Source organism: Aliirhizobium wenxiniae (assembly GCF_019511445.1).
Lineage (GTDB): Bacteria > Pseudomonadota > Alphaproteobacteria > Rhizobiales > Rhizobiaceae > Neorhizobium > Neorhizobium wenxiniae_A.
The window spans coordinates 1-57671 of the sequence record NZ_JAEUAN010000027.1 but is presented as its reverse complement, the minus strand read 5'-3'; the positions used below and the strand labels follow the sequence as shown (position 1 = coordinate 57671).

The window sequence follows — 57671 nt, the reverse complement described above, 5'->3', positions numbered from 1 at the left end:
GAATGCCGAACACCATGTCACGGGAGATCAGTTGATCGGGACGTGAACAGAAGAGCGAATAGACATCGGGCATTCTCAGCCGCGCCAGTTCGATCACGTCCTCGAACCCGGCATTGGTCATCAGCGCCAGCGACACGCCGCGCCTCTGGATGACGGTGTTGATCCCGACCGTCGTGCCGTGGACGAAGCGGCTGATCGCGGCCGGATCAAGTCCCTCACGTTCGGCAAGCAGAGAAAGACCGGTCATCAATTCCGCCCCCGGATCGTCCGGCGTCGTCAGAACCTTCAGAGACGCGACCCTGCCAGAGCGCGTTTCGAGCGCGCAGAAATCGATGAAGGTTCCGCCGATATCGACACCGACCTTCCAGTCCTGTTGCTTGGGATGGCTTTTACCGGGCGCTGCCGCATTGTCCATATTGGGTCCCTTTCCGTCTGGTTGCGCAAAGGTGACATGACGGAAAGGGAGAGGTCCAAGACGGAAAGACCCGCATCCCATAAGCTGAGCTTATGGGACAGCCAAAAGCCCGACTTTGACTTCCCCTCACCGGCTCGGCCACTCTGCATGCGTATTCAGGCAATTGACGAGGAAACCGGATGGATGTGATTGTTGTCGGTGGCGGCCTGATGGGTGCCGCCTCGACCTATTTCCTGGCACGCCGCGGGCTGCGCGTGACGCTGATCGAGCGAAACCGCATCGGCAGCGGCGCGACGGTCGCGTCATTCGGAAACATCCGTCGAAGTGGCAGATACCTGCCGCAACTCCCGCTCGCCCATAGGTCACTCGCACTGTGGAGAGAGGCGGAAAAGCTGCTTGGCCGCGATGTCGAGTTTCGCGCCACCGGCCATCTACGCCTGATCTTCACCGAGAAGGGGCTCAATGAGATGCGGAGCTTCTCCGAGGCGGCGCGGCCCTGGGGGTTGGACCTGGAGGAACTCGGCCCGAAGGATGTCCAAGCCCGATTTCCGGGCCTTGGCCCAACAGCGATCGGAGCATCCTTCTCGCCGCAGGACGGGAGCGGCAATCCCCGGTTCATCGCACCTGCCTTCGCGGATGCCGCCCGTCGGCTGGGCGCAGACATCGTCGAGGATGCCGTCGTCGACGGCATTACAAAAACAGCCTCCGGTTTCGAAGTCAGAACCTCAAAGGGCGTCTGCTCCTCTCCGATCCTGCTCAACACGGCGGGTGCCTGGGGCGCCCGAATTGCCACGCAATTTTCCGAACCGGTGCCAATCATTGCCAAGGGGCCGCAGATGGGCGTGACCGAACCGCTACCCCATCGGGTTCTTCCGGTCGTCGGCGTCTGGGGGCATGATCACGGCGGCGGGTATCTTCGACAGGTAGAACGCGGCAACATCGTCTTTGGCGGCGGTGCAGAACGCACTGATGTCTCGCTCGACAGCGGCCACGCGAAAGCCGATCCCGCCCGCCTTCCGGCGCAGCTCAAGGCGCTTCTCCCGCTCTTGCCGGCACTTGCCAACGCATCGGTGATCCGCACATGGTCGGGCTGTGAAGGGTATGTCGCCGACGGCCTTCCTGTCATGGGACCATCCGCCACGACCGAAGGACTTTACCACGCCTTCGGCTTTTGCGGACACGGGTTCCAGCTCGGCCCCGGTGTGGGCGATGTCATGGCCGAGTTGATCGTAACCGGCGGAACGGAAACACCCTTGCATGATTTCGGGATCGGACGGTTCGCAAAAGCATAGGATCGGGCCGTACCGCATTCGGATAAAATCTTGAAACGGCATGCCCCAAAACGCCTGTTTCCCATAAATCAGGCGGTACCATAACTCACTGATCTCTGATAGTTTTCGACCAAATTCCATCTCGGCCAATTCCTGTTTTGCCGAGCGGCTCCGCAACACCCTATCGGACGACAATGACCGCCATGAAGCAAGGCATGAGTGAATGGCAATCGGTTCAGCTGCCGGCGGCAAAAACATTTGAAATTTGCTCGAAACGGACCGGTGAAAGCTACCGGATTCTTGTCCGCATTCCCGCAGGCCCGCCGCCCCAAACCGGCTATCCCGTGCTTTGGATGCTGGATGGAGATGCAAGCTTTCCGCTTGTTTTCACCCAGCCTGCAAACGGCTTGTTTCCGCCGGCGTCAAAGCCATCAGATCACGCTGCCGGTCTCATCGTTGCAATCGGATTTCCGGGCGGCGCCCCCTTTGATGCACCTGCCAGATCCAGGAATTACACACCTGAACCGGATCACGAGACTGGAGATGTCGTCTCAAGTGTCTTCGGCGGTGCCAAGCACTTTCTGCACTTCCTCGTCGAAGAGCTGCGGCCGGTTCTTTCCGAGCTTTACCCGCTCGATCCAGCCCGCAACACATTGTTCGGTTTTTCCTATGGCGGGCTTTTCACCGTCCACACGTTGTTGCACTGTCCCGGCCATTTTCAGCGATATTGGGCTGCAAGTCCGTCACTCTGGTTTAGCGACGCCTTGATGATGCGCCGCATGCGCGAAAATGCGGCGACAGGCAAAGCAGAACGACTTGTCATCACCGTCGGCAAGGACGAACAATATGCGACGCATGCCTTGCCGGCTGGACGGCAGGAACATCTGTCTCGCCGCGCCATGGTCGACAATATCACCGAAGCCGCCAGCCTGATTGCGCGCGCGAATCCGGCAACTAAGGTGGATCTGGTTGTCGCCGCCGATCACGATCATTTCGACATGCTTCTTCACGGTGTCCGGCGCGCGCAGGCCATGGCTTTCAGCCAGCCATAGCCTTTCCAATTCGACGTGTTTCTACAACGAAAACGGCCCGGAACATTCGCTCCGGGCCGTTTCTTTGGTTTTCGTCTATATCGTGATCAGAAGGTCGCGTTCAGCTTGAAGACGACATTGCGCGGTTCGCCGTAGAAATTGAACACCGAGGTGCCACCGACGCGTTCGTAGTATTTCTTGTCGAACACGTTGTTGACCGTCAGGCTGGCCGTCAGGTTCTCGTTGAACTTGTAGCCTGCCTGCAGATCGACCACACCGTAACCGGGGGCTTCGATCGCTGTGGCTGACGTCGCGCCGGTCGTTGCATTGACAGATCGCGATATGTTCTTGAACGACGAGAACAACTTCACCCCGCCGCCAACGAAGAGGCCGTCGGTCCAAGTGCCTGAACCGTCGAAGGTGTATTTGGTGAAGAGCTGAAGCATATGCTCCGGCGTATAAAACTCGGAACCAGCTGCACCGACGGTATTCTTGAACTTTGTGTCGGTATAGGTGTAACCGGCCATCGCCTCCCAATTTGGCAGGATCTCGCCGTTGATTTCGAACTCGATGCCGCGCATATGCGCTTCGCCACCTGCGAGATAGTCACCGAGGCTGCTCGGGTTGGAGACCGCGCGATTTTTGTCAGTCAGATCAAACCATGCAAGCGAGGCATTGAGATCATCAGTCAGTTCCGCCTTGAGGCCGATCTCATATTGCTCGCCGGTCCGTGGATCGAGGATGTCGCCCGAAGCATCCTTAACCGACTGGGGCTGGAAGATTTCCGTGTAGCTGGCATAGGCCGAGACACGGTCCGTCAAATCATAGATGATGCCCGCATAGGGGGTGAACTCGCCCTTGACCTTGACTTCGCTGTCGCCTGACTGAGCGTCATACCAGCTGAAGCGGCCACCACCGATCAAGGTCAGCTTGTCGATTGGCTTGATGCGCCACTGGCCATAGATACCGTATTGATCGGTTTCTCTTTCTTCCGGGCTACCATAGGTAACGGTCGGCTTAGCGACATTGGTCCAATCGTAAATGTTCTGCGTGCCGGCAATCGTGCCTCTCTGGTTCCATAGACTGTCATCGCTTCCGCGATAGTCGACGCCGGCGATGATATTATTCTCCAGCCCATAAATCTCGAAAGGTTTGCTGACATGCGCGTCGAGCGAAATCGAATCCTGCTCATAGGAACGGGCAAGCCAGCTGGTTCCCCTCGCAATATTACCTGACGCATCCGCTGGGCCAGCCGCAAATGCATAAAGGAAATCGACGTCCACCCGCGAATAAAGCGCCGAAATCTTCGCATGGCCGCCGTCATCGAAACGGTGTTCGAGTTCGGCGATATACTGCGTGACGTTGTTTTCGAAATTGTTCCAGTCGGCGCCGGTATAGGTCGATCGCGGCAGATCGATCAGCGTGCCGTCTTCGAATGTCGGCAGGCCGTTGAACGGCGTGATGTTGCGGCGGGTGTGATTGACGCTCAGCGTTGCCGTCGTGTTGTCGGTGATGTCGGCCTGGATCGTGCCGTAGATGGTGCCGACTTTGTTGTCGACGGTATCGATGAAGCTGTCCTTGGTAGAAAGCGCGCCGACCAGGCGGCCGCGCACCCGACCGGATTTGGTCAGCGGTCCGGTCACATCGCCTTCGATACGCTTGCCGTCCCACGAACTCATGATCGTGTTGATGCTGGCCTTGTATTCGTCGGAAGCCTGTTTGAGGCGCATGTTGACGGCACCTGCCGGCTCACCTGCTCCGCCAAAGAGGCCTGAAGGGCCGCGCAGGATTTCGATATGGTCGACCGCGACCATGTCCGGCTGCGTGCCGTAGATGGAGGAGACCGGCGTCGAAAGGCCGTTCATGTAAAGCGTGTCGTATTCGAAACCGCGTGAATAGAGGCTGGAGCGGCCATCATCATTGGTCAGGACCACGACGCCCGGCGTCTTACGCATGACGGTATCGAGTGAGGAGAAATTACCGTCGTCGAGACGTTCGCGCGTCATGACCGTGGTCGATTGCGGCACTTCGCGCAGGGTGCGCGTGTCCTTGTCGCCGACGCTGATTTCCCTCGTCGTATAGCTGTTCGTGCCTTCTGTCTCGTAAGTCGCGCCTTCGAGCACGATCGGCGCCAGTTCCGTGCTGGCCTGGCTATTGCCGGTATCCTGCGCCTGTGCTGCGGTCGCCAGACCTGTCAACACAGTGGTCGCCAGCAGGATCCGCGTCAGCCGCCCGATTGCCTGCCGCTGGATGATTGTCTTATTTCCGTTCATTCCCATACCCCTGGGCAACCAGTTCTTGTCCGCACGATTGTCGCGCCCCACACGGCAAACAGTGCCGGACATCCCCCGTCGCGGCTATTCTTGAGTGCATATTTCATGTATTCGTATACGTGGTCTTGCAAACCTCCGCTTTCGTTAATCACGCATAAACTTATGCAGGAGACCTGTGTGAACAGCGCCGTCGATCCCCTTCCGCCCGTCGTTGCCAATCCCAACCCCGTCCTGACACGACGCGAGCTGCGCAAAAACGGCGTGCGCGTGCTCGATGGCGGCGATCAAGGAGATGCGGTTGTCGCATGCGGTATTGTCGGGCAGGTGCGGATGGATGGCATCCACGTCAATTTCGGCCGCCGCATGCAGGTGGACGATCTCGAGATGGAAGTGGCGCTCGACGCACAGATCTGCATCAAGATTTTCCTAGAGGGCTTTGTCGAGGCTTCGCTAAACGGCGTGCCGATGCCAATGCCTCAACGCACAGCGCAGGGGCGCTGGCAATCCTCGGCGATCATCGTCGCCCACGAAAACGGCGCGCGCCTTCGTCGACGGGCACGCAAGGGCCAGTATCTCGACAAGATGGTCATCGGCATGTCGCGCGAATGGCTGCAGCGCTTTTCCGAGGCAAGCGAGGCTCCCGACAAGTTCCAGACACTTCTGGGTGGAAATCCGGGTTTCTGGCAATGGCAGCCAAATCGCAAGGTGGAATTCCTCGCCCGCCAGATGTTCGATATCGCCGCCCGCAAGCCGCCGTTTTCTGCCGTGCTTCTGGAAAGCCACACACTGGCGATCGTCTATGAAGCACTGACGGCAGCCTTCGGCTCCAATCCCGATGCGGTCATGCCCCCAACGAACCTGACGGCCGCCGAACAGCAGCGCATCTATGCCCTTGTGCAGTATATCGATCGTCATTCAGCCCAGGAACTTGCCGTCAGCGAGATGGCGAGTGAACTCGGCGCCAGCCAGGCGACGCTGCAGCGACTGGTGCGCAAGGCGCATCATTGCTCGCTCAACGAATTCATCCGAAATCGCTGGCTGACCGAGGCGCGCCAGGCGCTTCTCTTCAGCAATCGCAGCATTTCCGATATCGCCTATGAGGCGGGCTACGTGCATCTGTCGAATTTCACGACCGCCTTTCGCAAGCATTTCGGCTATCCGCCTTCGTCGTTGCGGCGTCAGACAGGTCCGGCCGAGGGCTGAACGACGCAGCCCGAACAATCCTGCGCGATGCGCTCATGTTTCGGTGGCGAGCGCTCGCCTGCGATGATAATGCTCCCGCCCGCACGGGCTGCGAGCAGACGGCACGGCCCCTGCCCTTCCCACGCCGTCAGCGGAGAATGCAGCCATGAGGAATGCGGCGATCGGCCGATTCGCGAGGCGAATCACTATAGCGGTGATTGCTTCGCTTCTATTCTGGTCGCAGGCCTCCGCGGCAGAGCCGTGGCCGCGCAACTTTACCAATGTCGATGGCAGCCAAACGGAAATACCGGCCAAGCCGAAACGCATTCTCTCGACCTCGGTGACGCTGACGGGCACGCTTCTGGCGATCAGGGCTCCGGTAATTGCAAGTGGCTCGGCCGCCAACGGCCAGTTCTTCGCCCAGTGGGAAAAGGTGGCTAAGGAGCAAAAGATCGAAAATGCCTGGCCGGCCGGTAAGGTCGATTTGGAAGCCGTCTACGCCACCGAACCCGATCTCATCATCGTGACGGCAAGCGGCGCAGGCTCGACGAAGGACCAGCTTGCCGCATTCCGGCAGGTCGCGCCGACCATTCTCGTCGATGATGGCGCCCTTTCGTGGCAGGAGCTTGCGACCGAACTGGGCAGCGCGACGGGACTGGAGAAGGAGGCCGCCGCTTCGATCGCGGATTTCGACGCTTATGTCGCAGCAGCCAAAGCCAAGATCAAAATCCCTGCCGGCAAGGCCAATATCATCAGCTTCAACGGAGCCGGCCAGAGCAACCCTATCGGGCGACCGGGCGGTCCGCATGCGGCCCTTCTCGCAGCTCTCGGCTTCGACATCGAGGCTCCGGATCCGGCATGGCACACGCAGGCGGCAAGCCGCGACGATTTCGTCTGGGCGGACTACGAGCGCCTGGTGGATCTCAAGGCCGAGACAACGTTTCTCCTTCGGGTAGACGACAGCAAGGCAGCCGCGTTCCGCAATGATCCCGTGCTCGCCAACCTGCCGTCGGTAAAGAACGGCCAGGTATTCGGCCTTGGCATCCATTCCTTCCGCATCGACTATTACAGCGGCAAGGAAATCGTCGACGGCATCGTCTCAAGGTTCGGAAACTGAGGTCTTGCGCACGCTATCGAGACGCACGGCTGCGCCGATCCGGACACGTGACAGCCGCCTGACGGCAGGGCTCTGCGCGCTCTTCGTGCTGCTTCTCGCCGCAGTCGTCTTCGGCATAGTCGCTGGCGCCCGTCCCATCCCCCTGGCCACGACCTGGAACGCGATCATTCATTTCGATCCCGCCGACAGCGATCATCTCCTGGTTCGGCTGCTGCGCATTCCCCGCACCCTGCTTGCCATCGTAGTTGGCGCTTCACTTGGGGCAGCCGGCACGATCATGCAGGCGCTCACCCGCAATCCCCTATCGGATCCCGGCATCCTTGGCATCAATGCCGGGGCGGCCATGGCGGTCACCGGCGCGATTGTCCTATTCGGCATCACCGATGTGAGCGCCTACATGGCCTTCGGCATGTTGGGGGCCGCCTTGGCCGGAGCCGCCGTCTATCTGCTTGGCAACTTGGGGCAAAACGGTGATCCGGTGCGTGTCGTCCTGGCCGGAGCGGCCCTCTCTGTCGTCCTTCTGTCGCTGACGCAGATCGTTCTGGTCAACAGCGACGAACAGGTTTTTGATCAGTTTCGCAACTGGTCGGTCGGCTCGCTGCAGGGACGTGGTTATGCGGTTCTCGTGCCGGCCCTCGCCCTTTCATCGGTCGGAATCCTGATCGCCCTCACCTTGACCAAGGCATTGGACACGGCGGCCCTCGGAGCAGACCTCGCCAAGGCGCTCGGCGGCAATCCGATGCATATCTGGAGCCTTTCGGCGCTTGCCGTGATCATTCTTTCGGGCGCCGCGACGGCCGCTGCAGGCCCGATCGGCTTCATCGGCCTGACCGCGCCGCATATCGCCCGGCTTATCACCGGGCCCGGCCATCGCTGGCTGCTGCCTTACGCCATGACGATTGCGGCACTCCTGACGGTCAGCGCCGACGCGCTTGGACGGGTGATCGCGCCACCCGGTGAGGTCGGGGTCGGCATCATGGTGGCGCTGATGGGTGGACCTTTCTTCATCGCGCTCGTTCGTCGCCATCGGATATCGAAACCATGAGCCGCGCATCCGCCCCCAATTCCACCGGCACCGCTCGCCGGCTTGTCTGGCGCAGCCGACGCATGTCCTTTTCGATCACCATTCGTCCTGTCGCAATAACACTCTGCCTGGCAGTTCTCACATTCCTCGCGGCGCTCTTTGCCATCACGCTCGGGCGTGTCTCGGTGCCGTTCACGGATGTCGTCGCAACGCTCCTCGGATATGGTCAGGGCGGCATGCGCGAACAGGTCGTCATGAACCTGCGCCTGCCTCGCTTGCTCGTCGCGATCTTTGCCGGTGCATCTCTTGGCGTTTCGGGCGCCGTCTTTCAGTCCGTATCTCGCAATGCGCTTGGCTCGCCGGATGTGATCGGCTTCACCACCGGGGCCGCAACAGGCGCGTTGATACAGATCGTCATCTTCGGTGGCGGCCCGCTCGCCGTGGCTCTGTCGGCCATGCTCGGCGGGTTGGCGACAGCAACCTTCGTCTATCTCCTATCTTTCCGCCAGGGGGTGACTGGCGGCTATCGTCTGGTGCTGATCGGTATCGGAGCAGGTGCAACGCTCAACGCCCTCAACGGCCTGATGCTGGTGAAGGGCGACCTCGATAATGCAATCGCCGCCAATCTCTGGCTTTCCGGTTCGCTCGATGCCCGCAACTGGGATCACGCATCGACCGTGATCGGCGGCGCACTTCTGCTCATCCCGTTGGTCGGCCTTACAGCGACACGGCTGCGGATGATCGAGATGGGCGACGACCTGGCCCGGCAACTCGGTGTGAATGTCGAGCGGACTCGGTTCGCCATGATTGCCTGCGCCGTTCTTCTCGCCGGCGTCGCCACCGGTGCGGCGGGACCAATCGCCTTTCTGGCGCTAGCGGCACCGCAGCTTGCCGCACGTTTGACCGCCTCGCGCGGAATGCCTGTTGTGAGCGCTGCAGCCATGGGCGCTTTCCTGCTGGTCATCGCCGATCTCGTGACCCAGTACATCGCAACCGACTTCGTTCTGCCCATCGGGCGGACGACCGGCCTGGTTGGCGGCCTCTATCTGCTCTGGCTGCTCACACGATCGAAACAGCGCTGACCACAAGGTCAAGGCGATGGGGCCATCTCATCGAGCGGCACGACCATCGGATCGCCGGTCACCGGATCGTCGATAACGATCGCCGCAAGCCCGAAAACCGTCTTCACAAGCTCCGCGGTCATGACGCTGCGCGGATCTCCTTCCGCAACAATGGTGCCGTCGCGCATGGCGACGATATGATCCGCGTAACGGCAAGCCTGATTGAGATCGTGCAGCACCGCGACGACCGTATTGCCCTGACGGCGGTTCAGATCGCGCAGGAGATTGAGAAGCTCAATCTGGTGCGCGATGTCGAGAAAGGTCGTCGGCTCGTCGAGTAGAAGAAGCGGCGTTTCCTGCGCCAAAACCATCGCAATCCATACACGCTGGCGCTGACCGCCGGAAAGTTCATCGACGGCTCGCTCGGCAAGCTCTTCCACTCGGGCAGTCCGCATCGCCCATGAGACCGCATCCTCGTCCGCCTGGCTCCAGCGCTGCAGGAAAGACTGGTGCGGATAGCGGCCACGAGCAACGAGATCGGCGACAGTGATCCCATCGGGCGCGACCGAACTTTGCGGCAAAAGACCGAGTGTACGGGCGACTTCGCGGGCCGGAATGCGATCGATCTCCTTGCCGTCAAGCACGACATGGCCGGCACCTGGCCGAATGATCCGCGCGAGCGCCCTTAAAAGCGTGGACTTGCCACAGGCATTTGGGCCGACGATGACGGTGAAAAGCCCATCCGGCACCCTGAAGCTCAGATCGCGCGAGATGGTTCGCTCACCGTAGATCAGAGTGAGATCTCGAGCCTCAAGCCTGCAGTTCGAGCCATGCAGCGCGGCTTTCAGAACGGGCTCGACCATAAAACCTCCAGCCTTGCGTCGGTTCCTTTTGGCCGAGCAGTGGAAGCAAGGTCAAGCGTAAAGAGTAACCCTTTTCGTGTAACCTCATTGCAATCTTTGGCGTGTAGCGTCGACCCATGGTGTGGGATTGCCTGCGAAAAACGCTTCTGATCGCCGTGATGGGCCTAGTGATGCTGGCATCTCTGGCAGCCGATCCCCTGCACGCGGATGAAACGCACGAAATTTCGAGCTCCTGTTGGGCTTCGAGCAACTTATCAGATGACCTGACCACTACTGCCCGATCCCCCGAGCGTTGGGTTTGCGGGGATGCAACCTATTCGCTGGAGGGTGAACGTGTCCTTCTGCGGTTTGATCTCGGCCCGGGAGATGCACTTCCCCAATACTTTTTTTCCAGGCGAAGCGCGCTTGAGGCGGTGCATCTTCTGGCCATTGATCGGGATGGTGCGATACGCCAGAACTCATTTGCCGCGAGTGAGCTGAAAAGCTCTCTGCGCGGCGGTTATTTCAAGGCGGGTCTTCCGGACGTAACGCGCGAGACGCAGCAGGTTGTTGTCGCATTCGATCTGCCAAGCCATCGCATGACGCTGGAAAGAGCCTATCTGGCACCGTCCGATCTTACCCTCGACTACAAGCTGCTGGGCTCATTCGTATTGTTGGCGATGCTTGCCGGCATGCTTATGATGCCACTGCTTTTCAATGCGGCGTTTTATCGGGTCCTGCGCGAGCCATTTGTGCTGTGGCATGCCACGCTAACGATCTCGTTGTTGCTGACGATTGTTGTCTCCTCCGGATTAGCCGTCGTACTCTTTGATCCGCCGGCCATGACATTGAGCTGGATGACGACGATTATTTTCGGGATTACAGTCGCTTCGGGCGCGATGTTCACCTACAGTTTCATCGAGCCGGGTCGCCTTCATCCCATCCTTCGTCGCGCACTGCTAGGTTGCGCGGCATGGGCGATGCTTCTCAGTATCTTTCACGCGGCCTTTCCCTTCGTCGCGCGGCCGGTTCAATCAACAGTATATACGGCGGCCTTCGCACCGGTTCTCGCCATCTTCATACTGTCGGTCGCCGATGCGTTGCGGCGCGGAAGCCGTGCAGCCAAGTTCCAGGCGATCGGTTATGTACCTGTGATCATGGTCGGAGCGGTGCGTCTGGTGACGGGTGTACTCCCCTGGCTGGAGAGCACCGATGCCATGCTGCTCTTTTACGTGGGGTGCGTCTGCGAGGTCTTGTTTACAACGCTCGGCGTTGCAGATCGCTTCATGACGCTCAAGCGGCAGAGAGACAGCGCGCGCTTCGAGGCGGATGTTTTCGAGCGCCTGTCAGAACACGATGCTTTGACGGGACTGCTCAATCGACGCGCAATCGAGCAGAATTTCGAGAAATATCGCGCTGACGGCTATCGGGCATTTGCCGTGCTCGACCTCGACCACTTCAAGTCGATCAATGACATTTATGGTCACGAAATCGGCGATGAAGTCCTGAAAGCCGTGGCGGAAGCCCTCCGGGCGGATCCTGGGGTTCATGCCTTCCGCCTCGGTGGTGAGGAGTTCGTGCTGCTTGTGCGCGGAGAAGATGCACAGTTGCGGGCAGAACGCCGGCGCCAGGCGATCACCATTGCAGTTGCAAATGCGCTGCCAAACCTTGAGCGAACAGTGACCGCCAGCATGGGTATGACGAATTCGGCTCCAGACATAGATGCGGAGTTTGCGGAGCTTTACAGACAAGCAGACCGGCTGCTTTACGACGCCAAGCTTGCGGGCCGCAATCGAACCAAAGTCATGCTGATACAGGGCTGCTAGAGCCGTTTCGGCTTTTGCGGAACCCATACGCCACACTTGCCGAATAACTTGCGCTCGCGGCGCGCCACGCCGTCAGTCCAGCACATCCCAAGCCGCGTTTCAAAATGTGGTAGATATATTCTGTGCACCTCTTGTAAGCATGTTTCCGATTTTCGCCAGGCGACGCAAAAGCAGGAAGGCAAGTTGCAGTGAACCAAATCTCATTGCGTGAACGTAAAAAACACGAAACACGGGAGAAGCTCATCAAGGCCGCGGTCAGCTTGGCCGTGGAGCATGGAGCCGCCAAGGTGCGCGTCGAAGATATCGCAGCCGCTGCAAATGTATCTCCGCGAACCTTCAATAATTACTTCCCCTCGAAGGAAGCTGCGATGCTGGATATCCTGTTGCAGGCAGGCAGGCTTATCAGCAATTCCATCAGCGACATCTCGCCGGATCTGAGCACGGATGCCGCGCTACGCACCGCGATTATTTCAGGATTTCCGGAGGTCCCCCGCAAAGATTGGCTCACTCAGGTTATCTTGATGTATAACGATCCCGACCTTGTTCTGGAACGTCGCCGGATTGACGGGCAGATCGAAATCATGGCGGCCAAAGCGATCGCGCTTCGGGAAGGCATGGATGAGAAGCGCGACATTTATCCACGCCTAGCCGCCGCGACGATGATCGCAACCGTTCATGTCGCCATGGAACATTGGCTAAGTTCCGAGACCGAAGCCGGTTTCAGGGAAACACTTGGACAGATCCTTGACCGTGTTAGCATCGCGCACTGTTGAAGCCCCCCGACGCGTCGTTGCCGTGGAAAAATCCGACGTTCTCCCCTTTCAAGAAGGCTGTGTTATTGCAGCCATGACAAGGCAAAAAACTCCAATGGACGTCTGATCGTTGGGCTCGGTGGACTTTACGTCGCTCAAAGTGTCATCGGCTCGATGATCTTTGCCGGTCTGCCGGCCGTCATGCGTCAGGGTGGCGCATCGCTCAACGAGATTGCTTTCACGCTGCTCGCGGTTCTGCCGTGGTCGTTGAAGTTTCTTTGGGCCCCGACCGTCGAACGGTTCCGGTCGCCACATGTCGGCGTCCGCCGTTCCAGACTAACGGTCGGCATCGTCGGTGCTTTTTCCGTTGGTGCTGTTGTGGCTCTCGCACTGACTGGCCCCACCACCGTCGGCGCACTTGCGGTTGCGATGATGATCGCATCAACCGCCTCGGCGACTATCGACATTGCCTGCGATGGCCACGCCGTGGAAAGCTTCTCTGAGGAAAATCGGGGCTGGGGGAACGCGGCACAGATCGGTGGGGCCTACCTTGGCACCGCGCTGGGTGGTGGCGCCTTCCTGATCATGCTGGATCACTGGAGCTGGCGTACCTCACGCCTTTTCATGGCAGGCTTGCTCGTCGTTCTGGCTCTTCCATTCCTGCTGACGCCAGATGGCGCACCCGCGTCGCGTCCCGATCGGCCGCTCCCTTCGCTGAAGAATGCTTTCAAACGACCGGAGATACGATCCGGCCTCATACTCGTCGCGGTCTATGTCTTCGGCCAAAAGTGGGCGATGACCATGATCGGGCCTTTTCTCATCGACATGGGTATGAGCCTCACGCTTCTTGGGGTGCTCAACGGAGCGGGGATCACAGTTCTCGGCGTCGCTGGAGCGCTCGGCGGAGGTTATCTTGTGCGCCACTACGGCGCCTACCGGGTGATGTTCTGGACGCTTCCAGCGCAGGCAGTTGCAATGTTTTCGCTGGCTTCGATTGCGTACTGGGACATGCAATCGCTTCCATTGCTGCTGCTGACCTTGCTCGTATCGGCACTGATGTTCGCCCTCGGCTTTGTCGCGCTATACTCGGAGCTCATGGGTAGAGCCTCGCTCGATCAGGCAGGTGTTGATTTCACGATCTTCCAGAGTGCGGACGCAATCATAAGCCTGATCGGTTGGCAATTGGCGGCTGTCGCCGGTGAAAGTCTCGGATACGCATTCTGCTTCGCATCGGCCAGCGTTTTTGGCCTGATCACGTTGAAGCTATTGCCGCGTTTGCGGCAGTAACGTTGGATTGCTCACGTCGATGGCACGCCGGTTAACTGTCGGGTCGAACAGTCTTTCGCCAGATCGGGAATGCATGGAACGTCAGAGATTGCGGAAGGTCGGTCGTCAGCCGCGTCTCCGTCAGACGCTTGACGATCGCATCAGCCATTTCCTCGATCGGCTGGCGAAACGTCGTGAGAGCATAGCCTTCCCAGCCCGCCTGCTCGATATCATCGAACCCGACGACACAGATATCTCTCGGAATATCGAGCCTGAAATCATTACGCGCCACATCGAGGAAACCGCAGGCAAGCAGATCCGTGACACAGAACACCCCATCCGGCCTCGCAGATCCCGGCAGTAGCCGACGGGCAGCCTCTGCCCCGCTACGATAGCTCGTCGGCCCGACCTTTACGATACGAGGCAACTCGAAGCCGGCAGCAACCACTCTCTCGCAGAACAGTTTTTCGCGGGCGACGAGACTGGGAGATTCGTTCGTCGACGACACGACCGCAAAAGAACGGCAACCGGCGCGAACCAGCATATGAAAGGCATCATCCATGGCGCTCTTGTGATCAAGGCTGATATGGTCAGCCTCCTCAATCTGGCCCTGCCGATTGATAAGGATCACATGCTGGCCGCTCTCGATACAGGTGCGCACCAGCGAGACCGGCGGCGCGCCGGAAAGGACGATGGTTGCCGAGGCCCGGTAGTTCAGCGTCTGGTGCAGCGCGGCGCGCGAATCCGCTTCGCTGCCGGCCGTGTTGATGACCATGGCCGCCCGCCCCGCGGACTGGATACGCCGTGTCAGCGCCTCCAGAAGCGCCGACTGATAGGGCGCATGCAGATCGCCGCCGAGGATGCAGATTGGCCGGCTTTTCTCCTGCAAGAGACCCCGCGCCAGATGGTTGACGTGGTAGTTCAGTTCTTCGGCGGCAGCGAGAACCTTGCGGCGCGTCTCTTCCGACACGCTTGCGCCTTCCGTGAAGGTGCGCGAGACGGCGGAGCGGGAGACCCCTGCCCGTCTTGCGACCTCGCTGGCACTGGCAAAATTCTGCGGCGGCCGGTTTGTCATGCGACGGCTCGCCTGTTTGCCGTCTCGATCAGCCGGATCATCTCCGCCGCACGCTCGACCGCATGGATCAATGCCGGTTTCGGCGTCTCGAACCACTCGTCCGGGTGCAGTTGGCGCCGTTCACGCACATGATCGATGGCAGATGCCAGCGTCGGATAGACGTCCGGCATTTCGATATGCAGAAACAGCGAAACGATCGCCACCGAGCGGCTGCGGCCGGCACGGCAGTTCACGAGCACATTGCCCTTGTCCCGGTTAGGATAGGATGGCCGCTGCGGAAAAGATTGGTCCAGCGCGCCACGCAACAGATAGTAGCCGGCAAGCAGCATCGTATCCGCATTTCCTGCATCGTCGACAAGACCGAGCTTGTAATAGCGCAGGAAGCCGGAGCCGGAAACGACCTGCTCGTCTTCCGCCGCCTTACCAGAATCGACAAGATTGATGTCGAGATTGACGGCGCAATTAACGACGACCTTGATCCCGTGGCGCTCCAGAAGTGCGGGACTGCTGGCCGCCTCGCGGCCGCCGATATAGAGGTCGATATCATGGCCGGGGAGGTTCTTCTGGATCAGGCTCAGATGCGGGCGCTCATGGCGAGGAGAGGATGTCATGCGGCCTCTCCCTTTTCGTCTGCGGCCATAATGGCGATCTTCATCGCGGCAGAAAATTCGGCAGCGATACCGGGAGCTGCCGCAAAGATCTCGCCGCCCGTCAGCAACTCGTTCTCGCTTTCCGGATAAGCTCCGGTAATACCGCCAGCCTCGCGAACCATCAGGAGACCTGCAAGGCAATCCCAGGCGTTCATGTAGCATTCGGCATAGCCATCGGTGCGACCTTCCGCAACCCAGGCGATGGCGAGTGCGCCGGAAGCGCCGCGACGGATGTTGGCGCCGCGGTCTAGCACGCGCTGCTGAGCGCCAAGATACTCCGATGCCTCGACGCGTGGCGACCAGCCGATCTCGACCGATGCGGTGGCGATGGCGCCGGTGGATGCAACGGCGATGGCTTCGCCATTCTTTGTTGCCCCCTGCCCTTTGCGGGCGAAATAGAACTCGCCGGAGGCCGGATTGAAGATCGCGCCAAGCAGCGTCTCACCTTTTTCCCAGAAGGCGATGGAGATGCAGAAATGCGGGATGCCCCGGGCGAAATTGGCCGTACCGTCGATCGGGTCGATCACCCACAGGCGTTCCGCTGGCTTGCCGCCGGCCTCCTCTCCCAGAATTCCGTCCTGCGGAAACATGGCGGCGATCTCGCTGCGAACATGACTTTCCACGGCACCATCCGCTTCGGTCAGGAAATCCTGATGGCCCTTGAGGGTAAAGTCGCCGGGCTTGCGGGCGCGGAAGGCTTCAAGTGCAAGCGCACCGGCGGATGCCGCTACCGCGCGCAGCAGAATTTCACGTTGGTTCAGTTCTTCGACAGTCAGCATGGTGTCTTTCGGTAAATGCACGGGGCTTCACTGTGTTGAACCCCGTCCTGACTCGATTAGAAATATGCGGCGTTTACTTCTTGTAGTTCAAGGCCCAGAAATCCTGCCAGTCCTGGCGGGCTTCCCAGTCCTGCTTGCCGGTCGAGGCGTCGTAAGACTGGATCTGCTCGACGATTTTGCCGACGCCCGACGGCTCTTCCGACGGCAGGCCGACGGTCTTGTTGGTCGACATCTTGCCGTCAATAGCTTGGGCTGCCATGCCTTCCTCGGTCATCATGTAATGGATGAACAGCTTTGCGGCATTCGGGCTCTTGGTGCCCTTGGCGATCAGACCGAGCGAAGGGTAGCTCCAGCCCGAATAGGGGTTGATGCCGGCGCAGAGGCCGAGCTTCATGCCATCCTTGTTGTCACGAAACTTCGCGGTCGACAGAAGACCGACGAAATTCTCCTTGGCGTCCGGCGCGCCGACGGATTCGGCGGCTGCGCCATCGCTGTCGGTCAGAAGCGGGCCGTTCGCCGCAAACGCCTTGACCCAGGCTGCGGTAGCGCTGTCTTCGCTGGTTTCGAGCGGCTTGCCGTACTGCGCCTGATAGGCGTCTGCGATCTTCTTGTCGGCATGGGCTTCCAGCTGGTTGAACCAGTCGGTGTAGGAAGGTTTGCCGAGCGGATCCTGCATCGCCACCTTGCCTTTCCACTGCGGCTCCGTCAGCTGCCAGATGTTGGTGATCGGGCAGCTCTCGTTGAGGGCGGTGTTGTAGCTCCAGACATTCGGCTCCTGATAGACGACGAGCGGGTTCTGGAAGATTTCCGGAATATCCTTGGCGAGATCGGCAGGCAGCCAGCTTTCGACGTAACCGGTCTCGATCAACTGCGAAATGCCGGCCGGGGCATCGAGCAGGATCATGGCGTCGGCCTTGATGTTGTTGGCCTGCGCTTCACGAATGACGATCTCCAGGGTCGTCGGTGCGTTGGCCTTGATGCCGGTCGCCTGTATACCATACTTTTCAGTAAACGACTTCGCCTGGGCGACGATCTTGCCGCTGGAGTTGTAGACGGTGATCGGCGCTTCCTTTTTGGCGGCCTCGATCAGTGCGTCGAGATTGAAGGCTTCCTCGGCGCTGGCGGTTGCGGCACTGAGCGAAACGGCTGCGGAAAGCATCAGCGAAGAAATCAGAGTGTGGGAAAGTCTCATCGATATTCCTTTGAGTGATTTAGCAAAGAGGTTTTGGGAGCTTATGCAGGTACGGGTGCCGGACGGCCGAGGCCGACCGGCTGCGCCGCGTGTCGCACGCGGATTTCGTTTGTCTCGATGCGCTGTCCCCGCGCGTCGAAAAGATGCAAGCCTTCAGCCCACGCGAAACAGTCGACCATCTGGCTGGGTTTTGCCGAAGGCCGGATATGGGTGGCGTGGAACAAGCGCTCGCCGCCCAGCGACAGTTCGAGTATCCAGCTGCCGCCGGTCGGCATGATGCTTTCCAGCCGCAGCGCGCCGAGCGGCACCGCATTATCCACCGGGGAAAGCGTGATTTCTTCAGGCCGGATGCCGAGCGACGCCGCGCCGGTGAGTGAGAGCGTACCGGACAGCCGTGTGGCAAGGCCCGCAGGCTGTGCCGCATCGAGCGCGATCATGTTGATCGGCGGATTGCCGATGAATTCAGCGACGAAACGGTTGACCGGCCGCGAATAGATATCATCCGGCGCGCCCACCTGTTGCAGTCTCCCGCCATTCATGACCGCAATCGTGGTTGCAAGCGTCATCGCCTCCCATTGGTCATGAGTGACGAAAACGATCGTGGTGCGGAATTCCTCATGCAGGCGGCGCAGTTCGGCGCGCATCTCCAGCCGCAGGGCGGCATCGAGATTGGAGAGCGGTTCGTCGAGCAGAAGGATATCCGGATTGACCGCCAGCATGCGGGCAAGCGCCACGCGCTGCTGCTGGCCACCGGAAAGCTGCGACGGATAACGCTTGGCATAATCGCGGATCCGCAGCTTCTCCATCACATCCGCCACCTTGGCGCGGCGTTCCGCCTCCGGCAGCTTCCGCAGACGCAGGCCGAAATCGATGTTGCGCTCCACCGTCATGTGCGGCCACAGGGCATAGGATTGAAAGACGAGGCCGAGCCGGCGCTGCTCCGGTGGCACGAATGCGCCGGCCGGAATGCTGTCGACCACCCGCTCGCCGATCGAGATTTCGCCGCCGCTCAGATGCTCCAGCCCGGCAATCATTCGAAGCGTCGTCGTCTTGCCGCAGCCGGACGGACCGAGCAGGCACATGAACTCGCCATCGGCGATTGTAAGGTTCAGGTCATCGACGGCCGGGTGATCGCTGCCCGCATAATTCTTGCTTACATGGGTAAGGTTGATATCGGGCATGTCAGCTCTCCAGTCCCTTGGCAATGCCATTGCCGGTCAGGCGGTTGATGAGGATTGTGCCGAAGAGCGCCAAAAGCGCGATCATCAGCACGACGGCATTAGCTGCCTGGGTGTAGTTGTAATCGACGAGGCGCAGCGAATAGGTGGTCAGCACATCCGTGGCGGGGACCGCGAGGATGATGAACAGGCTGACACCCTTGATGCCCGAGATGAACGGCAGCAGGATCGCGCTTGCCAGGGCTCGTTTCTGGATCGGCATGACGATGCTCGTCATCCGTCGTAACCAGCCGGCACCGGCGATCCGTGCGGCTTCTTCCGGCTCCTTGCCGAGCTGCGCCATGGCGGCAATGCCGGATCGGGAGGCGAATGGCATCTGGTCGGCAATCAGCGCCAGGATGAGGATGATCGACGTGCCGTAAAGGGCGGGAATGGGGCCGCGCGGCACGGCGAAAAGCGTGAGGATCGCAGCCGCAAAGGCGATGCCCGGAACGAGATACGGCATGAAGGTGATCTGGCGCAGGAAGGCACCGAGCGCCGCAAACGGAGTGCGGATCACCACATAACCGACGAGCAGGCCCATAATTCCCGAGGCAAGCGAGGCAGCGCCGATGATGACCACCGTATTGAGGCCGGCGCTCCAGAATTCCGGGGTCAGCAGGATGCCACTTCTCAGCGCGACCGTATCGAGATTGGTGCCGATCCAGAAGTCGAAGGTGAAGTTTTCCAGCGAGAAACGGCCCGGCACGCGCATGATCGTCGAGAGAAACAGGGTCAGAAGCGGAATGACGACGCCAAGCGTGAAGAAGGCGAGCGCAAAACCGGCTGCCGGAATTTGCCAACGCCCGAGCGGGCGGCGGCGATCCATGGCGCCCTTGCCGCCGACGATGGCGAAGCGACGCGCCTCGCGCATCATGCGGGTGTCGATGTAAAGCGTAATGACGCCGATCACCATGATTACCGCCGCCATGACGGCCGCCATTCCGCTCTGGCGGGTGGAGATCGCCCGATAGAGCGAGGTCGACAGCGTGTCGAACTGGACCGGCAGGCCGAGCACGTAGGGAACGGCGAATTCGCCGATGCAATCGGCCAGGATCAGCAGGCCGCAGGACAGAAGCGCCGGCCGCATCAACGGTAACACGATCTGGAAGGCGACGCGGCGGCGGCTTGCCCCGAGAATGCGGGCAGAATCCTCCAGCTGCGCGTCGAGCCTCTGCAGCGCTGCCCCCAGAATGAGGATGACGAATGGCGCATAGTGCAGCGACAGGATGATGATGATCGGAAAGCGGCCATAGGCCAGCCAGTCGGGCGTCGCGAAACCGAGCGTCTCCAGCCAGCCTGGCTGGCCGCCGACCGTGCGGTTTTTGAAGATCGTCGTCCAGGCCAGCGCCAGCGTCCATGTCGGCAGCATGAAGGGGATGATCAGCCCCGTTGCCAGCCAGCGGCGGCCGGCGAGATCCGTACGGTTGACGAGCCAGGCGAGGATGCCGCCAACCGTCATGGAGATCCCAATTGCGCCGATTGCGATCGACGCCGTATTCAAGAGCGGCTGCCAGAGAAGAATGCTCGACATGCGCGAGGCGAAGGCACGCGTCAGATAATAGAGCGTGAAAGCGCCCTCTGGCGCTCTCGTACGGGCCGCATCGCCAATCTGTACGATCGCGGCATTGACGAGGATAGAAATGACGGGCGCAAGAATGAGCAGCGAGAAAATGACGGCCAGAATAACGCCAATGGCAATAACCGGCTCACGCTGCGCCACTGCCAAATGATGCCGAAGCACATCCATCCGCGTGCCGACACCAAGCCCTGCCACTTGTTTCCCAATTGCCATCCTATCGCCGCCCTTTCTCGTCCAGCGCGGCGGAACATAGTCAGGCAGAGTGACAGTCACATGACAGTCTTGCACATATGTGCATTTAGAAAATGCCAACCTGTTATGACAATGCTCAATCTACATTAATCAGGATCGCACCTAGTTTCATTCGCAAATGATATGCGAAAGGCGTAGTAGACCGATTTCTTTTAGGTCCGTTCCGTGGCTTGCTTGGTTCAAGGATATCGACTGAAACAACACCCGCGCAGGACGCAAAATGGCAGCGTCGGCAGAGCCCCATGCCCATACGCCGTCGTTTCTTACAAAAATCGGAAAAGTTACAATACTGGATATCCATCCTCAAGTTATGGCGACTCCGGGACGATCCAAACTTCGCTTCGAACGGGCTGGGGAACGCGATCTCGCGGCCTGTCTTGATCATGTTCAGGCCGCCGTCCCCGGAAGACATCGGTTGCGGCGATCATTTTTCAAAGATCCACAACCGTCAGATCAATGTTGGAAGATGATGATGGACATGAAACGGAAGCGCAATAATTCGAGGCAGTCAGCGCCGCACTTCAGAAACGCAACTCTTCTCGGGTGTACAGCGCTTTTCACCCTGGCCCCGACCTTCGCAATGAGCCAGGATGCAGCGGGTTCAGCCCCGTCGACGACACTTGCTCCCATCATCTTGAGCAGCGGAAATACGACACCGGGCAGCAGCTCGACCAGCGCGGCCAAGGCGGATCGTTATGTCGGCACCTCGGCAACTCTCGGCACGAAGACCGATACCGATCTTTCCAAGGTTCCCCAGTCGGTTTCGATCATCTCCCGTAAGGAGCTGGAAGACCGTAACGTCCAGAGCCTGGTTCAGGCAGCCAATTACAGTTCGGGTGTGCGCACTGGCGTTTACGGCTTCGACCCGCGCTTCGACACAGTCTTCATTCGCGGCTTCAACGTCACCAGCAACGGTTATTACCGTGACGGCCTGCGTGACATCGGCGGCAATTTCTCAGTCGCCCGCAAGGAGCCCTACGGCTTTGAGGCGGTCAGCATCCTGAAAGGGCCGAGTTCGGTTCTTTATGGTGGCGGTTCTCCGGGCGGTCTCATCAACGTCATCTCCAAACGCCCGACAGATGAGTCGTTCAACGAGGTCGAGGCTCAGGTCGGTAATTTCGATCGCCGCCAGGTCACCTTCGATTCTTCCGGTCCCGTCGGCGACAATGAAAATGTCCTCTACCGGATCACCGGCCTGGCCCGTGGCGCAGACACACAGTTCATCGCCGCCAAGAACGACCGCATCTATATCGCCCCGGCACTGACCTTCCGCTCGGATGACCGCGATACACAGCTGACCATTCTGGGAGAGTATTCCGATATCACCAGCGGCGGCGCAGCCGGTTATGTCAGCCAGAACGGCGCCAAAACCGACCTTGAATCCGGCGATCCAGCCTGGGCCGACCTCGATCAGCATCAGAAGCGGATCGGCTACGAATTCCAGCACCGTTTTTCAGATAATCTCGAGTTCCGCCAGAACCTGCGTTATCAGGAAGTCGATGTGGACATGAAATATGTCAGCTTCAAAACCGATGCTGACGGCATTCTTCTGCCGGACGGAAGCCGGACCGCGGATCGCATCCAGGATTCCGCCACCACATTCGCCATCGACAATCAGCTTGAGTGGAATGTCGCAACCGGTGCCCTGCAGCATACCGTACTTGCCGGCATGGATTACAGCTATATCGAAAGCAGCTACGCCTACGGCAGCATCGCAGCGCCAGCTTTCGACTATGACGACTGGAATTACGGTGCGCAGCCGATCTCCGGCCCGACAAGTGCGGATATGGGACCGGCATCGATCACCCGGCAGAACCAATACGGGATCTACCTGCAGGATCAGATCGAGTTCAACAATTTTGTCCTGACGCTTGGCGGACGTTATGATTGGCTGGATAGCAATCAGGCCGAGCAGGTCACGCATTTCTCCAAGCGTATCGGTCTGGCCTATCTCTTCGACAACGGCCTTTCGCCCTATGTCAGCTATTCGACGTCTTTCGCACCCAATTCCGGCACCAGCGTCTCCGGTGCATATTTCGCTCCGTCAGAAGGCGAACAGTTCGAAGTCGGCGTGAAATATCGCCCGACGGACCTAAACCTCGCTATCAATGCCGCGATCTTCAACATCGAACAGAGCAACACGCTGGCTTCCGATCCCGACAATATCGGTTTCCAGGTTTCCCGAGGAAAGGTTCGTTCGCGCGGCTTTGAAATCGAAGCCAAGACGAGCCTGTTCGACGGTCTCGATCTTCTTGCATCCTACACCTATCTCGACCTGGAAATTCTTGCGGGCGACAACCCCGGCAAGGCTCCATCCGGCATTCCGGCAAACCAGTTCACCCTCTGGGCAAACTACGAAATGCCCTCCGGTCCGCTGGAAGGCCTGAGCCTCGGTGCCGGCGCCAGATATTACGCCAAGACCTGGAAGACCGACGGGAACGACACGGGCAAGAACGCATCTCGCGTTCTGGTCGATGCCTCGCTCGGATACGATTTCGGCGCAGCCAATCCCGACCTGAAGGGTCTTTCGGCCAAGGTCAGCGTCAACAATGTCTTCGACAATCGCGAAACGACATGCGCTGGTTCATGGTGCTATGTCGAAGAAGGCCGCACCGTCATGGGATCGGTTCGTTACCGGTTCTGACCGCGGAAATCTAAAAACAAACCGGGGGCCGCCTACCGGCGGCTCCTATGAAGCTTCGGCAAAGCCTATCGTGTCCGCCGCCATGCAGCGGGTGTGTCTCCGACAAACTGCCGGAATGTCCTTGTCAGATGCGCTTGATCGGTAAAACCGAGCTGGGCCGCGATATCTGCGACAGCCAGATCGCTTTCGAGCAAGAGCTTCTTGGCGAGTTCAATGCGTCGCGATAGCTGCCATTGCAGGGGTGTCCTGCCCGTCGTCTGCTTGAAGACATTGGCAAACCAACTCTCCGACAATCCAACCGTCTCGGCCATTTCGGCAATGGTCAGACGATGACCGATACGTGTGTCCATCCGGTCGATCAGGGTCTCTATCTGGGCTTCCGTCAATCGGCCATCCAAGTCGCCGCCACTGCATTCCGGCAGGTCGAGCAGACCCGTCACAATGCTTCCCACCAGACTTTCGGCATAAACGGCATGGCGTGAGGGACTTGATATCTCATCCACCAGCAGGCCCGCCAATGTCTCGATGGCCCCGATATCCTGGATTTCGACCGGTCTCCGCAATGCTGTCAATGCGACTGATCTGCCGACGGATGGCGCCAAGTATCGCATGACACGATGCTTGTGCATATGCAGATTGAGGTGGGAAAAGCGATGTGACGACCTGCTGTTTGTCCACATCGGAACGCCGGCCGGGATATAGATCGCGCGTGTCATCGGACGATGATTTTGCGAAAAGCTGCCATCCTTGTTGGAAATCCGGACGCGAGACGACACGTCGTCGAAAAAGATCATGATGCGGGGATCTTCAGCGAGATAATAGCCTTTCGCACCGGACTGGCTTTCCGCTTCCCAATAGACACTGACAAGACCGTCGAGCTGGCGCCATTTCGCAGGAGCGACAACCCTGATCCCTTCGGTGCGCCAGACCATGGAGTGCCAAAAACTCAAAAGAACATCCGCGTATGCAACAAAGACCTTACAATCTCCTCCCGTCTCGATCGCAATTCCGGGCTTGGCGAGGGAAAAGATTGAACGTGATGAATTTTGTCAGCTTTGATAGCCGTGTACAAGAGATGAACAATCGCCGTACGGTTGCGCCATCGAAGATGGAAGGAGCCCCTCCCCGAAACACCCTGGCTGGGCTTGGTGCAGGCTTTATCGTGTAGGTTTCACGGAAGATTTTCTTACATTTATTCCCGGTTCGATCGGAAAAGGCGCCAGCCTTAAGCTGGCGCCTATTTATTCAGTCGTCAGCCCTTGATGAAAGCGAGGAGATCGGGGTTGATGACATCCGCGTGGGTGGTCAACATGCCGTGCGGATAACCCGGATAGACCTTCAGCGTGCCGTTCTTCACCAGTTTTATCGACAGACGCGCTGCGTCATCGATCGGAACAACCTGGTCATCGTCACCATGCAGCACGAGCGTGGGGACCGTGATTTTCTTCAGATCCTCAGTCTGGTCGGTCTCGGAAAAAGCCTTGATACCGTCGTAGTGAGCCTTGGCGCCGCCGATCATGCCCTGACGCCACCAATTCTGGATCACGCCCGGATAGACCTTGGCATTCGGCCGGTTGAAACCGTAGAACGGGCCGGAGGCGACATCGAGATAGAATTGCGCGCGGTTCTCGGCAACGCCCTTGCGGAAACCGTCGAAAACCTCGATCGGCGTGCCGCCCGGATTGGATGCGGTCTTGAGCATCAGCGGCGGGATGGCGCTCACCAGAACGGCCTTCGCAACACGACCGCTCGGCTGACCATACTTGGCGACATAACGCGCAACTTCGCCGCCGCCGGTGGAATGTCCGATATGGACGGCGTTCTTCAGATTGAGGTGTTCAACCACGGCAAAGGCATCTGCTGCATAATGATCCATATCATGCCCACTGCCTACCTGCTGCGAACGACCATGCCCACGCCGGTCATGGGCAACGACACGATAGCCATGTTCAAGGAAGAACAGCATCTGGGCGTCCCAGTCGTCGGAAGACAGCGGCCATCCATGGTGGAAGACGATCGGCTGCGCGTCCTTCGGACCCCAGTCCTTGAAGAAGATGTCGACGCCGTCTTTGGTTTTTATGAATGTTTCAGTCATGAGATCACTGCCTTTTTGTGCTTGGGGTGACGATTTCTGTGCTGCGAAGACCGGTGTGGCCATCGCGAGCGACAAAGTGGCCCCGGCAAGCAGCGTCTGCCTGCGGGATAATTCGAAAGGGTGCTCGTTGCTCATGAGAGGGCTCCGTCCTGCTATCGATCGGGAGACGAACTCACCCGTATCGGTCGAACGGAAACTAGGAATAGGGCTGCGGTGATTATTGTATATTCCAACGGCCGCCAGGCGCGATAAGCAGAGGACGCGCGACTTGTAAGCTTATGCGATCGGATTATCCAAAATTGGTTCTGGGCAAAACGAAACCGGTCGATCCCCCCGCAAAAGACAGTTAGATAATTCCCCAGGCGCGAAAACGGCCTCGCCCCGTCAGCTCTCTCAGATGCAGTTCCGAAGCAATTTTCAAAGCACCCTGCGGGGTGATTGAAAGAGACTTTGCAATCATGCCCGACGAGACCATCGGGCGGGACAAGACCAACTCGACAAGCTGCGGCAGTTTTGACGACTGACGCCGCCCGGCGATCCGATGCTCCATCTGCTGGCGTGCGAGCGCAAGGCGATCATGTTCCTTCAGTCCCATCTCGCCAGCTTCGGTCATCGCTTCAAGCATGGCAATCAACCGGGTATCCCGCTCCCGGCTTGTCCGGCGTTCCCGCCCGACCTGCTTCAGCCCCAGATTGAATGCGGCAAGATGAGAGAGCGTGACGCGCTCTCTCCTTAGAAGCGACGCCGAAAGCAAGCGACCCAGCCACGGAGCATGTTGCAACACTTGCAACTGGTGCCAGGCATCCAGCAGCAGCACGGCCCGCAGAACCGGCGGCAGGCCTGCGCTTTCATCAAGCACCTCCTGCCATTCTGCAAGCCGCTCGTCCTCGTCCCAATCCGGTTCATAGAGGATCGATGCCTTTTCCTTTGGATAGGACGGCGTGGAGAGATCGAATGCTTTCGAGATGGCAATCTCGCTTCTGGCAACTGCCGCATCGATTTCCGCCAGATAGCGGGCCAAAGGATCCTCATCGTCCTCCGGCTCAGCCGAATTGATCTCCAACGGTGCTTCACTCATCGCGGCGGGGTGCTGTTCTGCCGCCTTGCCGCGCAACTGGCTAAGCCCTTCCCGGCTCAAAGCCCAGTCCGGCTCATGTTCAACGATACGGCGACGCGTACGCAAGATATCATAGGCAATCGTCAGCTCATGTGTCGGCGCGCGAATACCCATTGCGGCATCATGCAGAACCAGATCTTCCAGATGAACGAGCTCGCCATCGATCCACAAAGAAGCAACCGCATCGATGAAGTGAGAACGCTCCACCCATCCCGCTCCGATCGCGGATCGGGAAACGCGCTCGTCCAGCCGGGTAATTGCAGCCGTCGCCCGGCAAACCGGCTCCATCAGGCGCAGCAGCGGCAAATCCGCGAAATTGTAGCGCATACACTCAACCGATCTGAGAATCGTTGCGGCCATGATAGCGAATAGAAGGCTGAGGGAAAAACACGGCTTTCGCTCGACCATCGCCAATGGATTTCAATCAGCATAACCGCACGCTTTAGTGACCTCGATACCCACGCAAATGCATTCCGTCGACAATGGAACGTGATAGACGCGCAGGAAACGAGGCGTTATCAACGCATTACTCTATCTGCCAAGAACCGCGATCTGCGGCACGCTCCGAAGGAGGAATTCACCATGGACATGTCTTCTCCCCGCCTGACCGAGCTTGCCCATGGCGGCGGCTGCGGCTGCAAGCTTGCCCCCGCCGTCCTGCAGAAATTGCTGGCAGGCCAGCCTGCCGCACAACCGTTCGCCCAGCTTCTGGTCGGCAACGAGATGGCTGATGACGCCGCCGTCTGGCAGATCGACGACAATACCTGCGTCATCGCCACCACCGATTTCTTCATGCCGATGGTGGATGACCCTTATGATTTCGGCCGCATCGCCGCCGCCAACGCGATATCCGATGTCTATGCCATGGGCGGCAAACCGATCATGGCGCTTGCCATCCTTGGCATGCCGATCAATAAACTTGAGCCTGAGAAGATCTCCAGGATTCTGGAAGGCGGCGCTTCGATCTGCGGAGAAGCAGGGATCCCCGTTGCCGGTGGTCACTCCATCGATAGCGTCGAGCCGATCTATGGTCTCGCCGTCATCGGCATCTGTCATCCATCACAGGTCCGTCGCAACGGCGGCGCAAAGGCTGGCGACAAGCTCATCCTGACCAAGGGTATAGGCATCGGCATCTATTCCTCTGCGATCAAGAAGAATGCCCTGCCGGGCCAAGCCTATGACGAGATGATCGCCTCCACCACCCTGCTCAACAAGGTCGGCACCACGCTTGCGGCCGATCCGAGTGTCCATGCGATTACCGATGTTACCGGATTCGGCATTTTGGGCCATGGGTTGGAAATGGCCCGTGCATCCAATTTGACTCTGCGGCTGAACCTTGCCGACATTCCATTTCTGTCCGAAGCCGAAAAACTGGCTCAACAGGGTTTCATCACCGGTGCTTCAGTCCGCAACTGGGCCAGTTACGGTGAGGCAATCGCGCTACCGACCGACATGCCGGAATGGCAGCGTATGCTGCTCGCAGACCCGCAGACCTCCGGCGGTCTGCTGGTAGCCGTTGCGTCAAATGAGGCTGACGCGCTGGTAAAACAGGTGGTTGAAGCGGGTTATCCGCTGGCGCGCATAGTCGGTACGGTCGAAGACGGCACACCCGGTATTATTATCGGTTCCTGATCGCACTACCCGATCCCGTCCTTCAAGGAACTTGCCATCGCATACGAGCGTTGTGGGAGAAGAAAAGGAGCTCCCCCGATGCCTCTCTATCCTTCCTCATTTCTTTCATATATCGCCGCGGCCACACTGATAGTCGCCGCACCAGCAAGTGCGCAGGTTCAGAATTCAGAGACACCGCCATCGATCCAAAGCCTTGAAGGTGACGGCGGCTGTGGCACTGTGAACAAGGCAGAGGCAGCAACCCCACCGGACCGTCAAAGCGCCGATGGCACCGCACCCGGCAATACCGGCTCGACTGGCTGGACCGGCGGCACCGGCGGCGTCCATACGGGTACCAGCCCGCAGGGCGCGCTGCCTGAATCCAAAACATGGCAACCACCGACAGCGCGTGGCCTCGATCTCGCTATGGCAATGCCAAGCGATCCACCCGCGGCGAGCAAGACCGAAGCCGCTCAAGGCTGCTGAAGCCAGTACAAAACTGCTCAAAAAAGCTTGAAACCGACAATTCCTGTTTCCTCGTTCTTGGCAAAGGGAGTAAGTCAAGGCGACATACTATCGCAATTTGAGCTGCGCATCGTGTTTCCGAAAGCCGCCATGGTTTTCGTACCGATGCGACACCGACAGGAGTTGGACAATCATGTTGAACCGCCGCCGATTTCTTAGCCATGCCGCAACGGCATCCGTTGCTGCCGCCTTCCTTTCCCGCGGTGCAAGCCCGGTTTTCGCTGCCGACAAGGTGGCCGATACGGCCGCATGGCGCACGTTCGAGGTCACCACCAAGGTGGACCTCACCGACGTGACCGGCCCGGCAAAACTCTGGCTGCCGGTCGCCCAGTCGGCCGGCGAATACCAGAAGGCTTCCGCTCCGCACTGGACGTCGGATTCAAAGCAGGTCGAGATGAAGAAGGACGCGACGTCCGGCGCCGATATTCTCTCGGTCGAATGGCAGACGGACGGCAAGCGCACGATCGAATTCACCCAGAAGATCCAGACCCGCAACCGCACCGCCGATGGCGTTGCCGTTGAGAAGGCCGAACTCGACGCCGCGCTTGTCGGCACGCCGAGCGCGCCGATCGACGGTATCGTCAAGGACACGGCGATGAACATCATCGGCACCCGCGAAAAGGACGAGGACAAGGCCCGCGCGATTTACGATTGGGTCGTCGAAAACACCTTTCGTGATGCCAACGTGGCCGGCTGCGGCGTCGGCAACGTCAAGGACATGCTGGAAACCGGCTATTTCGGCGGCAAATGTGCCGATATCAACAGTCTCTACACCGCACTTGCCCGCGCCGCCGGCCTGCCGGCCCGCGACGTTTTTGGCGTGCGTGTTGCCACGTCGGAGCAGTTCAAGACGCTCGGCCGCGCCGGCGACATTACCGGTGCACAGCACTGTCGCGCCGAAGTCTACCTCGAGGGTCAGGGCTGGGTTCCGGTCGATCCGGCCGATGTGCGCAAGGTCGTGCTGGAAGAGAAGCTGCCGCTGGACAACGATGCCGTCCAGGCTTTCCGCCAGAAGGCGTTTGGCAACTGGGAAATGAACTGGATCGGTTACAACACGGCGCGTGACATCACGCTTCCGGGCAATAGCGAGCGCCAGAACTTCTTCATGTATCCGGCGGCGCTGACATCGCGCGGCGAAGTGGATTGCCTGAGCCCGAAGACGTTTGCCTATTCGATTTCCTCGAAGGAAATCACGGCCCGACTTTCAGGTCTTTGAGCGAATGGAAAAGCCGCCTTTCGGGGCGGCTTTTTTTTGTGAGATGTCCCAACCGCCCATCAATGCGGCTTGATTTCCTCGATCATCAACCGCAGCCCGTCTTTGTTGAAAAACTCGCCATCGCGGATCAGTGAGCGATCCTCGTCGAGCTTGCGCACGAGAGATGCGAGACGAGCCTTGGCTTGGCTGTCCTCGACAAGTCCCTCGCGTCCGGCGCGATAAAACACCACACCCGACCAGTTGACACCGGCACCGGCAAACAGTTTTGTCATGTCCGGCCAGCGCAACTCGTCACCCACCACATGCAGATAGGCTGAGCGCAAAAGCTCCACCTTGGTCTCGCTGATCGACACCAGAATGAACAGCATGGTGAAGGAACCGGCATCCGAATAGGTGTCGATCACCCAGTCGTCGAAATCGGTCTCTGCTGCGGGATTGCTCACGATTTTTCTCCTGATGGCGGAAGAGAATGGGAGTCGAACCCACCCAAGACAGCGTCGCTGCCCCACCCGGATTTGAAGTCCGGACGCCCCACCGGGGACGAATCTCTTCCATTATCAGCATCAGGAACGGACGGGCCGAACAGATCGAGCCGATGCGGATTGATGCGGCGAAGATCGCCGCGCCGAAGCGTTACACCATGTCGGTCGAAAAAGTCGAGGATTTCGATCGCAACTTTTCGACCGCTCGTGACACGGTCGCGGAAGGCGGAGGCGGTGAATTCGCCATGCTCCGCTTCCTTCGCGACCTGAACGATGATTTCCACCATCTCGGCGGTGGTGGCGCGGGTGAAAAAGTGATCGTTGCGGATCTGGTCGACACGCCCGAGCCGGGCGCAGAGTTTCAAGACACGCCGGACCTCGCGCTCATCTGTGCCGATCAGTTCCACAAAATCGCGCACGCGCGGTGGGCGAAAGCGGTTTTCTCCGGTCAGATGCGGCAGGATTTCGGCGAAAAGCGCTTCTTCCGTCTCACCCAACTGGGCGATGTGGCCGGGCAGGCGTACGAAAGCGCCTTCGAGCACGATGTTTTCTGCTGCCGCCTCGGTACGCATGACGGCGAGAAAGGCGGGGGAAGGCAGGCGTGGTGTCATCGCCATGCGCAGCCGCTCGCGGCCCTGGCCCTGAAGTTCGGGGTTTTCCGCGTGGAAGGCCGTCAGCAGCTCGGTGAGTTGTGCCGTGAAAGCGGCGCGGTGTTTGGCAGACATCGCGTAGGCGATGCCGGAAGCCTCGACCAGAACGATGGCGGCGGCATCCGCTGCTGCATTCAGTTGCTGTGGCGACATGGCGCGATCACGGCCAAAGGCATTGAGATCCACCAGATAGGGTGCTGTGTCGATGAGGGCGGCCAGCTGTTCGGCAGGCGTTGCTTTGGTGGCGGCCGTCAGCTGTTCGAGGCGTTCGGGTGTGCGGCGTTTGCGGGCGGGCGGGCGAAGGTCGATCAAGGCGCCGCCGCCGATGGTGCGCTGGGCCGAAACGTCGCGCAGGATAAAACGGTCGCCGACGGCGGCTGCGATCGGGCGGTCGAGCACGAGCTGTACGCGGGCGGTGGCACCGGGGGCGACCGGACCTTCGAGCGGCACGATGCGCACGCCGGCCTCGACGCTTTCGTGGTGGAAGCGGGCGGAGAACCATTGGCCGATGGCTTTGGGCTCACCGGCCAAAACGGAAAGCTCGGCGTCGATGCGATCGGTCGGGGCGTGCAGTGTGGGATCGACCACCATGTCGCCGCGATGGATGGCGTCCTTGGCAATTGCTTCGCCGGCGAGATTGAGCGCACAGCGTTGGCCGGCGAAACCGCGCTCGACGGCCATGTTCTGCGCATGGATGGAGCGCACGCGGGCGATGAGGCCGCTGGGCGAGATGATGACGGTATCCCCGATCGCGACCGAACCGGAGAGCACCGTGCCGGTAACGACGGTGCCCGCGCCCGACAGCGTGAAAGAACGATCGACGGCGAGACGGAAACGGCCTTCGGTGGCGGTTTCGACCGTGGCGCGCTCTGCTTCGGCGAGGATGGATTTCAGCTCTTCGATGCCCTGGCCGGATGAGGCCGAGACCGGCAGGATATCGATATCCCTCAGCCGTGTCGGGGCGAGCAGTGCGCGGATGTCATTGGTGACGGTTGTTATGCGCTCGGCGTCGACAAGGTCGACCTTGGTGAGCGCGACGATGCCCCGAAAAATACAGAGCAGGTCGAGGATGGCGAGATGTTCGCGGGTCTGCGGCTTGATGCTGTCATCGGCGGCAATCACCAGCAGCGCGTAATCGATGCCACCGGCACCGGCGAGCATGGTGTGGATGAATTTTTCATGGCCGGGCACGTCGATGAAACCGGTGACGGCGTCGCCGGCAAATTTGGCATAGGCAAAACCGAGATCGATGGTGATGCCACGCGCCTTTTCTTCCTTCAGGCGGTCGGCGTCCGTTCCGGTGAGCGCCTTCACCAGCGTCGTCTTGCCGTGGTCGATATGGCCGGCTGTGCCGATGATCATGGTTTTGCCTCCGCGATCATGTCTGCCAGCGGCAGTTTTGCACGGCGTTCGGCTTCGGTTGTTTCCGCAGGCGAAAGGTTTTCACGCACGGGTGCCAGAAAGGGTTGGGCGAGTGCGCTGCCGCCGTTCATGGCGCGGATCAGCCATGCGAGAGCAGCGACGCGATCGACCGGCATGCCGGCGCCCATATGACACGCGGCGCCGAGCATGGCCTGCGCATCCGCGTCCCCGTCTTCCGCGCCCTTGCGCCACCAGAAGACGGCCTTGGCCGGATCGCGATCAACGCCTAGGGCATTGTGGTAGAGCATGCCGAGACGGGTCATTGAAGCGGCAACGCCACCTTCGGCTGCCCGTTCTGCCCAGAGTTTCGCTTCGGCCGGAACGGCGGGGATGATCTCGCCTTCGAGCAGCAACCAACTCAGCATGTCCTGTGAGGGGGCATCTCCCTGTTCGGCGGCGAGACGATAGAGTTTTGCCGCCTTGGTCGGGTCCGCGTCGGAGCCTGTGGCATCTGACCCCTGCATGTGGAAGGCTGCGCAATTGCGCTGGCCGACAGGATCGCCGGCGTCAGCGGAGAGTGTCAGCCATTTCAGCGCCAGTGGCCGGTCGGAGGGCACACCAAGACCTTCGGCGAAACAGGCGCCGATATTGTTTTGCGCACGCGCATTTCCGGCGCGGGCGAGCGGTTCCCACAGGGCAAGGGCTGCGTCGTAATCACCGGCCTTGGCGGCAGTCAGGGCGGCGTCCATCTGCTCTGTCGTCGGGTCGGCGATCGGTGTGGGCTCAGTGGTGCTGCGACGAAAACGATCAAGCCAGCGCATCGGATTTCACATGCGAAAGGCTGGAAAGCAGGGCGGTTTCGTCATTCAGGCAGCGCAGGTCGAGGGTGAGCGCGCCATCGCGGATATGCCCGAGGATCGGGCGTGGCAGGGCGCGGAAGGCGGCGCTCAGTTTTTCGAGCGCACTGCCGCTGGCGTGGCTGATGCTAAGCCCGGCGCTGGGGATGGTATCGACCGGCAGTGCGCCGGAGCCGATCTGGCTGGAGCAGCGGCAGGTTTCCACCATGTAGCCGAATTTCGTCAGCGTTTCGGAGACATGCGGCAGGAGGCGTTCTGCCTGTTCGGCGATGTCGCTCTGGCGGCGTGAGAGCATGCGCAGGGTCGGCAGGCGTTCGCCCAGACGATCCGGGTCGCGATAGAGTTTTAAGGTCGCGGCAAGGGCGGCGATGCGGATCTTGTCGACGCGCAAAGCTCGTTTTAGCGGGTTGCGGTTGATTTCGGCGATCAGATTCTTGCGGCCGACGATGAAACCGGCCTGCGGGCCACCCAATAGCTTGTCGCCGGAGAAAGTGACCAGGTCCGCACCCTCGGCGACCGCTTCGCGCACGGTCGGTTCGCGGGCAAGTCCGTATTGGGAGAGGTCCACCAGCGTGCCGGAACCGAGATCGTTCAGCAGTGCCACATCCGCATCCTTGGCGATTTTTGCCAGCTCGGCACCCGGCACTTCGGCGGTAAAACCTTCGATGCGGTAGTTGGAGGTGTGCACCTTCAAGATCAGCGCGGTCTCTTCGCTTATGGCGTTGCGGTAGTCCTTCGGGTGTGTGCGGTTGGTGGTGCCGACTTCGACCAGTTTTACACCGGCGCGTTCCATGATGTCGGGCATGCGGAAAGCGCCGCCGATCTCGATCAGTTCGCCGCGCGACACGATCACCTGACGGCCCGCACCCACGGCGTTCAGCGCAATCAGCACGGCGGCGGCATTGTTGTTGACGATGGTGGCGTCTTCCGCGCCGGTCAGATCGCAAAGAAGCTCGCGCAGATGGCTGTCGCGTTCGCCGCGCTTGCCGGTGTCGAGGTCGAATTCAAGCGCTGCCGCCTCGCGCATGGCGTCAACGGCGGCCTTCACCGCTTCCTCAGCCAGTAGTGCGCGACCGAGATTGGTGTGCAGCACGGTGCCGGTGAGGTTGATCAGCGGGCGCAGGTTGGAGCGGTTAGCATAATCCAGTTTGCTGGTGAGCGAGGCGAGGATGGCAGCCATATCCGGCAGAAGCGCGCCGCCGCGCATGGCGGTGCGGATCTCGTCGAGCAGTGCGCGCAGTTCTTCCGTGACACTGGCGCGTCCATAGGTGTCCAGAAGCGGCGCCGTTTCCGGTGCTTTCAAAATCTGGTCCACCGAGGGGAGGTGGCGCAAGCTCGAGAGGTCCGCCATGATCTCAGTACCCCACGAGGAAGGGATCGAAACCGGCACGTCTATATTCGCTGTCCTTCATCAGAAGGTCGAGGCCGAGGCTTGCGACATCATCGGCGATGATTTCCAGCGACGGGTTCTTGTTCTGGTAGAGGATCTTTGTCCAGCTTTTGCACTCGTCGCAGACTTCGGCCTTGATGACGGCGGTCTTGCCTTCGGGATCACCTTCGATCTCGACGGCGCGGTAACCGACGCCCTTGGTGGTGCCGCAGGCGATGCATTTTACACGCACCTCGTTCCACATCGTGGCGCAACCGGCGCAGCAGGCATAACGCGCCCCTTCCGCACCCTGAACGCCGATCACCATCGAGCCGACCGGCTTGCCGCCGCAGGAGGGGCAGACACCGGGAGCGACGGGCACGAGCTTCAAGGCGTCCAGACCGGCTGCGAGGCGTGCCGCGTGAACCTGCGTGGCGGCGGCGATATAAAGGTGGTGAGCCAAGCCCTCGACCGGCATCGTGTCGGCGATCACATTGCCGATCATCCAGTCGAGCGTGTCTTCACCGGCGGCGGCGACGGCTTCGAGTGCCTGTTGCGCGGCTGCCGGTTTTTCGATGGTTTCGGCGCGCTCCAGGAAGAGGGCGAGCGTCTGGCGGTAGTCGTCGCTTTTCACCATGGCGGCGCGATCGATCGGCGGCATGGTGTTTTCGCGGGCACGCGACACCTGATCGGCATCGACCGGGACGACCGGTGGAAGCTCGGCAATCAGCTCTGCCTGCAGGGCGGCGATGGCGCTCAGGAATTTCAGATAGGGGCCAAGATTGCTTGTCTCGGCGAGGATCTGGAAACGGGTGGCGCGTTCAGAGAAGAAGCGTGCCGGGTTCGGCATCAGGGCAAAGGGTGCCTTGGCAATGCCGCCGATCATCGAGGGATCGGGCTGAATGGAAGATGCGGACATAAAACCTCGCAGGGCCGACCGGCCACAGCTTTCTCTCATCAAACATATCGGCCTTGATGGCACGCGATATGCAATTCGGGATTACTTTTTTAAAACCGCGCGCCGAAAAGCGGGCGCGCGGTTCTGTCGTCATCGACGTTATTTTGTCGAATCAATCCGGCCGCGTCCAGCCATGTCCTTCAGCCACTTGCGGTGGTGACGCCATGCCCAGCCGCCGGTCACGGTGCCCCGGGTCATCGCCCTGATGGTGCCGCGCGTCCAGATGGCCGCATAGACGTGCAGGATGAAGACCAGAATGATGGCGACGGCTGCGAGCGAATGCAGAAGCAACGCGATACGCTGCGCCGGAATGCTCGTCAGGTGACCAAAATACTGTTCCCACGCCATGATGCCGGTAACGATCAGCACGATGATGAGGGCCGCCATGCCCCAGAAGATGAATTTTTGGCCGGCATTATATTTGCCGAGTTCCGGCAGGTTTTCCTCATGGCCACTGATCACGTCGGAGATCTGCGAGGCCCACTGCACGTCGTCCCTGTTCGGCAGGTTCAGCTTCCACAACTGTGCGAACAGGATGAAGAAGGAGATGAACAGAACGACGCCGATCCACGGATGAATCCAGCGTGTCATCTGCCCGCCGCCGAAAAGTTCGGTGAGGAAGAACAGGGATGGGTGGAACATGGCAAGGCCGGAGAGCAGCAACAGGATCAGGCTGATCGCCGTCACCCAGTGGTTGATGCGTTTGCCGGGTCCGTAACGGACCACCTCGACAGGCGGGCCGCGACGGATCGAGTCCTCAGCCCCGGTTTTGACGGGGCTGGTTTTTGGCTGTGCGGTGTTGGCAGGCGTGCTCATCAGGCATCCTCCTCGCGCTTTTCAGCATGCTCGACGCTTTCGTCGACCAGTTCCTTCGCCTCTTCCTCCTCGTGCTTGGACACGCGGTTGGCCTTGGCGAACAGGCCATGCAGGATGGTGCCGGCAGCGGCCAGACCCATGACAGCAAGGCCGGCATATTTGGTCGCGCCCTTCCACGTCTGCACGACGGCGGAAATGGCCGGATTATCCGGCAGGTCGGCATAGATATGCGGCTTGTCGTTGTGGTGCAGCACGTACATGACATGCGTGCCGCCGACACCCGGCGGATCATAAAGACCGGCATTGGCGTAACCGCGTGACTTCAGGTCAGCGATGCGGCCTTCCGCATGTTTCTTCATGTCTTCCTTGGTGCCGAAGACAATCGCCTGGGTGGGACAGGCTTTTGCGCAGGCCGGGCCCTGACCGACGGCAACACGGTCGGAACAGAGCGTGCATTTATACGCCTTGTGATCCGCCTTCGAGATGCGGGGAATGTTGAAGGGACAGCCCTTCACGCAATAGCCGCAGCCGATGCAGTTGTCGTGGACGAAGTCGACGATGCCGTTGGAATACTGCACGATCGCACCCGGCGCCGGGCAGGCCTTCAGACAGCCCGGATCGGCACAATGCATGCAGCCGTCCTTGCGGATCAGCCATTCCAGATTGTCGGTCTCCGGGTTCACCCATTCGGTAAACCGCATGAGCGTGAACATGTCGGCGGTCAGGTCGTGTGGGTTCGTGTAGACCCCGACATTTTCGCCGACGGCAGGATTGGTGTCGTTCCACTCCACACAGGCCGACTGGCAGGCCTTGCAGCCGATGCATTTCGACACGTCGATGAGCTTTGCGACGGGGGTGAGCTGCCGCTCAGGGTTCGGCAGCTCGGATGTTGCGGAGCGACGGATGAGGTCGCGCTGCGTCAGGTTGGTTTCCATCGGCTGCACCGGCGGATTGCTGACGGCGGTGCGTGGGCTGTCCATGGTATTGGCCATCAGACGTTCACCTCCTTGTCCTTGGGTGCGGTCGAGGGTTCGATATTGACGAGGAACGCCTTCGATTCCGGGGTCTCGATATTGGCGTCACCGACAAAGGCTGCGAGCGAGTTGGGGCCAAAGCCCTTTTTCGCCGAGCCGGTAAAGCCCCAGTGCAGCGGGATGCCGACGATATGAACCGGCTTTCCGTCACAGATGAGGGGCCGGATGCGCTTCGTCACCACGGCCTTGGCCTTTACCGAACCACGTTTCGACCACACGCGGACCCAGCCGCCATGTTCGATCTTTTTTTCCGCTGCTAGCTCTTCCGAAATTTCCACGAAGAATTCCGGCTGAAGCGCCGAGTTCACCCGGTTGTGCTTCGTCCAGTAATGGAAATGTTCGGTCAGACGGTAGGAGGTCGCCGCATAGGGGAACTCCGCCGATGTGCCGAGCTGGGCTGCGTCCGATGCGAACACGCGGGCAACCGGGTTGCCGCGCATTTTGCGGTTGAAGACGTTCTCGACCGGACTTTCGAACGGCTCCATATGAGCCGGGAACGGACCGTCACGCATCATGCCGCGCGCGAACAGACGTGACACGCCTTCCTGGTTCATGATGAACGGGCCGACATCCTGTGGTTTCGCCGTCGGCGAAATGTCGGGAATGTCATAACCGGTCCACTTGGCACCATCCCATTCCAGCAGCTTGCGCGAGGGATCCCAGGGCTTGCCGTTGATGTCCGCAGACGCACGGTTGTAGAGCGTGCGGCGGTTCAGCGGCCAGGCGAAGGTCCAGCCCAGATAGGCGCCGGTTTCGTCCGGATCGTGGTTGTCACGACGGCCCATATTGTTGCCCTGCTCGTTCCAGCAGCCGGAATAGATCCAGCAGCCGGACATGGTGGAGCCATCGTCCTTGAGCTGCGAGAAGTTGACCACCTGCTTGCCGGCGGCAACGAGAACCTTGGTCGGATCGGTCGGGTCCATGAGATCGGAAAGCGCGCGGCCGTTGATCTCCTTCGCCAGCTCTTCTGCCGTTGGTTCGTTCTCGTCCTCGTAATCCCACGTAAGGTTGAGGATCGGATCGGGGAAGGCGCCGCCTTCCTTGCGATAGAGTTCACGCATGCGCAGGAAGATCTGCGCAACGATCCAGCTGTCATGCTTGGCTTCGCCCGGAGGCGAACTTGCCTGCCAGTGCCACTGCAGCCAGCGGCCCGAATTGGTCAGCGAGCCGTCTTCCTCTGCAAAGCAGGTCGTCGGCAGCTGGAACACTTCGGTCTTGATCGACGCCGTATCCACATCGTTGAAGTCGCCGTGGTTTTCCCAGAAACGCGAGGTTTCCGTTTCCAGTGGGTCCATGGTGACCATGAACTTCAGCTTGGAAAGCGAAGACGTGATCTTGGCCCTGTTGGGGAAGGCGAGGATCGGGTTGAAACCCTGACAGAGATAGCCGTTGACCTTGCCGTTGTTCATCAGTTCGAACATGCGAAGGATATCGTATGCCGGAACGTCGAGCTTGGGCAGGTAGTTGAACGCCCAGCCATTTTCGGCTGTCGCGGCGTCGCCCCACATGGCCTTCTGGAAGGAGACCATGAACTTCCTGTAGTTCTGCCAGTAGCTGGTCTGACCCGGACGAAGCGGCTTGAACTGACGCGTCGACATATAGGTCTCGAAGTCGGTGTCCTTCTCGCTCGGCATCGTCAGATAGCCGGTGAGGAGGTGCGACATCAGGCCAAGGTCGGTCAATCCTTGAATGTTCGAGTGACCGCGAAGGGCATTCATGCCGCCACCGCGTACACCCATATTGCCAAGGATCAGCTGCAGCATCGCCATGGCGCGGATGTTCTGCGAACCCTTGGAATGCTGGGTCCAGCCGAGCGCGTACATGGACGTCATCGTCTTGGTCGGCGACGAGCATTCGGCGATCATTTCGGCCACCTTCAGGAATTTTTCCTTCGGGGTGCCGCAGACCTGTTCGACCAGTTCCGGTGTGTACGGAGCCAGATGCTCCTTCAAGAGGTTCCAGACGCAACGCGGGTGTTCGAGCGTCGGGTCGGTCACGGCAAAGCCGTCCTCGCCGATCACGTAATCCCACGTCGAGCGGTCGTAATCGCGTTTTTCCTCGTTGTAGCCGGTGAACAGGCCGTCCTTGTAACCAAAGCCGTCCTTGACGATGAAGGCCGCGTTGGTGAACGCCTTCATGTAGTCCCACTGCACCTTGCCGTTATCGATACAGTACTTCATCACGCCGTTGAGGAAAGCGATGTCCGAACCCTGACGGATCGGAGCATAGAAGTCTGATACGGAGGCCGTGCGGGTGTAACGCGGGTCAACGACGATCAGCTTGGCACCGCGATGGGCCTTTGCTTCCGTCACCCACTTGAAACCACAGGGGTGTGCTTCCGCCGCGTTGCCGCCCATGACGACGACGAGGTCGGTATTCTTGATGTCAGTCCAGGCGTTGGTCATTGCGCCACGGCCGAATGTTGGGGCGAGACTCGCCACCGTTGGGCCGTGTCAGACGCGTGCCTGATTGTCGAAACCGACCATTCCTATCGACTTGGCGAACTTGAAGGTCGCCCATGCCGTTTCATTGGAAGTCGCCGACGCTGCGAGCATGCCCGTCGTCGTCCAGCGGTTCACGTCCAGACCCTTCTCGTTCTTCAGGAGAAGGTTGGCGTCGCGGTCGTCCTTCATCAGCCGCGCAATGCGATCGAGAGCCTCGTCCCAGGACATGCGCTCGAACTTGTCCGAGCCAGGCTTGCGGTGCATCGGGTAAAGGAGGCGGGTGGGGGACTTCACGAAGTCCTTGAGGGCCGCCCCCTTGGGACAGAGCGTCCCGCGATTGGTCGGATGGTCGACATCGCCTTCGATGTGGACGACTTCCGCCTTGTCGCCCTTGCGCACGTCACCCTTGGAGTAGATGATGATGCCGCAGGCGACGGAACAGTAAGGACAGGTTTGGCGGGTTTCCGTGGTCGTGGCCAGCTTGAATGGCCGCACATGAGCGATTTCAGCGGCTTCAGCTTCGCCAAAACCCAACGCACCAATGGAAGTCGCCGCAACCCCTGCCCCGGCCAGCTTCATAAAGCTGCGCCTTGAGAGGTCCATATTCATCGTGAACTTTTCTCCATTCTAATAGAACGAACCGGGTGCGACATTATGCCTGAGCGACCTCATGTCAAGGCAACGGCGGCCCCGGGTGCCGACATTGTGACGGATTTCGACAAACAACTTTCAGGAAAACGATTTTCACCTTAACTCGATAAAAAGACGAAGGTTTTCCGTTTTTCGTTTTCTGCAGTCGAAACTTCCTCGACACTTTTGAGCCGTGCTCTAGCTTTCTTGCGAACCACTCAAACAAACGCACCGGCATTGCCGCCGGTTCCAGAAAACCAGGGAAGCTCGGATGTCGCTCACCGGAAAATTTGCAGGCCTTCTGCTCGCCTTGTCGCTCACCGCTACGGCTGCGTCGGCACAGGTCGTCGTCTCGTCGAAAATCGACACCGAGGGCGGCGTCCTCGGCAACATCATCCTCTCGGTCCTGAAGGCTAATAATGTCGACGCGACCGATCGCATCCAGCTCGGTGCGACACCGGTGCTGCGCAAAGCGATCACGGCCGGCGAGATCGATATCTATCCGGAATATACCGGCAACGGTGCCTTCTTCTTCGAAAAGGCAGACGATCCTGCCTGGAAAGATCCGGCGCAGGCCTATGAGACCGTCAGGAAACTCGATCTCGACGCCAACAAGATCGTCTGGCTGACGCCTTCTCCCGCCAACAATACCTGGGGCATCGCCGTCCGCCAGGATGTTGCGGAAGAGAATAAGCTGAAGACACTCTCCGATTTCGGCAAATTCATAGCCGGGGGTGGCAAGATCGTGCTTGCCGCATCATCCGAATTCGTCAATTCGGCAGCAGCCCTCCCCGCCTTCCAGACGACCTACGGCTTCAAGCTCAAGCCGGAACAACTGATCACGCTTTCGGGCGGCGACACTGCTGCGACGATCGCGGCGGCCGCCAACCAGACGAACGGCGCCAATGCGGCGATGGTCTACGGCACGGATGGCGGCATCGCTCCTTCCGGCCTCGTCGTGCTCGATGACGACAAGAAGGTGCAGCCTGTCTATCAGCCGGCACCTATCATCCGGCAGGCAACGCTCGAAAAGAACCCGAAGATCGCCGAGTTGCTGAAACCGGTTTTCGAAAAACTCGATCTCGTCACCCTTCAGGATTTGAACGGCCGCGTTCAGGTCGGCGGCGAACCGGCCAAGACCGTCGCCGAAGATTTTCTGAAGAAAAACGGCTTCCTCAAGTAAGCCCGACAAAACTCTAACACCGAGAAAAGGGGCAGCGGCTTGCTCAGAGGGCTGGAAAAGACGGGCGTGCTGATGGCCGCCCTCATAGTGACTTCCACCTTTGCACTGCCCTTCATCGTGGTCAAACCGAACCGCATCCTGCAAGGACAGGGAGTTTCGCTGATCGACGCCCTCCCCTCCGGTGGCGGCATCGCTCTGGCGGGTGCGATGGTCTTCGTTGCACTCTGCCTGCTTTTCCGCCTTCCACTATCGACACGGCTTGTGATCTCGTCGGCCGCGCTGCTTATCGTGATCTTGGCCCTCGGCGCTGCCGCCAATGCCGGGCTTCCGCCGGGCAACTCCTATGCGCGCGTCTCGCCCGGCTCGGGTTTCTGGCTGCTGCTCTTCAGCCTCTCCCTCGCCTTTTGCGATATGATTGCCAAACTCAGGCTCTCGCCGGCTTTCCGGCTGGTTTTGCTAGTCGTCGCGACGGCTGTGATCAGCGGGATATTCGCATCGGGCGTCCTCGCCGATATCTCCGTGATGAAGGAATATGTGAACCGCTCTGATGCGTTCTGGGCGGAGATGTCGCGTCATGCGATGCTGGCGCTCGGCTCCATGCTGGTTGCCTTCCTGATCGGCCTGCCACTCGGCGTCATCTGTCATCGCATATCATGGCTGCGTGCGGCGGCGCTCAATACGCTCAACATCCTGCAGACCATCCCCTCGATCGCACTGTTCGGCCTGCTGATCCTGCCACTTGGCTGGGTCGCAACACATATTCCGGGTGCTGCGGCAATCGGCATTTCCGGCATCGGCACCGCTCCGGCCTTCGTCGCGCTGGTGCTTTATTCGCTCCTTCCAGTCGTCGCCAACACGGTCGGCGGTCTCGAAAACGTGCCGCGCGAGGCCAATGATGCAGCTCGCGGCGCCGGCATGACCGATCTGCAGCGGCTCGTTTCGATCGAGTTCCCCCTGACCTTCCCGAGCCTGCTTGCCGCAATCCGCATCGTCCTCATCCAGAATATCGGCATGGCAACGATCGCGGCACTGATCGGCGGTGGCGGCATGGGCGTCTTCGTTTTCCAGGGGCTCGGCCAGTCAGCAATGGACCTTGTCCTGCTCGGCGCATTGCCGACCGTCGCCATGTCCTTTATCGCCGCCATCCTGCTCGATGCGCTGGTGGATTTCAGCGAAGCACCCGGCAGCGAGGTTCACTCCACATGATCGATATCCAGTCCGTCACCAAGCGGTATGGCGAAAAGGCCGTGGTCGACAGCGTATCCTTCACAGTCGCCGCTGGCACGATCGCCGTTCTGGTCGGGACATCCGGCTCGGGCAAGACGACGCTTCTGCGGATGATCAACCAGCTCGTCTCGCAGGACGACGGCACGATCCTGATCGGCGGGGAAGATACGCGAAACATCCCCGGCCACGAATTGCGGCGGCGGATCGGTTATGCCATCCAGGGCCACGGCCTGTTTCCACATCGCACGGTGGCCGAAAACATCGCGACCGTGCCGCGACTGCTCAAATGGCAGAAGACACGGATCGACGCGCGGGTCGCCGAATTGCTCGATCTCTTCCAGCTAGATCCGGCCGCTTTCGCAAACCGTTATCCGCACCAGCTTTCCGGCGGCCAACAGCAACGCGTCGGCGTCGCCCGCGCGCTTGCCGCAGAACCGAAGATCCTCTTGATGGACGAGCCCTTCGGCGCGCTGGATCCGGTTTTGCGCGGCAAGGCGCAGGACGAGCTTCTGGCGATCCAGCAACGGTTCGGAACGACGATCGTCATCGTCACTCACGATATCAACGAGGCTTTCCATCTCGGCGACACGATCGCGGTGATGGACAAGGGAAAACTCCTGCAATACGGCCGGCCCATCGATCTTCTGAAGGCACCCGCAACACCCTTCGTCGAAGGGCTGGTCGGTACATTCGACCGTCCCTTCCGGCTTTTATCACTCGACACCGTCGCTGGAGTGATCGAGCCTGGAGAAGCAGACGGTGAGCCGATCGAGGAGAACAGAACCCGACAGGACGCCTTGGCCGCACTGATGTGGAACGGCGCCGACCTGCTTCCGGTCGTCTCGGACGATGGAAAGCCGCTCGGCCGTGTGCGGCTGCAAACATTGCTGCGTCAGGCGGTCAGGCCGCAATGAGCCTTTCTCGCTTCGCGCCCCGTATCGTTCTTCTGATCCTGCTGGCGGGCTTTCTCGCCTCGCCGGAGAGTTTCGACTTCGCCTTCAGGCCATTGGTGCAGGCTAATGCACCGGCGATCTACAACCAGGGCGATCTCGCCGCTCTGACGCTGCAGCATGTGCGCATGGTCTTCATCGCTACACTTCTCGCAACCATCATCGCAGTCGCGCTGGCAGTCGTCGTCACCCGCCCCTTCGGCGCGGAATTCCTGCCGCTTGCCCGAACGATAGTGAATATCGGCCAGACATTTCCGCCCGTCGCCGTGCTGGCACTCGCGGTGCCCGCCATGGGTTTCGGCAACGGCCCGACGCTGGTCGCGCTGTTTCTCTATGCGCTTCTGCCGATTTTCGAGAATACGATGACGGCGCTGACGACCGTGCCGCATAACATAACCGATGCCGCCAAGGGCAATGGCATGACGCCGTTCCAGATTTTCAGGCAGATCGAACTGCCGCTCAGCCTGCCGATGATCGTCGGCGGCATCAAGATCTCGACCGTTATCGGCTTCGGCACCGCCACGATCGGCTCGACGGTGGCCGCAAAAACGCTCGGCGAAGTCATTATCGCCGGGCTGCAGTCGAACAATCTCGCCTTCATCCTTCAGGGCGCGCTCCTCGTCGCCGCCCTTGCGATCCTCGTCTTCGACTTTCTGTCGATGGTCGAACGATCGTTGACGAAATGGAAAGCCGCTTAGTTTTTCCGGCTAAGCCCAACACTTGGCGTCATCCTCGGGCTTGTCCCGAGGACCTAACCACGTCGCCAAAGCCGAAAGGGTAGCAGATGCTCGGGACACCCTCGGGTTTAACCCGAGGGCGATCATGACGGCGGATAAGGAAGTGCTGCAGACAAGAGGCAGCCAGCTTGACCAAGGCCGGCGCCGATCACTCTTCGCCGGTGCGCGGCTGCACCTGCTGCGGGCCGAGAATCTCGCGCTTGCCGACATGGTTCGGCGCGCCTACCAGACCTTCCTTTTCCATACGCTCTACTAGCGAAGCAGCGCGGTTGTAGCCGATCGACAGGCGACGCTGGATGTAGGAGGTCGAGCATTTCTTGTCGCGCTGGACGATCTTGACGGCGCGCTCGTAGAGATCGTCGCCATTGTCTTCCGCACCCATCGAGGTCTGGTCGAAGACGGCTGCGTCCTCTTCTTCCTCGACGCCGTCCTCTTCCTCATCCTCGGTCACGCTGCCGAGATAGGACGGCTGGCCTTGCGTCTTCAGATGCGCAACGACCTTTTCGACTTCGTAATCCGAGACGAACGGGCCGTGGACACGGGCAATCCGCCCGCCACCCTTCATGTGCAGCATGTCCCCCTGGCCGAGAAGATGTTCGGCCCCCTGTTCGCCCAGAATCGTGCGGCTGTCGATCTTCGACGTGACCTGGAAGGAGATGCGGGTCGGAAAATTCGCCTTGATCGTGCCGGTGATGACATCGACGGACGGACGCTGGGTCGCCATGATCAGGTGGATACCTGCAGCACGCGCCATCTGCGCCAGACGCTGGATCGCGCCTTCGATCTCCTTGCCGGCGACCATCATCAGGTCGGCCATTTCGTCAACGATGACGACGATGTAAGGCAGCGCCGTCAAGTCGAGAGCCTGTTCCTCGAACACCTGCTCGCCGGTCGAGCGGTCGAAACCGACCGGCACGCTGATCATGATCGTCTCGCCCTTATTGCGGGCTTCGGCAACGCGGGCGTTGAAACCGTCAATATTACGGACGTTGAGGCGCGACATCTTGCGATAGCGCTCTTCCATTTCGCGCACGGCCCATTTCAGCGCCAGAACGGCCTTCTTCGGGTCGGTAACGACGGGGGTGAGCAGATGCGGGATGCCGTCATAGACAGAGAGTTCCAGCATCTTCGGGTCGACCATGATCAACCGGCATTCTTCCGGGCGAAGATGGTAGAGCAGCGACAGGATCATCGTGTTGATGGCGACCGACTTGCCCGAACCGGTCGTGCCGGCCACGAGAAGATGGGGCATCTTGGCGAGCTCGGCGATGACCGGCTCACCGCCGATCGTCTTGCCGAGGCAGAGCGGCAGGCGGTAGTCGGTGCCGATATAGGAATTGCTCTCGACCAGTTCGCGCAGATAGACGGTCTCGCGCTCGACATTCGGCAACTCGATGCCGATGACATTGCGGCCGGGTATCACGGCAACGCGCGCCGACAGAGCCGACATCGAACGGGCGATATCGTCCGACAGGTTCATGACGCGAGACGATTTCACGCCCGGAGCCGGGGCGAATTCGTAGAGCGTTACGACCGGGCCGGGACGAACGTCGATGATCTCGCCCTTGACGCCGAAATCTTCGAGAATGCTTTCGAGAAGCCCGGCGCTCTGTTCCAGCGCTTCCTGGCTCATCGTCTGCTCTTCGCGCGGTTCGGCGACCTGCAGGAGATCGATATCCGGGAAGGTGTAGTCTTCGGCAAATTGCAGTATACGCGGCTTGCGGACTGCCACCGGTGCGGCGGGCTGGATCTCGACTGGCTCTGCCATCTGCACGGGCTGTTCAACCACCGCTTCGACCGGCGCGGCATAGGCGGCGGGCTCGATGAACGGCACAGGCTGCGGCTCTACAGCGAAGGAAACAGGCGCGGCCTGCCTGATTGCGATCTGGCGATAGAGATCGATCGCGGACGGCGCTTCGTGAACGGTAGGAGCAGTGACCGCCGCAGCCACAACAACAGCCGGAGCAGGCGCATGAACGGGGCTTGGCGGCACGAAACGGGTAACGGTCGGCTTCAGCGCCGCGGGAACCGGCTTCGGCGCAACCTGAGGGGCTGCCAATACGCGCGGCGAGGCCTTCTGCTCGATATTTTCCGAAGCGCCGAGGCTCATCATCTCCCAGATCAGATGATCCGGGATAGACGTCACGCGGCGTGTCGGCACGCTCTGAGCCTGTGTGATTTCCGGCCCTGCCGGGGCAGGCACCGGAGCGACCGCCGCGGGTTGGCGGTAGATCGGCTGCTCGACGACGCGCTGCATGGCCGCCTCGATCGGCTGAGAGACGGGAGCGGCAGGCGCGGACGGTGCGAATGCCTGGCCGATGCGGCGCTGAAGATTAGTCACTTGGGAACCTGTATTTGCATGAAGTGGAGCCTGATGGCTCGCGGACATCGGGATGGCGATCGGTTGCGGCGTCAGCGCTGGAGCCAGCCCCCCGGCATGACCGACCTCCTCGACGATAACGACGTCCTGCTTGGCAGGGCCGCGGCCGGGCGTGCGGGTAAAGCGCACATTCGGCGCCAGAATGAAGGCGCGCTGCCATGTCGGAAGCTTTTCCGGATCCAGCTCGACCGCCGGTATCGGCTCCGGCAGGGGAAGAGGCTGCTCAGCATCATTGGCCGCCACGAACTCCTGTTCGTCACTCCAATTGGCGTCTTCGATTGGGGAAATGTCTTTGCGGGAAGGCGGAAAATGCATGTACGCGAAACCATCAAATAACGTGATCACACCGGCCTCTGTTAATAAAAAGAAAACCTTAACCAGGTGTTTCCGAGACCGGTCTTTTCCGCATCATTTTAGAGCGAGCGAAGATGCACCCGCTCAGTCAGGCAACAGACAAAGGCGTTAAAAATGCTTATTCCACAGAGGTTTCAGCGGCGTTCCGCGTAGTCGCTTCGCACAATTCCATGACGTTGAAGCTTGTCATAAAATGTCTTGCGCGGGATGCCGAGTGCCGTGATCGTCTGTTGCACGTCACCGCCGAACTCGGTCAGCGTTTCGCGAATGATATCGGCTTCGAAACGCTCCAGCCGCTCCGGCAGGCCTGCGCCATCGGCAACCTTGGCCAATTGCGCCGATAGCGGCGCGGACGGTTCGAGGCCGAGTACGAATCGCTCCGCATAATGGGAAAGCTCCCGGACATTGCCGGGCCACGCGTGGTCGCGCAGATGATCGACCACCTGACGCGGCAGGTCCGAAACCTCACGGCCAAACCGCTGCCCGGCCTTTCTAGTGAAATAATTGAACAGGAGCGGAATGTCGTCCCGTCGCTCCCTCAGCGGCGGGATTGTCAACGTTACCACGTTCAGCCGGTAATAAAGGTCCTCGCGAAAGACCGCCCGCTGATCGGAATGGCCGAGATCGACCTTGGAGGCCGCCACGACTCGCAGATCGACAGGGCGTATATCGTTGGTGCCAAGTGGCGTGACCTCACGCATTTCCAGAACCCGCAACATCTGCACCTGGGTGGAAAGCGGCATGCTCTCGATCTCGTCGAGAAACAGCGTGCCGCCGCTCGAATGCTCGATCCGGCCGACGCGTTTCTTCTGGGCACCGGTAAAGGCCCCGGCCTCGTGGCCGAAAAGCTCGCTCTCGATCACCTGTTCGGGAAGCGCGCCGCAGTTCAACGCGACGAAATTGCCGGCCGATCGCCTGCTCCATGAATGGAGAATGCTGGCAACCACTTCCTTGCCGCTGCCCGTTTCGCCCGTCACCAGCACGTCGACATCGGTATCGGCGATCTGGCGCAGCATATGGCGAAGGCGCTCCATCACCGGCGTCTGGCCGATCAGCGGCAAACCGTCGTCGGCCTCTGCTCCGGCAGTCCGCAGCCGCCGGTTCTCCATCACGAGACTGCGCTTTTCCGCGGCATGCCTGACACACTGGATCAACCGCTCGGTCGCAAACGGTTTTGCAATGAAGTCGTAGACACCGCTCTGGATGGCCTTTACCGCCATCGGTATGTCGCCGTGACCGGTCATCAGAATGACCGGCAGTTCACGATCGAAGCCCGAGATCCGGTCGAAAAGCTGCAACCCGTCCAGACCCGGCATGCGGATATCCGAGACGACCACGCCCGGAAACCTGTCGTCGAGTTGCGACAGAGCCTCGCTGCCGGTCGAAAACGAACGGACGTCGAAACCGGCAAGGTTCAGCGTCTGAGCGGTCGCCTTCAACAGATCCTTGTCGTCATCGATGAGAAAAACGGGAACGGCTTCGATCATGCTCAGGCTCTCTTCAGATGAACGGTAAATCGGGTGCCGGCATCACCCGTTTCGACATCGAGCTGGCCGCCATAGTCCGCCACAATGTCCTTGCAGATAACCAGCCCAAGCCCCAGCCCCTTTTCCTTGGAGGAATTGAACGGCTGGAACAGTTCGGCGAGAATGTCGGAAGCGATGCCCGGACCATTATCCGTCACGAAAATCGAAACCTTCTCATTCGTCGCCTCTGCCGAAACGATGACCTGCCCCGTCTCGCGCCCCTCGACCGCTTCGAGCGCGTTCTGCAGGAGGTTGATGAAAATCTGCTCCAGCCTAAGCCGGCTTCCCATGACTTCCAGATCGTCAGCAATCGGCTCGATAACCAGCATGTCCAGCGACCCGGTGAACCGGCTCTGCAGCAGAAGGACCGCACCTTCGAGCACTTCCGCAAGTGACACCGGCTCGGCTGCCGTGCGGCCGCGCCGCGAAAGCGCCTTGAGGTCGTCGGTAATCGCGCCGATCCGCTCAGTAAGCGAGGCGATCAGATCGAGATTTTCCTTCACCGGCTGTATCTGCTGCCGTTCGAGAAAGATCTTGGAATTGTCGGCATAGGCGCGGATGGTGGCAACCGGCTGGTTGATTTCATGCGCGACGCCGGCGGCAACCTGTCCGAGGATGGCGAGGCGGTTGGCCTGCACCAGATCCTGCTGCACCGCCTGCAGCTTTACCTCTGTCGATTTGCGATTGGAAATTTCCGCCTGCAGGTTGTCCCGCGTCAGGCTCAAATCACGCGTTCGCTCATCGACCCGCCGTTCGAGCTCTTCACGCGCCGCCAATGCGTCGATGATCTGGACCTGCGCCAGCTGCCGGCGGCGGATCCAGACCGCCGCCAAGGCCAGCAGCGCAAGAAGCGCGAGCGCGCCAATCAGGCGAAACTCGCGCATATCCGAGGCGACGGCTCCGTCGATCGGCAGAAGATACTGGAAATGCCAGCTGGTCGAGGCGACGGGGACAGAGATCTGCAGGTAACGGATCTGCCCGCCTCCCGGCAGAAGAACCCGAATGATATCCGCATCCGGCCCCAGATTTTCCAGCCGCGTCATCGGCAAGGGGAGAAGCGGCGCGTCACCGAACTGCAGGCTCTCGCGAATGGCCGACAGGCTCGATTGCGGCAGCGGCTGCGTAGTCATGAACCGCCACGAAGGTATGGTCGTGATCAGAACGACATGATTGTTGTCGGTGACAAAAGACGGTCGCTGCGTATCACCCCAATCGGCCTCCAGCTGGTCGAACTCCATCTTGGCGACGACGACGCCAAGCGGCTTTTCCGCTGAACCCACCCTGTAGGAAATATAAAGCCCCGGCCGGTTGCTGACGGAACCCAGCGCAAAATGCTCGGCGCCCCCCTCTTTCATGCCGCGGGAAAAATAGCTGCGGAATGTATAGTCGTTGCCGACAAAGCTTTTTTCCTCGCGCCAGTTGCTGGCCGAAACCGCAATGCCGTCCGCTGCGACGACATAGATCACCGCCGCCTTGGTGGGTGCAATCAGCTCCTCGAGCTTGCGGCTGAGGGCAATCCTTGCAGCAGGATCGCTGGAAGACAGCGTGTCGACGACATCGCGATCCTGCGCCAGGAGCAGTGGCAGCGCGCGCGGCCGCTCGAGCACGGCCTGCAACAGCGCCACTTTAAGGCTCGCCTCGGTGCGCCCCTGCAAAGACAGGCCGGCAAGTGCCGTCGAACGTCCATAAACACCCGCGACGTAAAAAACTGCGGCACAGGCAACGAGGGCCAATAGGCAGAAAACAATCCAGGTGCGGCGCATTGCCGGCAGGCGCTCGGCTGATTGACGTATCGACATACAGACAATTGAGCACAAATCCGCACATCACGCAAATACAGCCGTGCGAAAATCCGCTCAAATATCGACACACAAATGACGAAGCGCAATTTAATCGATTGTAATCAAGACTTTATGCCGCAGGCGACAAACTGGCACACCGCTTGCTGCCTCGCTTCCGACATCAATGCGCCCGGGAAGAGCCAGATAGTTTGGTTGCGGCGCGATGGAGGACAAAATGATTGCAATACCCGAATCCACCCAGCCGCCTGCACGCCTGCCGCTCTACCGCCAGCTTTACGTCCAGGTTCTGACCGCTATCGTCATCGGCATGCTGATCGGCCATTTCTGGCCTGATTTCGGCGCCAGCCTGAAGCCGCTCGGCGATGCCTTTATCCGCCTGGTGAAAATGATCATCGCACCGGTGATCTTCCTGACGGTCGCCACCGGCATTGCTGGCATGTCGGACCTGAAGAAGGTCGGTCGCGTCGCCGGCAAGGCGATGCTTTACTTCCTCACCTTCTCGACCTTGGCTCTCATCGTCGGCCTCATCGTCGGCAACCTGCTTCAGCCGGGCGCCGGCATGAACATCGATCCGGCCACGCTCGACGGCAAGGCAGTCGCCACCTACGCCACCAAGGCGCATGAGACGACAATCACCGGCTTCCTGATGAACATCATTCCGGAAACCATCGTCGGCGCCTTCTCGCAGGGTGACATTCTCCAGGTCCTGTTCTTCTCCGTCCTGTTCGGCATCGCGCTCGGCATGGTCGGCGAGAAGGGCAAGCCGGTCTACGACTTCCTGACCGCGCTCACCGCACCGATGTTCAAGCTCGTCGCGATCCTCATGAAGGCCGCTCCGATCGGCGCCTTCGGCGCGATGGCCTTTACCATCGGCAAATACGGCATCGGCTCTGTCGCCAACCTCGCCTTCCTCATCCTGTCTTTCTACATCACGGCGCTTCTTTTCGTGATCGTGATCCTTGGTGCGGTTGCGAAATATAACGGCTTCTCGATCTTCGCCCTGCTGCGTTACATCAAGGAAGAACTGCTTCTCGTGCTCGGCACCTCCTCTTCGGAAGCTGCCCTGCCGAACCTGATGCAGAAGATGGAACGCGCCGGCTGCAAGCGCTCGGTTGTCGGCCTGGTCATCCCGACCGGCTACTCCTTCAACCTCGACGGCACCAACATCTACATGACGATGGCGGCGCTGTTCATTGCCCAGGCAACCGGCATCGAGCTGTCGCTGATGGACCAGATCCTGCTTCTGCTCGTGGCAATGCTGTCGTCGAAGGGTGCCGCTGGCATTACCGGCGCAGGCTTCATCACGCTCGCTGCAACGCTCTCGGTCGTTCCGTCCGTTCCGGTCGCCGGCATGGCGCTCATCCTCGGCATCGACCGCTTCATGTCGGAATGCCGCGCGTTGACCAACCTCGTCGGCAATGCCGTCGCCACCATCGTCGTTGCACGCTGGGAAGGCGAACTCGACAAGGACATGCTGGACGCCGCCCTGTCGTCGCGTGGCGACGATATCAAGACGGCGCAGCTGCAGCCGGCCGAATAAGCCTCCCAAGGCTTGGATGGGACGCGAGTCCCACCCCAATCTGCCGCCTCCGGGCGGCAGATCTGTTTTTATCACCGGCAATCAGCCAAGGCCTTTGCCGAACCGCGCAAAGCTGTCGGCCAGCACCGTCGTTCCGGCACCCGGCTTTTCGGGCCGCTTGTAGACGCCACCCACGACATCCGCCGGCTCTTCGAAATGATCCTTTATCCAGGGGATGTATTCGAGGATCGTCGAGGCGGGATGCCAGTAGCTCAGATGCACATGCACCTGGCTCATCTCACCCGCATGCGGCACCACCGGAAGCCGGTTCGCCAGCGCCAGATCCGCAACCTGGATATATTCGGTAATCCCGCCAAGTCGCGTCACGTCCGGCTGCACATAGGCGACCGCCCCGGCATTGATGAAGCTGCGGAATGCATCGACCGTATAAAGCTGCTCGCCGAGCGCCACCGGAATGGTGGAGGAGCGCGCCAGCAGGCGGTGGCTCTCGACATCGTCATACCACATCGGCTCTTCGAACCAGTAGATATCGAGATCTCGCGCCCGCTCGCAGAACCGCAGGCAGGTCGGCAGATCCCATTTGCCGTTGCCGTCGATGGCGATGCGGATATCCGGCCCCAGCCGCTTGCGCACAGCCGCAAGCCTGCGGACATCCACATTCGGATCGTCGTGGCCGACCTTAAGCTTGATCCGGGTAAATCCATCCTCTTCGACCGCGCGCGCAGAGCCGGACAGAAGATCGTCGAGCGAGAAGGACAGCCAGCCGATATCGGTATTATAGGCCTCCAGCCTGTCGGTCCTTGCGCCACCGAGATAAGCCCAGAGCGGCAGCCCCGCCTTCTTCGCCTTCAGGTCCCAGATCGCGACATCAACGGCAGCGAGCGCCAGATGCGTGATCCCCGCCCGGCCGACCCATTGCAGCGACGGATAACGCGCAAGCTTGGTCCAGAGCCGCTGATGGTCATTGGCATCTTCACCGATCAGAAGCGGCGCATAGCAATCGCGAATGCAGGCCGTGATCAGCCGGTCGGATGCCAGATGCGCATGCGTGCCGGTAAAACCGTAGCCGGTCAGCCCGTCCGTCGTGGTGATCGCCACCCCGACTACGCCCCAATGGGTGATGCTGTGGGTGGAATCCGAGATCGACGCCGATGTCAGCGGCAGATGAAGGATGAATGGTTCCAGGGACTTGATCTTCAATGTCGGCTCCTCCCGATGATCATGATCACAAACTGAATTCGACGTCGCGCAGGCGCTCCAGATAGGCCACATCCGGCAATGACAGGCCGCGTGCGGCATTGCCGATGCGCAGCATGGCGCGCTCCCGCGAGATTTTCAGATGATTGGCAAGCGCCGCGCCGGCCTCCGCGACCCGGCCAGCCATCAGCCGATCGAAAACCTCAACATGCTCCAGCAAAAACGGCTCGTCGATGATCGGCGGCGTCTTCGGCTGGTAGAGCCGGTGATGCGCGACCAAGATGGCTTGCGGCAGGCTGATTGCCTGCATCAGCGGAGCATTGTCGCAATAGCCGAGCAATTGGCCATGAAGCTGCTGCTCCACTGCGTCCAGCATCGCGCCGTCGGCTGCATCTCCCGCCTCGATCGCCTGCCGCAGATCGATAAACAAGGCCGGCAGCAGATCATCCGGCAAATGCGGATAGGCCTGCTGCAGCGCCAGCGGCTCAAGCGTCCATCGCAATTCGTAAAGCTGGTTCACATGCCTTGCCGTCAGTGCCGGCGCATGCCAGCGGCCGGCATCATCCTTGCTGACGATGCCGCGCTGCTGCAGTCTCGCCACCACTTCGCGGGCAACCGTGCGGCTCACGCCGAAGGATTTCGCCAGCGCCACCTCGTTGATGCGCCAGCTGGCGATCGATGTGCGGGAGACGATCTCCAGCTCCACCTGCCGGTAGATCAGCTCCCAGCTCGCCAGAAAGTGAAGCTGAACGTCATCCGGGCCGGACGGACCGGCAGCGTCGGGGACGTCCGGGCGAGTAGATCCTGCCCCCGCAACGACCTGGTACCCGCGCCCCTCGGATTTGCGCACAAGCCCCAGCGCCTCCAGTTCGGCCAAGGCCTGTCTTGCCGGTGCCCGGCTGATGCCGAAGCGCTTGGCAATCGCGGTCTCGTTCAGCCTTGCGGCGTCATGCCACCCGCCGGAGCGGATTTCCGACGCGACCACCGCAAGAGCGCGCTGGTAAAGCTTGGGCGAACGCCCCGGTACGGCATCACTCGGCTCCTCCGTCATGTCCCTGCCTCTCTGGTATCGCACCGGCGAAAATCGCAATCGACCGTCTTTCATTCATTTACATTCGCGGCAAAGAATGTCTAGTGTACACAAAAGACAATAATTCAGAGGAAACGCCATGGACGCCGCTCAACACAAAGTCTCGCTTTCGGATCTCGACCGCTTTTGCCGTCAGGTTCTAAAGGCTTGTGGTGCCAACGATGCGACGGCTGACGCGACCACACGCGCCCTGATGCACGCCACGCGCTGCGGCGTGGATAGCCACGGCGTTCGCCTGCTGGCGCACTACATCAAGGCCCTTGAAGGCGGCCGCCTCAACAAGAACCCGGACATCAAGAAGGTCGCCGGTTTCGGTGCGGTGGAAACACTCGACGGCGACCACGCACAGGGCGCGGTCCCGGCCTATGCCGCGATGGCTCGGGCGATCGATCTCGCCGGAAAATTTGGCATCGGCGCCGTCGGCGTCCGCAACAATTCGCATTTCGGCGCGGCAGGTGCCTATTCGGTCGAGGCTGCCAGACATGGAATGATCGGCCTGTCCTTCTGCAATTCCGACAGTTTTGTTCGCCTTCACGACGGCGCCTCGCGCTTCCACGGCACCAACCCGATTTCGATGGCCGTCCCGATCGCCGGCGAAGATCCGTGGTTCCTCGACATGGCAACCAGCGCCGTCCCCTTCAACCGCGTTCTGCTCTACCGCAGCACCGGGACGAAGCTGCCCGAGGGGGTTTCCTCCGACGAGGCAGGTATCAACACGACGGACCCGCATCTGACCGAAATGCTCGCCCCGCTGGGTGATGCCTTCGGCTTCAAGGGTGCCGGCCTTGCCGGTATCGCGGAAATCTTCAGCGCCGTGCTCACCGGCATGCGCCTCAGCTTCGACATCCCATCGATGATGGGCGAGGACATGCAGACACCGCGCCTGCTCGGCGCTTTCGTCATGGCGATCCAGCCGGAAGCCTTTGTCGACAGGGCAACGTTCGAAGCCGGCATGAAACGCTATGTCGAGACATTGCGGACATCACCCGCCCGTTCCGGCGCATCGGTCATGGCGCCGGGTGATCGCGAATGGAAGGTCGCACGCCAGCGCGATGCTCAAGGTGTCGAACTCGACCCCGTCACACGCGACGCATTTCTCGAACTGTCCGGCACCTACGGCGTCCCGATGCCGGTCTGAACAAGTTTCTGTGAGGACACCACTTGACGAATGACAATTGGTAAGACAATCTGACCACATGACGCGAGAGGAGAGACGCGTCAGGAGGTTTTCATGTTTGTCGCGCTTGAACCACGCCGGCTTTATCGCCAGGCCGCGGAACAGCTTCGTATGCTCATCCAGTCGGGGGAAATTCTCGTCGGCGAGCGACTGCCTGCTGAACGCGAACTGGCCGAACGACTGGGCGTATCCCGTCCGACCGTGCGGGAAGCTCTGATCGTTCTTGAAGTCGAAGGTCTTGTGCAGATCCGCATGGGCTCCGGCGTTTACGTCAATCGCAACTCTCAGAGCAATGTCGCGGTTCTTCCCGCGGATGACAGCGACGGGCCGTTCGAAATCCTGCAGGCGCGCTGCCTGATCGAAAGTGCGATTGCGGAAGAGGCTGCAAGACGTGTGGACAATGCCGGTATCGAAAAGCTCGACCTGATCCTTCGGGAAATGGCAGGCGCGCTGGAGGATCCGGAACGGGCGCTGACGCTCGATCGTGCATTCCATACCGCGATCGCCGACATCATCGGCAATTCGGCGCTCAACGTATTTACCGGGCTTATCTACGATAAACGGCGCTCGTCGCCTTTTTTCGAAAAGCTCGCCAGCTATTTCGAAGGTCCGCATACCTGGCGGGCGGCACTTGAGGAACACACGGCGATACGCAATGCGCTGGCGGCAGGAGACCCGGCGGCATCACGCGAAGCAATGCGGATGCATCTGACCTTGTCGCAGAAGAGATTCTCGGAGAGCTTCGGAGAGGAGCCGACGAGAGAGGAGTGATCGAGACCGCGAGGAGGCGGCCGATCAAGGGAGCAATCTGAACGCAATTCGGGAGGACAGAATGAGTTCAAGATTCAAGGCGCTGCTCAGTGCAGCGGCAATCGTCGTCGCGTCGGCAATCACCGCCCATGCGGAAGAAACGCTGAAATGGGCGCATGTCTACGAGACATCCGAACCGTTCCACACGGAATCCGTCTGGGCCGCGCAGGAAATCGCCAAGCGTACCAACGGACGTTACAAGATCGACGTCTACCCGGCTTCTCAGCTTGGCAAGGAAGCCGATATCAACCAGGGCCTCAAGCTCGGCACCGTCGATATGATCATCTCGGGATCGAGCTTTGCCGCCCGCGATTTCAAGCCGATCGGCGTCACCTATTTCCCCTATATCTTCCGCGATCCGAGCCACCTGATCGCCTATACCAAGAGCGACGTCTTCAAGCGTCTCGCCAAAGGCTACGAGGACAAGACCGGCAACGTCATCACTGCCGTCAGCTATTACGGCACCCGCCACACGACCTCGAATACCGCGATCACCAAATGCGCCGACCTGAAGGGCGTGAAGATGCGCGTGCCGGACGTGCCGGCCTACCTTGCCATGCCGCGCGCCTGCGGTGCCAACACGACACCGATCGCCTTTGCGGAAGTCTATCTGGCACTGCAGAACGGCACGGTCGATGCCCAGGAAAACCCGCTGACGACGATCGAAGCGAAGAAATTCTTTGAAGTGCAGAAGAACATCGTTCTCTCCGGCCACATCGTCGATCACCTCAATACGGTCATCTCCAAGAGCCGCTGGGCGAGCCTGTCTGACGAAGACAAGCAGATTTTCCGCGACGTGATGCAGGAAGCTGCCGCCAAGACCACGAAGATCATCGAGGAGCGTGAAAAAGCGCTTGTCGACGACTTCAAGAAGCGCGGCCTCAACGTCGTTGAAGTCGACAAGGCCGACTTCGAGAAGAACGTGCTCGAAAAGGTCAAGTTCGAGGACTTCGGCTACGAGAAGTCCGACTGGGAAGCGATCCGCGCCATCCAATGATCCCGTTCGGCGCGGTCGAAACACGGCCGCGCCGAGTTGAAGCAAGTCCCCTCCCAACCCTCCCCACAAGGGGGAGGGCTTAAC

45 protein-coding genes, 1 tRNA gene and 1 pseudogene (1 of these 47 running past the window's edge) are annotated in these 57671 nt (G+C 60.2%); 21 read left to right on the top strand and 26 right to left on the bottom strand.

Features of this window, described 5'->3' with window-relative positions:
• Window positions 1-415: the 5' end (the start) of a hydantoinase/oxoprolinase family protein gene (locus tag JNB91_RS25845; RefSeq protein ID WP_220328357.1), read on the bottom strand. Its footprint begins 1670 nt before the window's first position; only the first 415 of its 2085 coding nucleotides appear in the window; the start codon lies at window positions 413-415; its stop codon lies beyond the left edge, outside the window.
• Window positions 416-594: 179 nt separating this feature from the next.
• On the opposite strand from JNB91_RS25845, the gene JNB91_RS25840 reads away from it, so the two are divergent.
• Together JNB91_RS25840 and JNB91_RS25835 are read left to right on the top strand one after the other, a co-directional pair.
• Window positions 595-1707 carry an NAD(P)/FAD-dependent oxidoreductase gene (locus tag JNB91_RS25840; RefSeq protein ID WP_220328356.1) on the top strand — a complete coding sequence of 371 codons (1113 nt, stop codon included), beginning with the start codon at window positions 595-597 and terminating at the stop codon, window positions 1705-1707.
• A 173-nt stretch (window positions 1708-1880) separates the two neighbouring features.
• Window positions 1881-2738: an alpha/beta hydrolase gene (locus JNB91_RS25835; protein WP_346269395.1), complete on the top strand. Its 858-nt coding sequence runs from the start codon at window positions 1881-1883 to the stop codon at window positions 2736-2738.
• Window positions 2739-2824: 86 nt separating this feature from the next.
• Here the strand turns inward: JNB91_RS25835 and JNB91_RS25830 are convergent, their stop codons facing one another.
• A complete protein-coding gene (locus tag JNB91_RS25830) occupies window positions 2825-4990 on the bottom strand; it encodes a TonB-dependent siderophore receptor (protein WP_220328354.1) in 2166 nt (721 codons plus the stop codon).
• 177 nt (window positions 4991-5167) lie between these two features.
• On the opposite strand from JNB91_RS25830, the gene JNB91_RS31490 reads away from it, so the two are divergent.
• From JNB91_RS31490 to JNB91_RS25810, 4 genes are all read left to right on the top strand, one after another.
• Window positions 5168-6193 (top strand): helix-turn-helix domain-containing protein, encoded by a 1026-nt coding sequence (locus tag JNB91_RS31490; protein WP_220328353.1) that lies wholly within the window; start codon window positions 5168-5170, stop codon window positions 6191-6193.
• A 193-nt stretch (window positions 6194-6386) separates the two neighbouring features.
• On the top strand, window positions 6387-7289 hold the full coding sequence (gene fepB, locus JNB91_RS25820; protein WP_346269394.1) for a Fe2+-enterobactin ABC transporter substrate-binding protein: 903 nt from the start codon (window positions 6387-6389) through the stop codon (window positions 7287-7289).
• 4 nt (window positions 7290-7293) lie between these two features.
• Complete coding sequence (locus tag JNB91_RS25815) at window positions 7294-8334, top strand: FecCD family ABC transporter permease (RefSeq protein ID WP_223218388.1); 1041 nt, start codon at window positions 7294-7296, stop codon at window positions 8332-8334.
• Window positions 8331-9395, top strand: coding sequence for a FecCD family ABC transporter permease (locus JNB91_RS25810; RefSeq protein ID WP_220328351.1), 1065 nt, complete (start codon window positions 8331-8333; stop codon window positions 9393-9395). The genes JNB91_RS25815 and JNB91_RS25810 overlap by 4 nt, the downstream gene beginning before the upstream one ends.
• Window positions 9396-9403: 8 nt before the next feature.
• Here the strand turns inward: JNB91_RS25810 and JNB91_RS25805 are convergent, their stop codons facing one another.
• The gene (locus JNB91_RS25805; protein ID WP_220328350.1) at window positions 9404-10237 is read right to left on the bottom strand and encodes an ABC transporter ATP-binding protein; all 834 of its coding nucleotides are present in this window, start codon (window positions 10235-10237) and stop codon (window positions 9404-9406) included.
• 116 nt (window positions 10238-10353) lie between these two features.
• On the opposite strand from JNB91_RS25805, the gene JNB91_RS25800 reads away from it, so the two are divergent.
• The 3 genes from JNB91_RS25800 to JNB91_RS25790 all read left to right on the top strand — a co-directional run bounded on the left by JNB91_RS25800 (window position 10354) and on the right by JNB91_RS25790 (window position 14081).
• The gene (locus JNB91_RS25800; RefSeq protein WP_220328349.1) at window positions 10354-12042 is read left to right on the top strand and encodes a GGDEF domain-containing protein; all 1689 of its coding nucleotides are present in this window, start codon (window positions 10354-10356) and stop codon (window positions 12040-12042) included.
• 188 nt (window positions 12043-12230) lie between these two features.
• Window positions 12231-12815, top strand: a complete 585-nt coding sequence (locus tag JNB91_RS25795) for a TetR/AcrR family transcriptional regulator (protein WP_220328348.1) — start codon at window positions 12231-12233, stop codon at window positions 12813-12815.
• A 57-nt stretch (window positions 12816-12872) separates the two neighbouring features.
• Complete coding sequence (locus JNB91_RS25790) at window positions 12873-14081, top strand: MFS transporter (RefSeq protein ID WP_430736365.1); 1209 nt, start codon at window positions 12873-12875, stop codon at window positions 14079-14081.
• Window positions 14082-14112: 31 nt separating this feature from the next.
• On the opposite strand, the gene JNB91_RS25785 is transcribed toward JNB91_RS25790, so the two are convergent.
• From JNB91_RS25785 to JNB91_RS25760, 6 genes are all read right to left on the bottom strand, one after another.
• Window positions 14113-15135, bottom strand: coding sequence for a LacI family DNA-binding transcriptional regulator (locus JNB91_RS25785; protein ID WP_220328346.1), 1023 nt, complete (start codon window positions 15133-15135; stop codon window positions 14113-14115).
• Entirely contained in the window at window positions 15132-15746 is a 615-nt protein-coding gene (locus JNB91_RS25780; RefSeq protein WP_220328345.1) for a dual specificity protein phosphatase family protein, read from the bottom strand. The genes JNB91_RS25785 and JNB91_RS25780 overlap by 4 nt, the downstream gene beginning before the upstream one ends.
• Complete coding sequence (locus JNB91_RS25775) at window positions 15743-16564, bottom strand: inositol monophosphatase family protein (protein WP_220328344.1); 822 nt, start codon at window positions 16562-16564, stop codon at window positions 15743-15745. Before JNB91_RS25775 ends, JNB91_RS25780 begins: the two co-directional genes overlap by 4 nt.
• 73 nt (window positions 16565-16637) lie before the next feature.
• Window positions 16638-17756 (bottom strand): ABC transporter substrate-binding protein, encoded by a 1119-nt coding sequence (locus JNB91_RS25770; RefSeq protein WP_220328343.1) that lies wholly within the window; start codon window positions 17754-17756, stop codon window positions 16638-16640.
• Between the two features lie 41 nt (window positions 17757-17797).
• Window positions 17798-18937: an ABC transporter ATP-binding protein gene (locus JNB91_RS25765; protein WP_220328342.1), complete on the bottom strand. Its 1140-nt coding sequence runs from the start codon at window positions 18935-18937 to the stop codon at window positions 17798-17800.
• Window position 18938: 1 nt separating this feature from the next.
• A complete protein-coding gene (locus JNB91_RS25760) occupies window positions 18939-20768 on the bottom strand; it encodes an ABC transporter permease (RefSeq protein WP_220328341.1) in 1830 nt (609 codons plus the stop codon).
• A 619-nt stretch (window positions 20769-21387) separates the two neighbouring features.
• Between JNB91_RS25760 and JNB91_RS25755 the strand changes: the two genes are divergently transcribed.
• Window positions 21388-23451, top strand: coding sequence for a TonB-dependent siderophore receptor (locus JNB91_RS25755; protein ID WP_220328340.1), 2064 nt, complete (start codon window positions 21388-21390; stop codon window positions 23449-23451).
• A gap of 65 nt (window positions 23452-23516) precedes the next feature.
• Here the strand turns inward: JNB91_RS25755 and JNB91_RS25750 are convergent, their stop codons facing one another.
• The 3 genes from JNB91_RS25750 to JNB91_RS25740 all read right to left on the bottom strand — a co-directional run bounded on the left by JNB91_RS25750 (window position 23517) and on the right by JNB91_RS25740 (window position 26990).
• Window positions 23517-24401, bottom strand: coding sequence for a helix-turn-helix domain-containing protein (locus JNB91_RS25750; RefSeq protein ID WP_220328339.1), 885 nt, complete (start codon window positions 24399-24401; stop codon window positions 23517-23519).
• A gap of 302 nt (window positions 24402-24703) precedes the next feature.
• Window positions 24704-25681, bottom strand: a complete 978-nt coding sequence (locus JNB91_RS25745) for an alpha/beta fold hydrolase (protein WP_220328338.1) — start codon at window positions 25679-25681, stop codon at window positions 24704-24706.
• Between the two features lie 211 nt (window positions 25682-25892).
• Window positions 25893-26990 carry an RHE_PE00001 family protein gene (locus JNB91_RS25740; protein ID WP_220328337.1) on the bottom strand — a complete coding sequence of 366 codons (1098 nt, stop codon included), beginning with the start codon at window positions 26988-26990 and terminating at the stop codon, window positions 25893-25895.
• Between the two features lie 255 nt (window positions 26991-27245).
• On the opposite strand from JNB91_RS25740, the gene selD reads away from it, so the two are divergent.
• From selD to JNB91_RS25725, 3 genes are all read left to right on the top strand, one after another.
• Window positions 27246-28295, top strand: coding sequence for a selenide, water dikinase SelD (selD, locus tag JNB91_RS25735; protein WP_220328336.1), 1050 nt, complete (start codon window positions 27246-27248; stop codon window positions 28293-28295).
• A 78-nt stretch (window positions 28296-28373) separates the two neighbouring features.
• Window positions 28374-28760: a hypothetical protein gene (locus JNB91_RS25730; RefSeq protein WP_220328335.1), complete on the top strand. Its 387-nt coding sequence runs from the start codon at window positions 28374-28376 to the stop codon at window positions 28758-28760.
• A gap of 172 nt (window positions 28761-28932) precedes the next feature.
• Window positions 28933-30015 carry a transglutaminase-like domain-containing protein gene (locus JNB91_RS25725; RefSeq protein WP_220328334.1) on the top strand — a complete coding sequence of 361 codons (1083 nt, stop codon included), beginning with the start codon at window positions 28933-28935 and terminating at the stop codon, window positions 30013-30015.
• A 59-nt stretch (window positions 30016-30074) separates the two neighbouring features.
• On the opposite strand, the gene JNB91_RS25720 is transcribed toward JNB91_RS25725, so the two are convergent.
• The 9 genes and pseudogenes from JNB91_RS25720 to fdnG all read right to left on the bottom strand — a co-directional run bounded on the left by JNB91_RS25720 (window position 30075) and on the right by fdnG (window position 40596).
• The gene (locus JNB91_RS25720; RefSeq protein WP_220328333.1) at window positions 30075-30458 is read right to left on the bottom strand and encodes a hypothetical protein; all 384 of its coding nucleotides are present in this window, start codon (window positions 30456-30458) and stop codon (window positions 30075-30077) included.
• Between the two features lie 14 nt (window positions 30459-30472).
• Window positions 30473-30568, bottom strand: a tRNA-Sec gene (locus JNB91_RS25715).
• Window positions 30569-30592: 24 nt separating this feature from the next.
• Window positions 30593-32509: pseudogene (gene selB / locus JNB91_RS25710) on the bottom strand (selenocysteine-specific translation elongation factor); the annotation flags it as partial.
• Window positions 32506-33330 carry a tetratricopeptide repeat protein gene (locus JNB91_RS25705; RefSeq protein ID WP_220328332.1) on the bottom strand — a complete coding sequence of 275 codons (825 nt, stop codon included), beginning with the start codon at window positions 33328-33330 and terminating at the stop codon, window positions 32506-32508. The pseudogene selB and the gene JNB91_RS25705, both read right to left, overlap by 4 nt.
• Complete coding sequence (gene selA / locus JNB91_RS25700) at window positions 33317-34717, bottom strand: L-seryl-tRNA(Sec) selenium transferase (protein WP_220328331.1); 1401 nt, start codon at window positions 34715-34717, stop codon at window positions 33317-33319. The genes JNB91_RS25705 and selA overlap by 14 nt, the downstream gene beginning before the upstream one ends.
• A 4-nt stretch (window positions 34718-34721) precedes the next feature.
• Complete coding sequence (fdhE, locus tag JNB91_RS25695) at window positions 34722-35654, bottom strand: formate dehydrogenase accessory protein FdhE (RefSeq protein ID WP_220328330.1); 933 nt, start codon at window positions 35652-35654, stop codon at window positions 34722-34724.
• Between the two features lie 138 nt (window positions 35655-35792).
• A complete protein-coding gene (locus tag JNB91_RS25690) occupies window positions 35793-36509 on the bottom strand; it encodes a formate dehydrogenase subunit gamma (RefSeq protein WP_220328329.1) in 717 nt (238 codons plus the stop codon).
• Window positions 36509-37501: a formate dehydrogenase subunit beta gene (fdxH, locus tag JNB91_RS25685; RefSeq protein ID WP_430736364.1), complete on the bottom strand. Its 993-nt coding sequence runs from the start codon at window positions 37499-37501 to the stop codon at window positions 36509-36511. The genes JNB91_RS25690 and fdxH overlap by 1 nt, the downstream gene beginning before the upstream one ends.
• On the bottom strand, window positions 37501-40596 hold the full coding sequence (fdnG, locus tag JNB91_RS25680; RefSeq protein ID WP_220328328.1) for a formate dehydrogenase-N subunit alpha: 3096 nt from the start codon (window positions 40594-40596) through the stop codon (window positions 37501-37503). The genes fdxH and fdnG overlap by 1 nt, the downstream gene beginning before the upstream one ends.
• A gap of 292 nt (window positions 40597-40888) precedes the next feature.
• On the opposite strand from fdnG, the gene osmF reads away from it, so the two are divergent.
• The 4 genes from osmF to JNB91_RS25660 are packed head-to-tail and all read left to right on the top strand — an operon-like array spanning window position 40889 to window position 44675.
• Window positions 40889-41800, top strand: a complete 912-nt coding sequence (gene osmF, locus JNB91_RS25675; RefSeq protein WP_220328327.1) for a glycine betaine ABC transporter substrate-binding protein OsmF — start codon at window positions 40889-40891, stop codon at window positions 41798-41800.
• Window positions 41801-41839: 39 nt separating this feature from the next.
• Window positions 41840-43006 carry an ABC transporter permease gene (locus JNB91_RS25670; RefSeq protein ID WP_430736363.1) on the top strand — a complete coding sequence of 389 codons (1167 nt, stop codon included), beginning with the start codon at window positions 41840-41842 and terminating at the stop codon, window positions 43004-43006.
• Complete coding sequence (locus JNB91_RS25665) at window positions 43003-43941, top strand: ABC transporter ATP-binding protein (protein WP_220328326.1); 939 nt, start codon at window positions 43003-43005, stop codon at window positions 43939-43941. The genes JNB91_RS25670 and JNB91_RS25665 overlap by 4 nt, the downstream gene beginning before the upstream one ends.
• Window positions 43938-44675 carry an ABC transporter permease gene (locus JNB91_RS25660; protein ID WP_220328325.1) on the top strand — a complete coding sequence of 246 codons (738 nt, stop codon included), beginning with the start codon at window positions 43938-43940 and terminating at the stop codon, window positions 44673-44675. The genes JNB91_RS25665 and JNB91_RS25660 overlap by 4 nt, the downstream gene beginning before the upstream one ends.
• Before the next feature lie 187 nt (window positions 44676-44862).
• Here JNB91_RS25660 and JNB91_RS25655 read toward each other — a convergent pair whose 3' ends face one another.
• The 3 genes from JNB91_RS25655 to JNB91_RS25645 form a co-directional block, all read right to left on the bottom strand.
• Window positions 44863-47409, bottom strand: a complete 2547-nt coding sequence (locus JNB91_RS25655) for a DNA translocase FtsK (protein WP_220328324.1) — start codon at window positions 47407-47409, stop codon at window positions 44863-44865.
• A gap of 173 nt (window positions 47410-47582) precedes the next feature.
• A complete protein-coding gene (locus JNB91_RS25650) occupies window positions 47583-48935 on the bottom strand; it encodes a sigma-54-dependent transcriptional regulator (RefSeq protein ID WP_220328323.1) in 1353 nt (450 codons plus the stop codon).
• A 2-nt stretch (window positions 48936-48937) separates the two neighbouring features.
• Window positions 48938-50773 carry a sensor histidine kinase gene (locus JNB91_RS25645; RefSeq protein ID WP_220328322.1) on the bottom strand — a complete coding sequence of 612 codons (1836 nt, stop codon included), beginning with the start codon at window positions 50771-50773 and terminating at the stop codon, window positions 48938-48940.
• Between the two features lie 217 nt (window positions 50774-50990).
• Here JNB91_RS25645 and JNB91_RS25640 point away from each other — a divergent pair, with 217 nt between their 5' ends.
• Window positions 50991-52316, top strand: coding sequence for a dicarboxylate/amino acid:cation symporter (locus JNB91_RS25640; RefSeq protein WP_220328321.1), 1326 nt, complete (start codon window positions 50991-50993; stop codon window positions 52314-52316).
• 81 nt (window positions 52317-52397) lie between these two features.
• Here JNB91_RS25640 and JNB91_RS25635 read toward each other — a convergent pair whose 3' ends face one another.
• The gene (locus JNB91_RS25635; protein ID WP_220328320.1) at window positions 52398-53516 is read right to left on the bottom strand and encodes a mandelate racemase/muconate lactonizing enzyme family protein; all 1119 of its coding nucleotides are present in this window, start codon (window positions 53514-53516) and stop codon (window positions 52398-52400) included.
• 25 nt (window positions 53517-53541) lie between these two features.
• Window positions 53542-54564 carry a GntR family transcriptional regulator gene (locus tag JNB91_RS25630; protein ID WP_220328319.1) on the bottom strand — a complete coding sequence of 341 codons (1023 nt, stop codon included), beginning with the start codon at window positions 54562-54564 and terminating at the stop codon, window positions 53542-53544.
• 118 nt (window positions 54565-54682) lie between these two features.
• Between JNB91_RS25630 and JNB91_RS25625 the strand changes: the two genes are divergently transcribed.
• The 3 genes from JNB91_RS25625 to JNB91_RS25615 all read left to right on the top strand — a co-directional run bounded on the left by JNB91_RS25625 (window position 54683) and on the right by JNB91_RS25615 (window position 57587).
• Window positions 54683-55741: an Ldh family oxidoreductase gene (locus JNB91_RS25625; RefSeq protein ID WP_220328318.1), complete on the top strand. Its 1059-nt coding sequence runs from the start codon at window positions 54683-54685 to the stop codon at window positions 55739-55741.
• 93 nt (window positions 55742-55834) lie between these two features.
• Window positions 55835-56551 carry a FadR/GntR family transcriptional regulator gene (locus tag JNB91_RS25620; RefSeq protein ID WP_220328317.1) on the top strand — a complete coding sequence of 239 codons (717 nt, stop codon included), beginning with the start codon at window positions 55835-55837 and terminating at the stop codon, window positions 56549-56551.
• A gap of 61 nt (window positions 56552-56612) precedes the next feature.
• Window positions 56613-57587, top strand: a complete 975-nt coding sequence (locus tag JNB91_RS25615; protein ID WP_220328316.1) for a sialic acid TRAP transporter substrate-binding protein SiaP — start codon at window positions 56613-56615, stop codon at window positions 57585-57587.
• The last annotated feature ends 84 nt before the right edge of the window (window positions 57588-57671 follow it).

Excerpts from the sequence above, each read along its gene's own strand:
- JNB91_RS25650 (WP_220328323.1), bottom strand. The coding sequence starts at position 48,935 with ATGATCGAAGCCGTTCCCGTTTTTCTCATCGATGACGACAAGGATCTG.
- JNB91_RS25625 (WP_220328318.1), top strand. The coding sequence starts at position 54,683 with ATGGACGCCGCTCAACACAAAGTCTCGCTTTCGGATCTCGACCGCTTT.
- JNB91_RS25755 (WP_220328340.1), top strand. The coding sequence starts at position 21,388 with ATGAGCCAGGATGCAGCGGGTTCAGCCCCGTCGACGACACTTGCTCCC.
- JNB91_RS25690 (WP_220328329.1), bottom strand. The coding sequence starts at position 36,509 with ATGAGCACGCCTGCCAACACCGCACAGCCAAAAACCAGCCCCGTCAAA.
- JNB91_RS25640 (WP_220328321.1), top strand. The coding sequence starts at position 50,991 with ATGATTGCAATACCCGAATCCACCCAGCCGCCTGCACGCCTGCCGCTC.
- JNB91_RS25665 (WP_220328326.1), top strand. The coding sequence starts at position 43,003 with ATGATCGATATCCAGTCCGTCACCAAGCGGTATGGCGAAAAGGCCGTG.
- JNB91_RS25800 (WP_220328349.1), top strand. The coding sequence starts at position 10,354 with ATGGTGTGGGATTGCCTGCGAAAAACGCTTCTGATCGCCGTGATGGGC.
- fdxH (WP_430736364.1), bottom strand. The coding sequence starts at position 37,501 with ATGGCCAATACCATGGACAGCCCACGCACCGCCGTCAGCAATCCGCCG.
- JNB91_RS25705 (WP_220328332.1), bottom strand. The coding sequence starts at position 33,330 with ATGCGCTGGCTTGATCGTTTTCGTCGCAGCACCACTGAGCCCACACCG.
- JNB91_RS25830 (WP_220328354.1), bottom strand. The coding sequence starts at position 4,990 with ATGAACGGAAATAAGACAATCATCCAGCGGCAGGCAATCGGGCGGCTG.
- JNB91_RS25805 (WP_220328350.1), bottom strand. The coding sequence starts at position 10,237 with ATGGTCGAGCCCGTTCTGAAAGCCGCGCTGCATGGCTCGAACTGCAGG.
- JNB91_RS25730 (WP_220328335.1), top strand. The coding sequence starts at position 28,374 with ATGCCTCTCTATCCTTCCTCATTTCTTTCATATATCGCCGCGGCCACA.
- JNB91_RS25780 (WP_220328345.1), bottom strand. The coding sequence starts at position 15,746 with ATGACATCCTCTCCTCGCCATGAGCGCCCGCATCTGAGCCTGATCCAG.
- JNB91_RS25655 (WP_220328324.1), bottom strand. The coding sequence starts at position 47,409 with ATGCATTTTCCGCCTTCCCGCAAAGACATTTCCCCAATCGAAGACGCC.
- JNB91_RS25835 (WP_346269395.1), top strand. The coding sequence starts at position 1,881 with ATGACCGCCATGAAGCAAGGCATGAGTGAATGGCAATCGGTTCAGCTG.
- selD (WP_220328336.1), top strand. The coding sequence starts at position 27,246 with ATGGACATGTCTTCTCCCCGCCTGACCGAGCTTGCCCATGGCGGCGGC.
- JNB91_RS25660 (WP_220328325.1), top strand. The coding sequence starts at position 43,938 with ATGAGCCTTTCTCGCTTCGCGCCCCGTATCGTTCTTCTGATCCTGCTG.
- JNB91_RS25645 (WP_220328322.1), bottom strand. The coding sequence starts at position 50,773 with ATGTCGATACGTCAATCAGCCGAGCGCCTGCCGGCAATGCGCCGCACC.
- JNB91_RS25785 (WP_220328346.1), bottom strand. The coding sequence starts at position 15,135 with ATGACAAACCGGCCGCCGCAGAATTTTGCCAGTGCCAGCGAGGTCGCA.
- JNB91_RS25760 (WP_220328341.1), bottom strand. The coding sequence starts at position 20,768 with ATGGCAATTGGGAAACAAGTGGCAGGGCTTGGTGTCGGCACGCGGATG.
- JNB91_RS25745 (WP_220328338.1), bottom strand. The coding sequence starts at position 25,681 with ATGAGCAACGAGCACCCTTTCGAATTATCCCGCAGGCAGACGCTGCTT.
- JNB91_RS25740 (WP_220328337.1), bottom strand. The coding sequence starts at position 26,990 with ATGCGCTACAATTTCGCGGATTTGCCGCTGCTGCGCCTGATGGAGCCG.
- JNB91_RS25810 (WP_220328351.1), top strand. The coding sequence starts at position 8,331 with ATGAGCCGCGCATCCGCCCCCAATTCCACCGGCACCGCTCGCCGGCTT.
- JNB91_RS25765 (WP_220328342.1), bottom strand. The coding sequence starts at position 18,937 with ATGCCCGATATCAACCTTACCCATGTAAGCAAGAATTATGCGGGCAGC.
- fdhE (WP_220328330.1), bottom strand. The coding sequence starts at position 35,654 with ATGTCCGCATCTTCCATTCAGCCCGATCCCTCGATGATCGGCGGCATT.
- JNB91_RS25615 (WP_220328316.1), top strand. The coding sequence starts at position 56,613 with ATGAGTTCAAGATTCAAGGCGCTGCTCAGTGCAGCGGCAATCGTCGTC.
- JNB91_RS25725 (WP_220328334.1), top strand. The coding sequence starts at position 28,933 with ATGTTGAACCGCCGCCGATTTCTTAGCCATGCCGCAACGGCATCCGTT.
- JNB91_RS25630 (WP_220328319.1), bottom strand. The coding sequence starts at position 54,564 with ATGACGGAGGAGCCGAGTGATGCCGTACCGGGGCGTTCGCCCAAGCTT.
- selA (WP_220328331.1), bottom strand. The coding sequence starts at position 34,717 with ATGGCGGACCTCTCGAGCTTGCGCCACCTCCCCTCGGTGGACCAGATT.
- JNB91_RS25840 (WP_220328356.1), top strand. The coding sequence starts at position 595 with ATGGATGTGATTGTTGTCGGTGGCGGCCTGATGGGTGCCGCCTCGACC.
- JNB91_RS25775 (WP_220328344.1), bottom strand. The coding sequence starts at position 16,564 with ATGCTGACTGTCGAAGAACTGAACCAACGTGAAATTCTGCTGCGCGCG.
- JNB91_RS25770 (WP_220328343.1), bottom strand. The coding sequence starts at position 17,756 with ATGAGACTTTCCCACACTCTGATTTCTTCGCTGATGCTTTCCGCAGCC.
- osmF (WP_220328327.1), top strand. The coding sequence starts at position 40,889 with ATGTCGCTCACCGGAAAATTTGCAGGCCTTCTGCTCGCCTTGTCGCTC.
- JNB91_RS25620 (WP_220328317.1), top strand. The coding sequence starts at position 55,835 with ATGTTTGTCGCGCTTGAACCACGCCGGCTTTATCGCCAGGCCGCGGAA.